Here is a 57,671-nt window from a genome sequence, read left to right as displayed (position 1 = left end):
TTCCAGCGCCAACTGTTAGAACTGCAAAGTCAAGAACGCTGGTTTGCCAAAACCATGGACCCGGTTCTCAATGAGTTTGGTGCCTTTACAGGTGCCGTTCTGACTCTAGCAGATATTACCAATCGCAAGCAGATCGAGGATGAGCGCAAGCAAGCAGAACTAATTCTGCAGGAGCGTAATCAACGTCTAGATTCGCTCTATGAAACAACTCGTGAGCAAGCAGATCAGCTGCGGCAGGCAAATCGCATTAAAGACGAGTTTTTGGCCGTGTTATCCCACGAGCTCAGGTCGCCTTTAAACCCCATTCTAGGCTGGGCAAGAATACTGCAAACGAAACAACAAGACGCCGCAAAAACGCAGTATGCACTCGAAACGATTGAGCGAAACGCTAGATTACAAGCACAGCTGATCGAAGACTTGCTCGATGTTTCTCGCATCCTTCAGGGCAAGCTGAGTTTAAAGACAGAGCCAGTTAGTCTACCCTTCACGATTAGATCTGCCCTTGAGACTGTGCAGCTCGCCGCTGAAGCAAAAGCTATTCAAATTGAGACCATCTTTGAACCCGATGTTGGACAAGTGTTGGGCGATTCGGGTCGTCTACAGCAGGTGATTTGGAATTTGATCTCCAATGCCGTCAAATTCACACCCCCGGGTGGAAACGTGGAGGTGCGGCTAGAGCAAGTCGAGGCCGGTGAAGAACAGGCTGTATCGTCCCCTGGCCCTGCTGCCTATGCTCAAATTACAGTCAGTGATACTGGCAAAGGCATCACCGCTAGCTTTTTGCCCTATGTCTTTGACTACTTTCGGCAAGCCGACAGCACCACGACTCGAAGTTTTGGGGGGTTAGGGTTGGGATTGGCGATCGTCAGTCACTTGGTTGAACTCCATGGCGGAACCGTTGAGGCGGCGAGTTTAGGAGAAGGGCAAGGCTCAACCTTTATGGTGAGGCTACCCACCAGGGCTGTCTCACCATTGCATCCAGATCATCCCTCGGCGCTCGACCGTTCAGAGTTGCATTTTGATGGACTGCGAGTGCTGTTTGTGGATGATGAACAAGATTCACGTGATCTAGTTACTTTTTTGTTAGAACAGCAGGGGGCAACGGTTACTCAGGTAAGCTCCGCTCAAGAAGCGTTAAGGGAGTTACAACAAGCAGAGTTCGATTTGCTGATTAGTGATATTGGCATGCCTGATATGGATGGCTACGCCTTACTTCGCCAGATCAGAGCGCGATCGCCTGATCAGGGCGGAGACATTTTGGCGATCGCCATTACCGCCTACGCTGGGGAAAGTGATCAGCAGCAGGCATTAGCCGCCGGGTTTCAGCAGCATATTACCAAACCGATTGAGCCAGAAATTTTGTCGCAAACAATTTCGACGCTAATGCAGCACAAGTGAGAGCACCACAGACAGGGCAGCTGTGTCGCAAGAAATGAAAAGCCTTACTAACATAGGCTTTTGAGAGAATGGACGTAACTGGACTCGAACCAGTGACCCCCACGATGTCAACGTGGGGGTCTAAGCAGCCAAAATCCTTACTGTAGAGGCTTTTCAGAAAACTTGTATTGAATTGAATACCCAAATCGTACCCGATTGAATTTTCATGATTCTTAAAGTTTTTGGGTTGGCCGCTTATAGGCAGAATCCTACACCAAGCTAGAAGTCCTACACCACTAGGCATTAAGCTCTACATAATGCCATACATGTCATTTTTTAAGCCCTACACAAAGCCAATACCCTGCACGGTTGAGACTTTGACGAGATCACCTTGTTGATGTGGTGACTGGCCTCAATGGCTGCCGTAGGGGCTAATGTACTACTCTGCTTACCATGCCTTGGTTGAACTGCCCTCACTGGCTAATCTGCCAAATCGACTGCACGGCTGCGCGGGTGGGAGAAGTAGCGCGGCTACAGGTTCAGGACATTGTCGCTGGCTGTATTACCTAACGGGCCAGGAAACACCAAGACAAAGCAGACCAGTAGCGTGACTGCGGCTCCTCCGCTGGCTGAGCTGCTATAGGTAGCCGCCACATGTTTCTTGGTCTCTTGAAAAGGGGGTATAAGCACTCAGGCGGTGAAGAAGGCGTTGCGGTTAGCTTGTGACTACTTAGGTTTGAGGGAACAAGTACCCACGGTTCAAGGCAATGGTGAAGCCTCACAGGAGGTGAATCGCTACTGACAAAGGGCACCAAAGGGGCACTCGCTGAGGACACTAAAGCAGATTACTCGCCATATGGGTACTGGGAATTTGGTGAAATATTGGGATATTAGGCAGGATGAAGCATGGTGAGAATTGTGGGGATAAATCCTTCCTTTTTACTGTCCTCGTATTTCTCTAAGCGCCTGCTCATAGTGCAGGGTAAACTCTTCATCCATGACTGTCATTAGAAATTCACAGAGTAGGCGACATATTTCAACAACAATATTAGGGCTAATTTTCTGCACATTTGGTGTGAGAATGCCATGGGCAAATATGTGACGGATGGCTGATGCCAAGTAAGCTATATTGCTGGGATCATCATTAAAGTAATTATCTAGTTCTCGCTGATGGGAGGAATTTACTCTTTCGTGAATGAACCTATAAAACTTATTTTCTACATCTAAATTTTTGATATTGGCTAATATTTGTTCTGAACCATATTGTCGCAAAGCTTCACCGATAGAGTTAGCTTGTGTGGACTTAAGCTTCAATAAAGTCTCGAAGGCAGACCAGGTAAAGACTACTTGACAGAGAGCGCTATAACCTTTCTGCGTTTCTTCTGAGTACCCCTCAAATTCTAAACCTGCAAAACAGTTGGCGGCTCTAAACCGTGCGGCAAATCGATTGATATCGCCAGGGTTTGAGCCTAATCCTAACAGCCCACTGAAACTGCCGTTGCTAATTTTCATTTGATTGGAGTAGTCACTCCATTTTGACGGATAGCCCTTGTCGTCATTACTTATAATCATATTTTTCCAGTCGACAATGCAAACTATTATATAATTCAATAATTAATTGCTCAAGTATAGTTTTCCCTCCACAAGATTTTACCTATCTTAAGAGCCTTATTACACGTGGATCATTCGTGCTCAGAACACATGCTCGTGCGACAGAGGAGAGCTCTGTCGCACCACTCACAAGCTCTTTTATGGCGTCAGCTTTATTAGCAAGTTCTTGGCGAGCGATAGGATTATCCTGATCGCCTTTGTACAGTTTGTCAAGTTCCTCTAAATATTTCTGAATGCAGTTCCAACAGTTGTTCCAAACAATTCCACGCTTTCTTTCTAAAGCAGGAAAATCAAGCCTAAATCGTTTAACTGATTCAACTACTCTTTTCCTCTCCCACTCACTAGCTATGTGTGGATCAGGAATTGCCTCTCCTTCCATATTAAAAAATATAAGACTTGAGTCATGTGCATTGATGGGATCTAATAAAAGGCAGGGCTCATATCTGTAATCGTCCTCTGGCTTTAGTACCCTTTTCGATTCATCTTGTAAAGGAAAGTAAGTTCCCTTCTTACGGTTGCCAACATTACCGCATATACGAAAATTATTCCAGTCAAATGCTAACCACCAATAACCATCATACTCTTTGCCAGTTTCGTCTTTGGTAGTTTTCTTAGGGCGAAAATGTTCAACTTCCCAGTGGGAAAAACAATCTTGTGCCTCAGAAAACCAGCATCTCTGATTTGATAGAGATAATAACCATGCCTTAAGCTCACCCCAAAAAGTTTTATTATCATCAATAATTTGTTTTCTTGCTTTCATGTCTGGAGCAGCTTTAAGCTCTTCAATAAGTTGTTTTGCTTTAGTATCCCATTTTTGAAAGTCTTCATAATATTCAGATCCTTGAACAGGTTTTTCTAGTCGAATATGTCTCATCGCTGGATATTCTCGTTGGAAGTACTCTCACTAGAAAGTTCTGATAGTATTTCATCAGCCAATCTGGCTTGAGCTTCAATTTCTTCTTTAGAAAGTACGTTTTCCTTTTCAGTTATAGTGTTAGCCATAGCGGTAGCGAAATGCTCAAAATACGGATTAGGATGAGTACGCGATACATGTAATGAATTAAGTTCATTTGCAAGATTGATAAGTACTAAATTTTCTTCGGGAGTCTTATCCTGCTTGCCTAAGAGTTGGTAATGGCGATCTAGTTTATCTAGGATTTCTGGAGCCAAGGTTGAACGTAAGCCATACAATTCTGACTTCAAAAGACCCTCCACACCGATCCCAATTGGGTCATATTCAGGTTCTTCTGCAATGGTTGATTCCTCTTGTTGGGATATTATACGGACCTGATTTTTGTACAAACTACCAATCATCAGTGGATTGTGAGTTGCTACTAGCAATTGTCCCTTTTCGGCACGGATATTATCTTGCAAGAGCTTCAAATACTCATAAGTCCATACTGGATTGAGATGAGTATCTGGTTCATCAAGCAAATAAATTGATTCGTCATTTTGGGTAAACAGCATCAGTCCAAGGACTGTGAGAAGTTGCTGTTCACCTTCGCTTAATTGCGTAAACTTAACCCGCGTACCGTCAGTACGTTCAACCGTGACACGTACTTCATCTATTAAGTCACAGAGAAATAAGCTTTCCAGATATCCAAAGAGAGTTTTTTCATCTTCCTCTTCTGTTTTTAGATCGGTAAGTTCTTCTTGATTTTTGATAAAGAGATATAGCCGCTCAGTATTTTCTGTTTTTCCTCTCACATCACGTTCAACTGCTTCGGTATTACGAATAGGTGCAAGGGCTTGGCTCCAGAGACGATCAAGGAATGTCTTAAATGCCCCCCGTGCATACCAAAATCGAGGATCGCCCTCAGCTAATTGTGTTTTATTGGGTCTGCCAGTTCCTCGCCACCAGGGCGTTTTCAAAACAAAAAGTGCAGAATCAAAGCATTTGATGTTTAGGTATTTTTCTAACAGCTCATGCGCAGTTTCTGTATTAGACAGGAAAAATGCTAGCAGAACCAGCTGACTGTACTCCTTACGACAAAAGAACATTCGGCGTAAGGGCATTTCGCTTTGCTTACTATTTAAAATCTCTTGATAGTAGCGACGAGTTGGTTCGTCAAAATGTTTTTCTAATCGACTGCTCAAGCCGGAATAATAAGCAAACACGAAATTTGGCAAATATTCTACTAATTTACGATTAAAAGTAGTTTGCGTAATTGACTTGCCATCTACTTGAATATCTAATCTTCTATTACTCCGTTCCGGATCAGCGTTTATATTAATGACTTTATCACGGCAGACATACTGTAATTCATATGCAAAAGCAGGAGGCTTGCTCAGCTCCAAGTCGCGAAAAATCTCAACAATGGCTTCAATTAGATTTGACTTTCCGGAACCGTTACGCCCAATCAAAATCGTAGTTGATTGGTTTTCATCAAAGTCAATTTCAAAATTCCTTAACCTCTTGCCTCGATAGGCAGGAATACGTAACCAATCTAACCTCATGCTGCCTCCAAGAACCGGGGTGAATCTTCTTCTGTCCCTCTTCGCTCTCTTAGAAGTTCTTTTTCTTCTTCTGCCTTTAGCTGATCATAAAAGTCATCAATTTCAAGTTGAGAAGCTACCCATAATTCTTCTGCTGATAAGGCACCCTGCTTTTTGAGGATTGTAGTAAGGTGTGAAGGTTCAATATCTTTACGTGTCAACATAACTACTTGCTCAGTAGGAGATTTAGTGGATGTAGTGTTCTTTACTTGTCGGCCTGTTTCATTTGCTTTAGTTGTAAAAAGCTGATTGCGAACTCTTTCTAGTAGCGCTGCGGCTGACTCATCATTTGGATCTTGTGGGACGAGTTCACCTCGAAAAGCCTTTTCCAATAAAGCAGAAATCAATCGCTCAACCTGGATGATCGCAGCTTTATAGCGAGCTTCAAGACGATTGGCAAACGAAAATAGGCTTTCTACACGGCGAACTATTTCTTTTTGCTCCTCTGACGGAGGAACAACTACTGGTAATGAAGAAAGAACCGTTTTATTGATTGAAGCGAGATTTGTGCTCTGCTTACCATACGAAAGAAAATAGTCAAATCCACGTGAATTGCCATACCAAGAAAAGAATTTAGGCTCAAATGAACAATTTCTTAATCGTGCCCTAAACACATGGTTTTGAAAAGTACATTTCTCTATTTCGCCATTCCAGACCCAGCCTCTTCCGAGCTTGTCAATATCTCCACCCTCATTAAATAAAATATCTCCTCTCTCTAACAGTAAACTTTCTATACGCTTTTTGGGGACTCGTATTGTCTTCATTTCACTAAGATCAAGATAGCCACGCTGAACATTAGCAACACGAAGATAAGGAAGTTCCTCATCTTCTGGATCTTGCCTTTTAGAATCCTTTGTTATACCACCTGATATCTCTGCGATTTCCTCTAATCGGGCCGTCTCCCAACTAGCCGGAAACTCGTACTCTCTGAAACAATCAATTCCCGAAAAGTTAAATTGATTTAATTCTTCGTCCACTCTTCTACTGGTGTTTGAGGTAATATGACGCCAATTCTCAGTCAACTTTCCTGAAGTGGCAGCAGCAAGAATGGACTGGCGAAATTGTTTCAAAATAAAAGGAATACGTTCACATTTTTTCCGACATGCATCAACTTGCTCAAACAAGTGGTCGAGCTTCTCAGCTATTCGCCTTTGTTCTAGAATAGGGGCAACAAGCAGAGGAGCTTTCCTACCAGCCTGTGTACCTAATCGTGGCATATTCAAGCCATGACTTACAGCATCAACATACTTCAAAAAGCCAGGATGTTTAAGCCAATGAAATAAGAAGTTTCCATCAAGAGCTTGATTTGGCTTTAAAGGAATGATTTCTGTAGAACAATATCCATCCATATCAGCCCTAAGAACCTTATTTAGGTAAGGACGTAGTTTTCCGTAAAGAATATCTCCTTTCTCGAATTGGTTTTTAGTGCTTCTCGATTGGCGCTCAGAGAAAGTTAGCCTTTTTAGTAGCTTAGAAGTATCCTTTTCAATATCTTCAAGTTCAAGAACCCAAGCCCTATCTGGGATTTCTTGAGGATCAGCTTTGATTGTTTTGCCATATTCAACAACCTCACCAAGTGTCACTTGAAGCCAAGAGTTAGGTATTTCAAATTTCTGGTTCATAATTCAACCTCTTCGCCTAACTCATCTAAAATTCCTTGCAGTTCTGCGAGAGCTGCCTCCAGTTCAGTAATTGCTTCCTGTGCCAGAGCAGAGGCTTCAGGTAATTCGTCTAAATCAAAATTGCTCTCATCACGGAGCCAAGCAATATCGAGGTTCTCGTTACGCTCAGTAATCCATTCACGACTAAAACAACGAAATCGTCCGCTTTCACCAGTATCCTCACGTTTTGCAAGGCTTTCAGGTAGCCCAAACGGGTCATCTCCAAATGCCGCTTCAAACTCAGATATATGAGTGCGGGTCAACTGTGTCCGCCGACCAAATGTTGGCATATTTGCCCGCAAGTCATATACCCACACTTCCTTAGTATTTCCTTTCTCTGACTTGCCACGGGTGAAAAACAGCACATTGGTTTTTACCCCTTGGGCGTAAAAAATACCTGGAGGTAGCCGAATAATTGTGTGAAGATTGCATTTATCCATCAGGTCAGCGCGGATCTGCTTGCCCGCGTTGCTCTCAAAAAGCACATTGTCAGGCAATACGACAGCCGCTCTTCCACCCGGTTTTAGGCTCCGATAAATGTGCTGTAAAAAGGCCAATTGCTTGTTTGAGGTTGGATAAGTAAAGTCATCTCGCGAAGGCAGCCCGCCGCCTTTCTTGGTGCCAAAGGGCGGATTGGTCAAAATCAAATCAGCCTTACCCAGTTGCTGCCCATCGGAAGAAAGGGTGTTCCCCAGGAGTACATCTCCCTCAATGCCATGTAACATCAGGTTCATTAGCAGCAAGCGGTGGGTGTCCTGCACCAGTTCCATACCGCAAAACGCCTGCTTTTGCTGAAACTCCTGCTGTTTGATACTCCATTCAAAGGGGTCGTGTTTTTCGCGGATATAGCGATTGGCCGCAATCAAGAATCCCCCTGTGCCAGCAGCGGGGTCTTGAATTACTTCCCCTGGTTTGGGTTTCATCAATGCTACCATCGAGTCAATCAATGCCCTGGGGGTAAAATACTGTCCCGCACCTGACTTCTTCTCCTCCGCGTTTTTCTGAAGTAACCCTTCGTACAGGTCACCAAACTCATCCCGATGCTCAGAAAACCAGTCCAACTCGTCAATGCTTTGTACTAACTTTTTGAGAATGCGCGGTTGCGTTAAAGACGTCTGGGCATTAGCAAAAATAGCCTGAACTTGCTTAGAAGATGCCTTAGAACCAAGATGCACCAGCAGCTCTCGATAGAAGTTCATTAAATCCTGCCCCTCCCGATCGACCAAATTTCTCCAGCGATATCCCTTGGGCAGCTGTTCTTCGCTCTCCGTCTCCTGCATCATTTTCAGAAACAGCAGGTAGGTCAACTCCGTGACATATTGCAGGTAAGTCACACCATCGTCCCGTAGGACGTGGCATAAACTCCATAGTTTTTGGACGATATCACCGGTAGCTGCCATAAAAATTTAAGAGAATTAGGAATCAAACCAGTTTTGCAGTTGCAGGCTCTGAAAATCGACAAAATTTACCGTGTTATTGGTAACCAAAATGAGGTTATTAACCACTGCGATCGCAGCAATTTGCCCATCTACAAACGACGGAGTTTTACCACCGCCCATCAACCTGGCCCGTTCGACAGCGTGCCAGTTAGCAGCCTCTGCGTCGTAGGGCAAAATCATCAGCTTGGTTTCAACCTCCTCCTGTAAGTAGGCTGCAATGGCCTGTTGCCGCTTTGATTTGGGTAGGCGATGGCAGCCAAACAGCATTTCGTGATATACCACAGCAGCGGTTGATAGCTCCTTACTCTGGCTAGCCAGCTGCTGCATAACCCTCGAGCATGGCTGAGGCCGTAGAGGCTCAGAAAGGATATTGGTGTCTAGCAGAAAGCGCACCATAGTTACACAAGCACCTCTCGCCCTGGAGCAGCATCACGCACATCCTGAAAGACTTCATCAGGGTTGAGATCGAGCATTGCGATGCCCCAGCGCTGCCTAAACTCTGCCAGGGAACTGCCAAAGCTTCCCTGGTGAGCTGACAGCCGATCAAAGTCTTCAACAGATAGCAAAATGGCGACCCGTTTCCCCCGGCGGGTAATCTCAATGGGCTTACCCTGCTCAACAGAGTGAACTAGTTGGGTTAAGTGATCTCGTGCATCAGCAATTGAGTATTGAGGCAGCAGATCTGACATGCTATCAGGATGGCTATCTATATCGCCATTTAACCACGAAACCACCGGGTCAACTGGCTGCCTGCCAGACGTTGTCCCTAATTTCCGCCAGAATTGTATCCAACTGCCCTCCAAAGAGGCGATCTAAACGACTAAACCCGCCTCCCTGGGTTTTGAACTCGCCCTGGTCTAACGCTTCATGATCGACAATGACCTCTACCTTGAGCTGCTTACCAATGCGCTCTAACCACTTGCGTTGGGGTGCCGTCCAGGCTTGTTTAGCCAAAATTTTCTTTATAGCCCGGTCAACCCGTTCGGGGTAAGGAATGAGCGCATCGCCCAGGGCTGCCTGACGGATGAACCCAATAATGGAGGCAGCAATATCCTCATTAGTGGCATCTCGCCAGGCCGAACGCAGTTGGGCTTCAGAGTAGCCAGCATTATCGAGTAATAGCCTTAACTCCTTCAGCTGCTGACGGGTTAGGTCTCGGGGGCGCTGCATCACTACTATTAAGGCCGCAATCTGGTTCTGGTTATTACGCAAAAAGGCTTTGAAGCTATCCAAGTAATCCTCTGGCCTGCCATAGGCTGCCCCACTTTCAGATACCCCATAGCCCTGCTCAACCCTCAACAATTCATCGGGATGGTAGGAGATGAGTACGGATTGAGTGCCTTCCTTCTTGCGATCAAGCACTTGAGCAATGGTCCTGTGTTCTTCGAACCACTGTTTGACCTGGATTCCATTACTTTCCTTCAGATGCTGCACCACATCCTGCACTGACATACCAGCCAGTTGCTCTAGCTGCTCACGGTCGTTCTCGCTCAAATGGCGGCGCTTGCGCTGCAGCTTGGCCAACAGCTGCTCTACGATGCCCTCTAGTGCCTCGGGTTCCGTCTCTGTTGCCAGCTCTTCAACCAGTTGGGTAAAGGAGATTTTGGGATTCACCACCACCGGCTGCATGCTTGATACTGGTGCAATAGCCTCATAGAGCCGCACGGCATCAAAAATGCGAAAGACATCTTTACCAATGGCATCGGCTCGGCGCGTGGCCCGCCCTAGCATTTGCTCATAGAGAATTCTCGAATTGACCCGCCGAATAAAGACCAGGTTACATATGGAGGGCACATCGATTCCGGTGGTTAGTAAGTCTACGGTTACCACGATGGTTGGGTTGACCTCATTGCGGAACTTGCGAATCAGCTCCAAAGGCTTATCGGCAGCGCCGGTAATTTTTGCGATCGCGTCGTCTTCTACACTGCCGTATAACTCTTGCAGCACTTGCTTGAACTGATCCACCACAATATCGGCATGGCTGTCAGTAGCACAGAAAATGAGGGTTTTTTCGGGCAGCGATGGGTCGATGTGCTGAGCCAGGGCTTCACAGACGGCTCGGTTAAATTCTTCGGTGACCACTCGCTTGTTAAAGTGCTCTACCTCAAACCGCACTTCATCGGGAGCGTGGACCAGGTCAAGCTGGCCAGTCGCTGGATCAAAGAATTCCATTTGCTCCCCTGGATCCCAAACAATGCCTTCTAAGGCCAATCGGGTGGTGATCTGGTAAGGGGGCTCATGATCAATGAGCCAGCCATCAATAACAGCTTCTCGGTAGGCGTAGGTGTAGACGGGGTTGCCAAAAATTTGTGTGGTATGCAAAGCGGGAGTTGCTGTCAGACCAATTTTGACTGCATCAAATTGGTCTAAAACTCTTCGATACTTCGAAACATAGTCGTTAAAGTCCCGAAACTCTATTTCTGCATCACTCAGCTCACGGTTGAGCAAATAGCCCCGATGGCATTCATCCACCACAATGCAGTCATACTGATCTGCCGTCAGCAGGGGGGCATCTTCAGCGGCGTAAAGCGTTCGTTTCACCATCCCTTGCACTGTAGCGATATGAACTTTCGTATCAGACTCGGACCGTATATCGTTTAGCTCTTTGACCTCAAAGATATCTGCAAAGGTTTGTAAGCTTTCCATGCGGGATTCTTTGAAAGCATTGGCGGTCTGTTCACCCAGGGCTGTGCGGTCTACCAAAAACAGTACTCGGCGAAACCGCTTGGTTTTCAAGAGTCGGTAGACCAGAGCAATACAGGTTTTGGTTTTACCGGTTCCGGTGGCCATGGCTACCAGCAAGTCTCGTTGCCCCGTCTCCAGGGCCATTTCAATCGCCTGAATAGCCTTAATTTGATAGTCCCGCAGTTCGATGCCGTAGTTAAAAGGCTCCTGTTTTAACCGACTGTGGGCCTGATCAATATCCTGCTTAAGCGATTCCATCAGCCCCTGGGGGCTGTACCAGGTTGATAATGGCTGCCGCAGGTTTTCAGGTCGGCGCAGGTCACAAAACCAGATGCCGCTTTTGGTGCGCAACTGCTGTAGAAAAGGCCGCCCGTTGGTCGCAAACACGAACGGAACCTTGAAGTCGCCCCATGGTCCACCAGGGCAAGACTCTTCCCCCTGGATTGTGTAGCCCTGGCTGTAGCGCTTGGCCTGGTTTAGAGCGCCCTCTGCCACGTCTTTGCTGTGGCGTTTGGCTTCGACTACAGCGACAACCTGCAAACCTACAAATAAGGCGTAGTCAGCCCTACCACCGGCTGTAGGCCATTCTGAGATGGCCAGGTTTTTCCCTTTTTGTGGTCGAGCACCCTTTTGAAAGGTCAGTTGGTTGGTGTTTACTTCCCATCCGGCGGCCTGTAACTGGGCGTCAATCAACCGTCGGGTTTCAGGTTCATCTAGATCAATGGATTGCTCGACCTGGCGTGCCTGAGCCAAGGTGGCTTCAATGACTTGAGCTGGCTGCTGCTGGGCTTCAATCTGAACGGCTGTGAGCCGTTGCCGTACCGCCTCTACTTCGGCCTCGGCAACTTCTAATAGCGTTTCGGCGATCTGGCGCAGTTCTGCCTCTTCCGCAGCAGTAACCTGAGCCATCTGGGCCTGGTTGCGATGCTTTTCAGCTTCTGCTCGGAGATGGGCAAGCTCCTGCTGTAGCGCCTCGGTTTCCTGCTCTGGATCGGCAGGTGGCACGAACGGCCCAGCTTTGAAATTGCGATCGCGCCCAAAGCTGCGATGAAACCAAATGCCCAGCAAGCGAGCATATTTCAGGTTACTTAAAGCCGTGCGATGGTCACCCACCATGTCATGGGTGGCAGTGTTGCCTTTTGCCCGTAGCTCGTGAAAGAGCTGGTAGGCTTCTCCAACCACAACGCCCCGGTCTCGCAAACGCCGAAGTAAATCAACCTGAGACTCCTGAGGATTTAGATACAGACCGGCATTCGCTGCTGCCATCTGAGCCAACAGCTCACCAAACTGACGAAGCTTTATCAGGCAGGTGCAAGGATCTTCCTTGAAATAACGCTCCGCCAAAGTCCCGAGTCGAACAAGCTGCGGTTCGTGCTGTCTGAGAAAGACAAAATTAGGGGAAAGGGACGCACCGCTCATGTGTAGAAATTAGGCGTCACTAAGCTATTCCTAAGGATGCCCACTCTATAAGGAGAATTCCATAAAGATTTTGCCCGGTGAGACAAAAATTAGATGACCTACCCAAGCTAGCATCAACACCTTAACCAGTCCTGAGCCGAGTCAACTACCACTCCACATCCCGTTACATATCGGCAGCTCCCGCGCCCTCTGCCTATAACTCTTACGAAGCTCCGATAGAACTGGATAGAAGGGATGGCTCTCATTTTGCTTCAAATTAAGGGGTACAGAGATTTGAGAGATGATCTGTGGCTCTAACATCCACGGCTCCGGTGTCTCTATCCAGGTAACCAGGGCATTAGCCTCCATCCACTTAGAAAGTACCTGCTCTCCATCCACAAAGGTGAGGCGTTTACCACTGCGGCCTTCCCGCCTTAGCTCAATGCTCAACTCATCGGCCAGTAGGCACCCCAGGGTAAGACGCAGGGTAGAGCCAAAGGCATTGTTGTTGTAGTGCTGTCGTACCCGCTCTTTCAACTGCTGGCCGCTGGATGAGGGCTTGCTGGGTGAAATGCCTACGTAAAGCAGGGTAGCCCCTTCCACCCGATGACAGCCCTCAGTCGGAACCTCAGGAGGAACCTTGCGAAAGTACCAGGCATAGACTCCAGCCTTCCCTGGCACCGGACAATTCCTAGCCAACACCTCTGGGCGGGACCAGAGACGAGTGGGGTAGAGGATCGCTTCAAAAGTTGACTCATTCATGGGGCTGGGCATTTTGGGACTCACCCTTTCAGAGTTCCCGCCCCGTAGAGAGTGGGCACGGTCTTTCCTGACGCTAGCAGCCCTTTATAGGAACGGCTCCTACTGCTGGTGCGAACGGCCCTATTTTCACTATGAATTTGTAAGGTGAGTCCAGTTGGCTAGTTGCCATCTGGCACTACAGAGGTGACATCCTTACGATGATGGTCAACCAAAATGAGGCTAGAGTTTTATGAAACCCTTGATAAAAAAGCACTTTGAGCTGCTTGAAGCAATTCAAAGCAATTACAAACTGCGAAACAAGGAGCTTGGTGCTCTAGAGAAGTCGATCGCTGCCTGTAATCAGCAGATTGCGATCGCCCCTGAAGTGGCCCAGCTGTTTCACCAGGAGTTTGAGGAATTGAGCCAGTTCGCCGTGGAGCAGCCACTGCCTGAATCTGCCGCCGCGCTGCCTGCCCACACAGGTTATACCCAGCTCGCTATTATTCGTGAAAAGCAAGGGCGGCTAACAGAGGCCATCTGCCTATGTCGCGAGGCCCAGGAGCAAGGTTGGGCTGGCGATTGGGAAAAACGAATAGCCCGTTATCAGAAGCAGCAGGCTCGGAATGCTAAGGGCTAAACCGTTTATAAAGACTTCTACAACAGTCTGGGGTACCTTTGGCCCTTTGACCTACAGTTGAGCCAACTCTCTATCAATTTTGGCTATGACGACTCCAGACATCCCAGGCGATAACCGCTCGGTACAGATTGGTGGCAGTGTAACCGGTAGCGCCGTGGTGACGGGCAACAGCAATACGGTCTCGGTGCAGTTCCAGCAGGCGTCGCTGCCAGTACCGGAGACGGTGGATATTCAGGCGGAGATTGAGGCGCTAAAAGAAATCTTCGCAAGTCTGAATAACCCAACTATCACGGGCGCAGCTGAAGAGTTGGCGCTGGAGATGGCGAAGCCAGAACCTGATAAGGAGATTATTGCCGATGCCCTGGAAACCGGGCTGAAGCGCATTAAAAAATTGACGGATTTTGGGGAGGCGATCGACCGGCTGCGGCCCCATGTGGAGGCGACGGCGGGGTGGCTGGGGCAGCATGGCCACAAGCTTCTGCCCCTCGTTGGGTTGGCGCTGTAGAGGTAGGGCTTGGGTGTAATGGGTGATCGCGGCATTCAGATTCAAGAGAGTGCGGTAGGGAGTGCGATCGTCTCGGGCGATGGCAACGTTGTTAACGTCATCTACCAAGTCATTCAGCAATCAATACTGGAGACGGTTGGCACCGCCACTCGACTCGGCCCGAATCCTTATCGAGGGTTAGCAGCCTTTACGGAAAAGGACAGCGATCGCTATTTTGGGCGTGAAGCTCAGATCGACCGACTATGGAAAGAATTTCAGACCCTTGTGGGGCGTTCAGGTGGCCCTCGCCTCTTAACGGTTCTGGGGCCATCGGGATGTGGGAAATCTTCCCTGGTGCGAGCGGGGTTGATTCCGGCACTAGCCCAGCGGCCCCTGTTAGGGAAAAAACGGATGCGGGTGGCGGTAATGGTGCCCGGTGAGCATCCCCTGGAAGCCCTAGCCGGGGTGTTGGCCAAGGCAGTAACCGAAGACTCGATGCCTGTTGCCAAAAACCGGGAGTTTACTGAGGAAATGGATATTCCCTCCGCTAGTGGGGAATATGACGGCCTACGTCGTATCACTGCCCTGATGCCAGAAATTCGAGACTCTCCGCTGGTGGTGCTGGTGGATCAGTTTGAGGAGGTTTATACCAATGAGCCCCGAGGCACGACACCTGAGGAGCAGAGTCGGCGAGAGCGATTTATTCAAGAGCGCATGGCTTTCATTGAAAACCTGCTGTGTGCTGCCAAGGACTCCAGCGGCAATCTGTCTGTCATTCTTACTCTACGCAGTGATTTTCTGGGGGAAACGCAGCGCCACCCTGACTTGAATCAGGCTATTTCCCATTGTGGGGTGATTGTACCGGCGATGACAGTAGCGGAGTTGGCTCGGGCGATCGCGGAGCCTGCCAAACGGGCGGGACACCCCTTAGAGGATGCTTTATTGGATCGCATGGTGCAGGATATGGCAGGGCAAGAGGGGGCGTTGCCGTTGCTCCAATTTGCGCTGACCAAACTGTGGGAGGAGTTATCGCAGGAATCGCTACGGGGGCGATCGCCGTTGCAGGTCTATTTAGACATTGGGGGCATTGGGGGAGCGGTAGCGGATAGGGCAGATAAGATTTTTGATGGTTTGAAGGATGCTGGTAACTCGAAGGTAGACAGGCAAGCGATCGCGCAGCGAATTTTTCTAAGCCTGGTGCAGCCGGGAGGGAAGAATAACTGGGTGACTCGTCGCCGGGTCAGGGTCAAGGATTTAGCCACCCGCAAGATCACTCTGGAGCAAGTGAAGGAGGTCATTCACGAGTTCTCGAAGGAAAATGCGCGCTTAATTTCCCTATCTACAGTGGAGGGTGAGATCACGGCGGAGGTGACCCATGAGGCACTGTTTGAAACCTGGCAGCGGTTCAAAGACTGGATTAGCGATCGCTGGGATGATATTCGCTTGCAGCAGCGGTTAGAGTCAGCTGCAACCTACTGGGATGAGCAGGGAAGGCCAGCGGGGTTGTTGTGGCGATCGCCGGATCTGGATCTCCTCCGTACTTTTGTCCGAACCGCTAACCCTGATCTCAACCCATGTTGCCTTAACTTTTTCCGTGCTTCTGAGCAGGCAGAACGGCAACAGGCTCTCTTGCGAGGGGCGGGGGTAGGCGCTTTGGCGCTATTGGCGGCGGGAATGACCTGGTTTGGTCTCCAGTCCCGTCGGGCAGAGCAGTTGGCTTTGGTTCGTCAATTGGCTGCCCAAGCAGAGCAGATGTCCAGTCAACCCCGTCGTGCTACCTCCCAGGAAGCAGGAGCGCTGCTGGCGGTGCATACTTTCCAGATAGCCAACCTTAGCGGTCGAAAACTGGATACCGTGAACCAAGCAGTCCGTCAGGGGCTAGATCGTCCTTGGCCCATCGCCACGCTCTCCCACGAGGATATGGTCAGGGCGGTGAGCTTCACCCTGGATGGGCAGCGGGTTGCTACCGCCAGTAGTGACGGCACGGCGCGGGTGTGGGAGGCCAGCACGGGGAAGGTCATTGCTACCCTCTCCCATGATGATGAGGTCATTGCGGTAAGCTTCAGCCCGGATGGGCAGCGGGTCGCCACCGCCAATAGTGACGGCACGGCGCGGGTGTGGGAGGCCAGCACGGGGAAGGTCATCGCTAATCTGTCCCATGATAAAAAGGTCTGGGCGGTGAGCTTCAGCCCGGATGGGCAGCGAGTCGCCACCGCCAGTAGTGACGGCACGGCGCGGGTGTGGGAGGCCAGCACGGGGAAAATCATCGCCACCCTCTCCCATGATGATGTGGTCTGGGCAGTGAGCTTCAGCCCGGATGGGCAGAGGGTTGCTACCGCCAGTAGTGACGGCACGGCCCGGGTGTGGGAGGCCAGCACGGGGGAGGCCATCGCCACCCTCTCCCATGATGCTGCTGTCTATGCGGTGAGCTTTAGCCCGAATGGGCAGCGGGTCGCCACCGCCAGTGATGACGGCACGGCGCGGGTGTGGGAGGCCAGCACGGGGGAGGCCATCGCCACCCTCCCCCATGATGATAGGGTCAGGGCGGTGAGCTTCAGCCCGGATGGGCAGTGGGTCGCCACCGCCAGTGTTGACCGCAGCGCCCGGGTGTGGGAGGCCAGCACGGGGAAAATCATCGCCACCCTCCCCCATAATGATGAGCTCTGGGCAGTGAGCTTCAGCCCGGATGGGCAGCGGGTCGCCACCGCCAGTAGTGACCGCAGCGCTCGGGTGTGGGAGGCCAGCACGGGGGAGGCCATCGCCACTCTCTCTCATAATGATGAGGTCTGGGCGGTGAATTTTAGCCCGGATGGGCAGCGGGTCGCCACCGCCAGTAGGGACGGCAACGCCCGGGTGTGGGAAACCATCACGGGGGAGGCCATCGCTACCCTCTCCCATGATGAGAGGGTCAATGCGGTGAGCTTCAGCCCAAATGGGCAGCGGGTCGCCACCGCCAGTGATGACGGCACCGCCCGGGTGTGGGAGACCAGCACGGGGGAGGCCATCGCCACCCTCTCTCATGATGCTGGGGTCAATGCGGTGAGCTTCAGCCCGAATGGGCAGCGGGTCGCCACCGCCAGTAGTGACGGCACGGCGCGGGTGTGGGAGGCCAGCACGGGGGAGGCCATCGCCACCCTCTCCCATGATGATGATGATTGGGTCTGGTCGGTGAGCTTCAGCCCGGATGGGCAGCGGGTCGCCACCGCCAGTTTAGGCGGCACGGCGCGGGTGTGGGAGGCCAGCACGGGGGAGGCCATCGCCACCCTCTCCCATGATGATGGGGTCTTGGCGGTGAGCTTCAGCCCGGATGGGCAGCGGGTTGCCACTGCCAGTTGGGACGGCACCGCGCGGGTGTGGGAGGCCAGTACGGGGAAGGTCATCGCCACCCTCTCCCATGATGATGGGGTCTTGGCGGTAAGCTTCAGCCCGGATGGGCAGCGGGTCGTCACTGCCAGTTTGGACGGCACGGCGCGGGTGTGGGAGACCAGCACGGGGGAGGCTATCGCCACCCTCTCCCATGATGATGAGGTCTGGGCAGTAAGCTTCAGCCCGGATGGGCAGCGGGTCGTCACCGCCAGTGTTGACAGCAGCGCCCGGGTATGGGAGGCCAGCAGGGGGGCGGCCATCGCTACCCTCTCTCATAATGCTGCGGTCTTGGCTGTGAGCTTCAGTCCGGATGGGCAGCGAGTCGCCACCGCCAGCGGTGACGGCACGGCGCGGGTGTGGGAGGTCAGCACAGGGGAGGCTATCGCCACCCTCTCCCATGATGCTGCGGTCAGGGCGGTGAGCTTCAGCCCGGATGGGCAGCGGGCCGCCACCGCCAGTAGTGACGGCACCGCCCGGATTCGCTGGGTGTGGTCTCAGGATTTAGTCGCCCAGATTTGTCAGCGCCATGACCGCAACTTTACGGCTACCGAATGGCGCAACTACGTGCAGCGAGACTTGAGTCAGTACAACTTGACCTGTGCCAATTTCCCTGTCCATGCCACCGTGATTGTCGCCGCCCATACCATTGCCCGAGACGGCAATGGCCGCCAAGCTACTGCCCTGCTGCGCCATCTGTTGAGAATTTCCCGTGCTGCGGGCCATGATATTGACCTCGACCCCGCCACCGAGGAAATTGCGCAAAATCCTAGAGCTGTGGCCCGCAAGTATTCCGCCGTGCATTTGGTGCGAGAAGCCACTACCCTGGCCCGCAATGGAAAGGTGGCCAGGGCCACCCGTCTATTCCAACAAGCCCTCGACCGCGATCTTGAGATTGACCTCAACCCCAGCACCGATACCCTCGACCAAAACCCCGCCGCCGTCGCCCACACCCTCGCCAACCCCACAGAGTAGAGCACAACACCCAATTGGGGCCGACGCATCCGGTCTCTCGGCTCCAATTGGGGCACCATGGGGGCGACGGTAGGGCACATTGGCCAGCACGGCCACAAGCTCTTACCCCTGATGGGCTGATGCTATAAAGGTTAAGACCGCTCAGTTGAGCAGGTGGATATGGACGAAATCCAAGTCAGTCACGGCATTCAGATTCAATCGAGTGCCGTGGGCAGTGCGATCGTCTCCGGTGATGGCAATATCATCCATGTCATTTACCAAACGGCACCGCCATCCCCAGTCACTCCGAAAACCGCTCCCCAGTCCCTTGACCCCAATCCCTACCAGGGGTTAGCGACGTTTACGGAACAGGACGGCGATCGCTACTTTGGGCGAGAAGCTCAGATCCAACGGCTGTGGCAACGGTTCCAAGACCTAGCGGCCCAATCCACCCAGGTTAACGCTATCCCCCGGCTGTTGCCCATTCTGGGGCCATCCGGCTGTGGCAAGTCCTCTCTGGCCCGCGCGGGGCTGATTCCAGAACTGGCTCGCCGTCCCCTGCCCGGTAAAACCTCCCTGCGCGTGGTGGTGTTGGTGCCCGGTAGCCACCCCCTGGAAGCCCTGGCAGGGGTGCTAGCCAAGACTGCGACCCAAGACCCTCTACCCGTTACCAAAACCCGCGAGTTTACCGCCGAACTTGGTCTAGTCAACACAACCGGGGAGTATGACGGGCTGCGCCGCATCGCCAATCTGATTCCCAAAATTCACGATATGCCACTGGTGGTGCTGGTAGACCAATTCGAGGAAGTTTATTCTCTCTGCAAGGAAGATCAGGAACGCCAAGCTTTCATCGACAATCTGCTCACCGCCGCCCAAGACTCCAGCGGCCAGGTGTCGGTGGTGATCACCCTACGCAGCGACTTTTTGGGCGAAACCCAGCGCCATCCCGCCCTTAGCCAGGTTATTGGCTCTGACCAGAGCGTGATTGTGCCGCCGATGACAGCGGCGGAACTACGAGAGGCGATCGCCCGCCCCGCTGAACGGTCTGGCCATCCCCTGGATGCGGCCATCATTGACCTGCTGGTGCAGGACACCGAGGGCCGGGAGGGGGCGCTGCCGCTGTTGCAGTTTGCCCTCACCCGCATTTGGGAGGGGCTGGGCCAGGAGGTGGTCCCGGCGGAGATCTACCGCCAGATGGGGGGCGTGGGCGGTGCCCTGGCCGGGAAAGCTCAGGAGATCTACGACCACCTCAGTCCTGCAGAGCAGGAAACCGCCCGTCGTATTTTTCTGGGCCTGGTGCAACTGGGAGAAGGCACCCGCGACACCCGCCGTCGCGCCCCGGTGGCGAGCCTAATCGCCAGTCAGGATAGCCCAGAGGCCGTGAAGCAAGTGCTGGCCCGCTTTTCTTCGCCGGGCGTGCGGTTGTTGACCCTGGCCAGTCATGGCGATGGGGAAGTGGCGGAGGTGACCCACGAGGCCCTATTTGGCTACTGGCAGGCGTTGAACGAATGGCTGGATAGCAGCCGGGATGATATTCGCTTTCAGCGACGGCTGGATGAAGCCGCTACCTACTGGAATCAGCATGGACGGCCAAATGGTCTGCTGTGGAGACCACCTGCCCTGGACTTACTGAAAACGTTTGCCCAAAAAGCGCGATCGGATATGTCCGCTTCATCCGTTGCCTTCTTTGAAGCTGCTGACCAAGCCAATCAACGAGAGAAACGGTTGAAGCAATGGGCAATAAGGAGCCTGGTAGCGGGTTTAGTATTTACCACCACCTTAAGCGGGTTTGCGGGCTATAAGGTGTACGAATCCGAACGCAGGCGAATGCAGCTTTATGCAGCGACTTCAGAAAACCTGGCGGATATCGATGATATTTATAGTCTGGTTTACGGATTAGCCGCTATTGGGTTGGGGCGTTCGCCCTTTATCAAACTCCCTAATCTACAACGCCCTGGGCTTGTTAGCACCGCAGTGCTAGATAAACCTAACCGAGCAATGCAGGCTCATTATGTTGCAGGTCATAGAGAGGTTACTTCAGTAGCGATTAGTGCCGATGGGCAAACCCTGGTCAGCGGCAGTGAGGATGGAACAGTGCGGCTATGGGATCACGAGGGAAACCCCATTGGCGAACCCATTCAGGGCCATACGGCTGCGGTCACTTCAGTAGCCGCCAGTGTCGATGGGCAAACCATTGCCAGCAGCAGTGAGGATAGGACGGTGCGGCTATGGGATCACGAGGGAAACCCTATTGGCAGACCCATGTGGGGGCATGTGGATGTGGTCACTTCGGTGGCGATTAGTGCCGATGGGCAAACCCTGGTCAGCGGCAGTGAGGATGGAACAGTGCGGCTATGGGATCACGAGGGAAACCCCATTGGCGAACCCATTCGGGGCCATACGGATGCGGTCACTTCGGTGGCGATGAGTGCCGATGGGCAAACCCTGGTCAGCGGCAGTTGGGATGGGACGATTCTCTGGTGGGATCGCGGGGGAAACCCCATCGGAAGATCCTTACGAGGCCACACGGAAGGGGTCACTGCGGTGGCGCTGAGTGTCGATGGACAAACGATGATCAGCGGCGGTTGGAATGGGACAGTGCGGCTATGGGATCGCCAGGGAAACCTCATGGGAAAACCCTTACAAGGCCATACAGGTACCGTCACTTCGGTAGCGATCAGTGCTGATGGACAAACGATGATCAGTAGCAGTGAGGATGAGACGCTGCGGCTGTGGAATCACCAAGGAAACCCCATCGGAGAACCCTTGGAAAACATGTTCGGTTTCGAGTCGGTGGCGATGAGTGCCAATGGGCAAACCCTGGTCAGTGGCAGTTGGAATGGGATTGTGCAGTTGTGGAACCGACAAGGAAACCCCCTCGTAAAACCCCTTCAGGGCCATACGGCCAGTGTTGCTTCGGTGGCGATCAGTGCTGATGGGCAAACTCTGATCAGCAGCAGTTGGGACAGAACGGTACGGTTGTGGGACCGCCAGGGAAACTCCATCGGAGAACCCTTTCTGGGCCATACAGATGCGGTCTACTCGGTGGCGGTAAGTGCTGATGGGCAAACTCTGATCAGCGGAAGTAGAGATGGGACAGTCCGGCTGTGGGACCGCCAAGGAAACCCTATTGGAGAACCCTTTCAAGGCCATACAAATGGAGTTAACTCGGTAGCAATAAGTGTCGATGGGCAAACCATTGCGAGTGGCAGTTCAGATGAAACGCTGCGGCTATGGGACCGTCAGGGAAACCCTATTGGAAAACCCTTTCAGGGCCATACGGATTTGGTCTTTTCGGTAGCGATGAGTGCCGATGGGCAAACCCTGGTCAGTGGCAGTTGGGATGGGACGGTGCGGCTGTGGGACCGCCAGGGAAACCCCATCGGAAGACCCTTCCAGGGTCATACAGGTAGGGTCTTTTCGGTGGCGATGAGTGCCGACGGGCAAACCCTTGTCAGCGGCAGTGAGGATGGGACGGTGCGGCTATGGGATCGCCAGGGAAACCCTATCGGAAAACCCTTTCAGGGCCATGTGGCTGAAGTCCATTCAGTGGCGATCAGTACCGACGGGCAAACTCTAGTCAGCGGCAGTAGGGATGGGACAGTGCGGCTATGGGATCGCCAGGGAAATCCCATCGGAGAACCCTTTCAGGGCCATAGGTTTTTCAACACAATCTACTCGGTGGCGATAAGCTCCGATGGGCAAACCCTGGTCAGCGGCAGTTCTGATAAAACGGTTCGGATTTGGCCCACTTCTCTGTCAAATGGTTGGATTGCATATACCTGTAATCGTTTACGAGGTTATTTGCTAGTGGTTGGTCAAACCGATGACACCACTCGCCAAGCACACCGCACTTGTGAACACCATGCCTGGAAGTAGGTGCCGAAACAACGAGGTTATAGGACAAGGTTGGCAATAAAGTTCTTCTATAGCAGCGATGGTAAAGAAAGCGAAGCCTCCGACTGAGGTTCTCAGATAAACAGGCCGATTAGAGAGCCGAAACAGACCCATTGAGCAAATAATCTGCGGTTCCCGGTGGCCTCACTGTCATGTACCAGGCACAGCCGCTCATCCTGGTAGAGGGCCACCACAAATCCGCCAGCAGCTGATCATCGACCCCACTTTTCAACTGCCGATTTAGCTGATCCGTCGCCGCCTGCCTCAGCGGGTAGCGATAGAGCTGGTCAATGGCATTGACCAAATCCTGAGATTCAAACAGGGTGCCCTTCACCGCCTGGGCGTGGCGTTTCAGCCGCTCATAGGTGCGGAACCTGGCCCCCGATGGTCGCCCCAACTGCCCCCCCGAACTCTTTTCCTCTTCCAGAATGTGTTTCGCCCCCTGGGCCACCAGAGCGTGGTGCTGCGGGTCTCTAGCAATAGCCGGGGTATCTGGCTCACACTGGGCCTTCCGCAAAATCGCCAGCTGCGATTGGGTCACGCTGGTGCCCTGGCGGTCAATCAGCGCCAGGGCAATGTTGTCGAAGATTCTAGGCAACTGGGCTGTCTCAAGGGTTCTCAGGTATGGCTGCCCTAGCCATAATTTAACCGTCATTAGCTGGAATACAGTCAAATTCGTGATCTTTGTTAGCCCTTGCCTTCAGCACGGGGACATGCGCACCTGCAACACATCTTTCCTGTGAAGTAAACTACTCGCACGACTTCAGGAACCCAACCGTGCGTACTGTTCCCAGCCAAGAAACCCTAACCGTAGAGTTTAAGAGCGATCAGAAGCGTTTACCTGATCGCGACCTAATTGCCACGGTGGTCTGTTTAGCCAATACCGAGGGGGGTGTACTGTATCTAGGAGTCGAAGATGATGGATCCATCACCGGCTTACATACCAGCCATCAGCAGACCGAAACCTTAGCCGCATTCATTGCCAACCGTACCAATCCACCAGTCAGTATCCGCATTAGCGTCCTTGAAGAAGAAGGACATCTGGTAGCCGCGATTGAAGTACCTAAGTCTAATCGCCTGGTGGCAACCTCTGAGGGCCTCATTCAGCGTCGCCGCATCAACGCCCACGGAATACCTGAATGCGTACCGTTTTACCCCTATGAGTTTGCTAGCCGCCAAGCTGACCTGGGTCTACTAGACTACTCAGCTTTGCCCATCCCGGAAGCTAGCCTGGATGCCTTCGATCCCCTGGAGCAAGAACGTTTGCGGCAAATGGTCGAGCGCTATCGAGGTGATACATCACTGTTAGCCCTAACCGATGAGGAGCTGGAAGGCGCTCTGGGCATGACTCGTACTTATGAGGGTAGAAAGGTACCAACCGTTACTGGCTTACTGGTGCTGGGCCGAGAAAGTGCCCTGCGAGAGCATCTACCTACCCACGAAGTTGCTTTTCAGGTACGGGAAGCGAACCAACAAATTCGCGTCAACGACTTTTATCGTTTTCCCCTGCTGAAAACCTTTGAACGCCTCTCCACCCTGTTTGAGGCTCGTTTAGAAGAAGACGAAATTCAATGGGGGCTTTTTCGAGTCCCCATTCCTAACTACGATCCCCGTACTTTCCGGGAAGCTGCCGTCAATGCTTTAATTCACCGCGACTACACCAAACTGGGCACGGTTTTTATTCGCATGGAGGTAGATGGTCTCTCGATCAGCAACCCTGGCGGCTTTGTAGAAGGCGTCACCATCGACAATCTGTTAGTCGTGGAGCCAAAGCCTCGCAACCCGGCCCTCGCAGATGCTATCAAACGCATTGGCCTTGCCGAGCGAACGGGACGAGGGGTAGATCTGATCTTTCAGGGGCTGCTTCGCTATGGACGCCCCGCCCCCGATTACACCGGCAGCGACACCTCAACCGTTAAGGTTGTGCTGAGCTGCACCGAAGCCGATATTCCTTTCTACAAGATGATTGTGGAAGAGGAGTCACGAACTGCAAGACCGATTCCCTTAGATGCCCTGATCATTTTGTCGCGGTTGCGACAAGAAAGACGGATTGACACAGCTATGGCCGCTCATGCTATTCAAAAGAACGATTCTGTCGCTCGGTCTGTGCTTGAACGGTTAGTAGAAGCAGGCTTAGTGGAACCTCGAGGCGCGACAAGAGGACGAACCTACATGCTCAGTCCAAATATCTATCGCAGCTTAGGAGAAAGTGCTGAGTACGTCCGCCAAGTTGGGTTTGAACCCATTCAACAAGCAGAAATGGTCTTGCGGTTTACTCAGACCAATGGCCAGGTGACCCGCCGAGAAGTGTCTAACCTCTGCCATCTCAGCGACTCCCAAGCTAGCAATCTTCTACGCCATTTGCAGAAAGAGGGCAAACTGCAGCTACATGGTCAAGGTAGAGGTGCATATTACACAATCGCGTAAAAAAACGCGTAAGCTCAGCTTGAAAACGCGTAAAACACATTTTGTTCGTTAAATTCGATTGCTGCTCCCACAATGTTGGTGTAGTGGGCTTGAGCTAGTCACACTTGGCAGATTGAGCAGGCTACTTCCAACCGGCCAATGCGTTGAGTCAGCTAGCTAACCGAACCAGGAACACCACACCATCAGGCTATGCAAACTATCCACAGCCTGGTTGGTTTCAGCTCTGGATAGTTTGGGATACTCTTTTGCTCTCGGTACCCAATGCTACGCCCCCTATTGGGGGCTTCGCGGAAAGGCCACACAGTACGCCAAGATCTTGGCAAAATTTTGAAAACCCTTGCTGGATAAGCAATTGAGGGCTGTGGGTTAATTTTGGTTAGCGTGGCCACCTGTGGTAGCTAATGAGGCTTCCGTCTCAGTCAATTCGCCGAGTCGTGATTGGGCTTTATGTACAGGCAGCGAGGCGCTAAACCCTCTATCCGTAAGGGGTTTCGGGAATTAAGCAATAATTCGTAAACGACCAACCATTACCTGCAACGCCCAAAAGCTTTGATATAGCTTCATTCTGGCATCCCCTTACCCCAAGGCTGGGCGTGGTGTGTGAAACGCGAAGCCACGAAACGGAGTGAAGTGGCGTAGCCCCCAGGGCGGCTCCCCCTGCTGCTCGAAGCAAGACACCGATGGATGGGCCGGATATCGCAAGTCGTGATCAAGTCGTTGTTAAGTCGTGAATGAGCCCACCATCCTCAGCAGTCGCTTCTGTCAAGCTCCTTAGAGTCGTTATTAAGTCGTTATTAAGTCGTTATTAAGTCGTTATCAAGTCGTGAATAAACGTGACCTAATGATCCAAAACCATCAAAACAGTGATGGCTTTTATCGAAATTCAAATGGAGTCGTTATCAAGTCGTGAATGAGTCGTGAATAAAAACGACTTAATGGAGAGTTCTCAGATCCCAGGCCCAGGGCACCAGCGGTTGTCATGATGGTGCGATCATCGCCGAGGCTACTTCTCCAAGTTCTGCTGCCGGAGCCGGTGGAACTTCTCCGCCGCGCTGTCGGCATAGCTCTTGATAGACTCATAGCCCGCCTGGGGGCGAGTATCGTGGGCCAGCTCAGGGTTGCCCGAATACCACTCCGCCGCCACCCGCTTCACTGCCGTATTCATATCGTGGCCCGCCTGAATTTGTCGTTGTAGAGCACTCTCCAACTTGACTCCCACGATCTGCTGCTGAATCTCGGGATTCTGCAAAAACTCCTGGGGCGACACATCGCGGCCCAGCACATCGTAATCCCAGCCGCAGTTGCTCTTCGGCTTACCGTCCCAGGAGCAATTAAGGTTCTGCGGCATCACCTGCCCCAGGCCCAGCGCCCCCGTGTCAGGGTTGACGGCAGTAGGGTCACCACCCGACTCCTTGGCGACAATCGCCTGGTAGAGCGCAATCGTATCCCCCAGCCGCTCATTCGGCTTGCGGCCATTCAGCGCCCAGACCAGATAGCCCTTCTGCGGAGCCTGGGCCACACCGCCTTGTAGCTGCTCCCAATGCAGATGAGCGCCCGTGCTGCCACCCGTGTTACCCGTCTTGGCCACCACCACCCCGGCCCGGTGCTCACCCCCCTTGCAGTGGGACAGATGCGCTGCCCTAAACGTGATCTCAGGGAACGCCGAACTGGTCATATCCGCCACCGTCCCATAGCCCTTCGGATCGCTCCAGCAGCGCACCGACACCCGATCCCCCGCGTAGCCGATGGCATGAATCGACACACCCTCCGGCGTCGGCAAATCGATACCCGAGTGCATCCGCATTTCCTGGTGGATCGGGTGCATCCGCAGGCCAAAGCCCGAGTTGACGGTGTAGCCCGCGATCACGTCGCCTTTGCTGATGAGGGATTTGAAGTCATCGTCGTAAAACCCAACTGCTGCCTCCGCCACAGCGCTGACTTTCCTGAACCGTGCCCCCCAGGATTCATTGGTCTCCTGATCGACCATTACCCAGGTCGAGGTAGCGATCGCCCCCACGCAGCCCAGCTTGAGCACCAGCTCGCCCGCCTGCATTGCCGTGCCAATCACGTAGCGCCAGGTCGGCGGCAGCTCCGACCAGTGGGGCTTGATATGTTTAACGGTTGAGTTCACTGTGGGTCACCTCCCCCTCTGTCACCGTCACATCAAGGGCCAGGCCGTTGTCCAAAGCCCAGCGGTAGACCCCGTTACCCAGGGCACAGGCAGGCTGCCCCAGCCACTCCAAAGCGATCGCCTCCGATTCCCCCACCAGCGCCTTGCGCAGCTCGGCTTTCGTCGCATCGAGGGTAACCGGGTCAGGAGCCACCGCTACGCAGGCTTGCAGGCGGGTATCCTCGCCAGAAAGGCGATTCACCATCTGCCACGCCGCAGGCTGATGGGTGTTGACCCACGACCTCACCCCATAGACTGGGTTGTAGAACTGCCCCCGGCCCGGCTGCTTCAGGTCTAAAAACGCGGCCCCGACGAACAACGCCGCCAGGGCCAGCAGATACCGAGTTCTAAACCGCCAGAACAGCATTGCTACTCCCCGACCTTCACAGCGCGAGTGTAGGGACGGGTTTCAATGGGCTGTCCCACCCGCTCTTCCCCGGTCAACACCTTATGAGCGCTGCCCGCAATGCTCTGGGTGGGCACCACCAACATGGCCCCAAAGTTAGTCCCAGCTACCACCGGATTCCAGATGTCGCCCCCGGCTTTGACCGCCGAACCTTGCAGCACATTCAGCCCTGCTGAGAGCACAAACAACCCGCCCCACACGCTGATGAAGGCCCCACCCATCGTCTGTAACGGGTGGTTCCGCAAACAGCTGAGGCCGCTGCGAATCACCGGGAAAATGCTCCAGGGATCGGTCGTGGGCGTGATGACAAAGATCGGCTTGCGCTTGCCGCTGGTGGCATCGAACCAGCCGCCATCCTGCACGTTAGAGCGCATGGCATTGCGCGGCGCGAGCTGAACGCCGCTGCCCCGCCCTGGCGAGCTGAGCTGAGGTGTGATGTCGATGATTTGCCCGTCGATGATCTCAGGGCCGTTGTTGCCGTTGGCGAGTTGATTGTTCTTAGAGCTAGCCATTAGGAATTTTCCTCAATGATGGATTTGATGCGGTCGAACAAGTCGCAGCCCTCCTGGTACTTGTGCCCTTGGTAGCCCAGCACCTCCTTGATCACCTTCGAGCGCGACATCCCCTGGGCCAGGGCGTTGGTTACGGCGATGATCAGGGGCAGATCTAGCCCCTGGGAGGCCTTTTGAAACTCGGTTCGGTTTGTAACCGATTCGGCTGTATCCATTGCTGTGCAGTGGTTACCGCGAGTTATGCCGCCGGTTATCGAGGCCGAACTTAGTTCGGGCACTTCATAGGCCACCATCGGCAGCCATTCCTTGATTTCTGAGTGGTAGAAGACCGCCTGCTTGGGCGAGAACGATCGCTCAAAAATCACCTCATCCTCAATCGGCGGAATGCTGGTGTCAGACTTGCGCAGACTCTCCAGATGGCTCTGGCTGCTGGGCGTCTGAATCGTGAGCAGGTCAAACGTGGCTCTCATGCCACCGCTGACCCCGATATCGCTTACCAGCGACGACTGAGTAATGGCCCACAGAGCGCGGTCGTCCGTCTCTCCCGACGACAGCTCCATCGTGAGCTGCGACTTGAGGAACCCGTCGTACCAGGCCTTGAAAGCCGTCTTCATCATCGCCAGCTCATCGATGATCAGCACCTTGGGCCGCTGGGGCAGCTGCCGCCAGGCGAAGATGAACCGCTGCATCTGCTCGCAGATGTCGTCGATGTCCTCCTTACTCTCTAGAGAATCAGCCATGAAGCCGAGCACGTTGTCGGCCTGCTCCCAGTAGCCGTGCTCCTTGGGGTGGTACTTGGGCTGAATCACCCACACCACAGCGCCCTGTTTCACCTGGGCCTGGCGGTAGGCATGGGCCACCGTCAGCCCCTTGCCCACCCGAGGATTGGCTGAAATCAGGGTAGGCCGCATACGAGCCGCGAGAATAGCGGCAGGGTTGCCTACCCGAAAGGACTCAGTCGCTCCAGCGAAAGGCACCTGCCCATTCCAGCCCTGCGGCTCGGGTTGAATGGGGGGGCCTGCGATGGCGACTTTGGGCTGCTCCCCACTCAACGCCCAAGCCACCCCACAACCGACGGCCACAGCTCCAAAGGCAATCGCCGCAGGCAGATAGGGATAGGTTTTCTCGTAGCGAATCTGAGCCCCATTGGCAAAGGCCTCCAGGTCAGCCGGAGTAAGGTTGCTGGCAGGCCGTTGCAGCCCACAGAACAGCCCCAGAGCCGCCGCCCCAATAGAGCCATAGAGCAGATGGTTAGTCTCTAACTTCATGGGCCTGCACCTCTTCAGACAAAGAGTGTTGGCGGTCGTGGTACTGCACCAGGTTCTCAATCGCCACCACCGCCAGATTGGTCGGCGGGTCTTGGGGCAGCGCCGCCATTGACCGCGCCACCTCTACGGCCTCGACTCTAAAGAGCGCTGCATTCGCCTGTCGCCAATCGCGATCGCCCTTAGCCGTATCCAACATCACCTGGGCATCGCGCTGGTAACGGTTGAGGGGGCAAATGAGCTGCTGCTGGTAGCAGGGGTCAGTGGGCTTCAAAACCGCCTGTTCCGCCTGCTGGCGGTAGCGATAGGCCTCGTTATTCAAAACCGCACGGTTCACATCGGCCAGCACCAGGCGGCTGTCTTCGTAGTTGCCCGAGAGTCGGTCTTGGGCGGCGGCCAGCACGTTCTGGTAGTTGGGGGCGGGTTGTTCGCTCTGGTATGTGCCCTCGTCGCCTGTTCGGCCTGACTGGGCGAAGGCAAAGGCAATGCCGGAGAGGGCGGCCACCGCAATGCCACCAGCAGCCCAGTAACGGCGGTTTTGCCACCAGGGAACGGGGGTTAGGTAGATGTTTTGGATGGGTGATGCACCGCCAACGACCTCGCGACGGTATTCGAGGGGGACGGCAGGGGGAGTGAATTTGGCTTCCATGGCGTTATAACCAGAATTAGGGCGTCAACAGGATGAAAACGGCGGTTATCAGGGCTAAACCCACTAACCAGCAGCAGCGGTATCGGGCGTATCTGCGACGACGCCTAACTCTTTTCCCACCGTTTGTTGCAGTTGCGCGTGAGTGGCTAGAGCGGTGTTCATCTCGGTAACGGCCATTTCATGGCCCAGTTGGCGACCCGACTCAGCCGCCATCCCCAGCAGGGCATTCCTAAAGCTGGCCTGATTGCCCTTAAAGGCTCCCAGCGCCTGGGTGAGCTGCCGCTGTTGCAGGTGGCGACTGAGCTCGCTGTTGACGCCCCGAGTCGCCAGCTGCGGGGGCGTGTAAACCGATAAACCACTGCCCAACACTTCGACATGCTGCGCAGGGGGCGTGGGTGGTTCGGCAGGGATAAACAGCACAGCGGCGATTTTGTCTTGCTCAGCTGGGCTGAGTAGCGTGGGTAATCCTTTGCCCTGGGGTGTGCCTGAGATACCCAGGGCGGTCATCTTGCGGCCTATTTCGGTGTGAGACACCCCACAGACCTCGGCAAACTTACGAATCGATAGCGGTTCACGTTCCACGTCGTTACACCTCTTGTTACAGGTTGGAACTTCGGTACATCAATGCTTTGAGCGGTTTAGTGGAACTGATTTGTTCCAGTTCGTTCCACTCGCCTGCTACAGTGATAGCATATGAACGATATAAATTAATATCGAATAGATATCTACAGGGATCTAAAAGATATCATTTGTTCAGGACGAGCTAACCCTGCGTAACATGGAGGTGCGTAATGCTATGAACGTAAACATTGTGTCTAAACGAGTTCTGGTCACTTTGCCTGATACAGTCGTTGCTGATCTTGAGGCGTGGGCACAGTACCAGGGCCGTCCTACAGCTAATCTGGCTGCATTCCTTATAGAGACTGGAATCAGGCAGGCAAAAGCAAGCAACGAATTTAAGACCCTAGAACCCGACCAACCTCAGTCGGGTAAGGGGGGTAAATCATGACTCAGAGCAGTGATCGCAGCACGACCAGCCACTTTGCCGTGAATGAAGATTGTTGTCGCAAGATGGCAGCCAAGTATGGCTGGACACTGCTAGAGGCACGGCGACGAATCGCAGCTCGTGACCCGCTGGTGGTGGAGTGTATCTTTGATGGTGATGCCCAATTCCCGAAGAGCGCGCTGGACTTCTCAGGAGGTAGTGACCAATGAGCCGCCTAGTTATTTTCAAAGCCGACGATTCCAGTGCTCCGGGGTGGGAAGCTCGCACCCTGGAACCCAGCGGGTCACTCACTGACTTGTTAGGGCAGCACTTCGACTACTCCAACGGCTCAGCTCCAGAGGTGGGTTATCGCTTGCCCGAGTTTAAGCACGATGATGTAGCGGCCACCTTCGATCATCGTGGCGGGGTAACCCATCAACGGCTCTCGGCCTGGCGCGTAAGCAGAGTTGATGAGTATGTAGGCAACACCGGCCAAGAAGCGATGGATGACGTGGTCATTGCTTACTGTGCTTATGAGCCACTGCCAGAGAATGAAAATCCTTGGGTAGAGACGGCTCCGGCTATCGTCTCTCCCGATTCCTTTGGGGGTGATGTGGCAGCTTATGAGGCATGGAAGTCTCGTCAAGTCGTGACGGTTTAGCCCTGTTAAAGGCCTGTTGGCCTTTGCTCTGGACTCGCTGATTGCCCAAAACGATACTGGCTCAAGCTGTTGATACCCACCGGTTGAATTGCGTCGCACCTTATGGCATGAGGTGCGGTATTCAGTCACAGAGTTTAAACTTCCGGCCTTCAGTAGCTCAACTTGTTAGAGTTGATCGAAAGTAGACCATTTCTTGCAATCAAGAAGTTGATTTTTGTCGAGATAATTTGCAGCGACTCAAGTAATTTGCCAGTCAAGATTCATTAGTTGCTGGCATCATGTTTATGATTTGATGGCGATTTTGGGATCGCGGGAAACGCCCGAAGAGGACGAAAGGCAAGGGCTTTAGAATTCGTGTTGGGTGACTTTGGACATGGTTAGACATTTTTGGACATAGTTTTTGAAACTGGGATTCTATAGCTTTCAAGGACAACTCAATCTTTATCTGAATGTGTATGATGTCTTACATCGCTTGGTGAAAAGCAAATGCAAATTCTCTCCAATGTCGTCAACCTTCGTTTGAGCAACAGCGAACTTGCCGACCTAGATCGGGTTGTGCCCCATTACGGAGATCGCTCCAAAGCAGTACGAGCAGCTCTGAAGCTGCTGTTAGATCAGCAGCCCTCAGCAGGGCTGGATATGCAGACGAACAAGGAAGGGTAGCGATGGGGCAAGCATCTCGCTCAAACCAGGCTATGACCAACTTTAAGGCCGTCGTTGGCCATCCGCTGAAGTGTTTGTTTACGTCCTGAAAAAAGGAGGTTCCCAGTCGTTCTACAACTGCTCAACCCAATCTCTCCGCATATCCTGCAAGGCTTTGCGGCCTTTGGCGAAGAGATGAGGTCTGTAACCAGGAGTGTCCAGCACCGGGAAGCAATGGCAGCGCTCCTTCCCCAAAGAGAAAACCCGACTCACGTCCAGCGCCGGGAAGCAATGGGAACGTGAACCGGGTCTCCTCCAAGGGGTTCGCCCTAAACTAGAGGTATTCCCCATGAACCAAAAATATTACCGGCAGGGGGCTGGTAATGGCAATTCTAGAGGCCTTAGGCCAACCAGAATGCCTACGCCAAGTTTAGCACCGCTGAGAGAGACTATAACTCTATCAGGAGCAGAAAAACGGATCCAGCATAGACGCCAATTATCCTTACTCCCTTCTCTTCAGAAGAGACCCGACAGTAGGCTTTGTACAGCTCGCCCCCTCTGCGAGGTGCAGCTATGCTAAACACTCTCCACCAACAGCACTTTGGGGACGACGGCTGGACACCAGCAGAAATTGATCAGGCTGTTAAAGACTACGGTGTGCGGTCGGTTTCCCAGCGCGAGGCGATCGCCCTGCTGGGCTACTCCAACAATGTCACCAGCGGCATTTGGTTCCCTTTTGGCAACGGCTTTGGGCAACTGCGGTTAGACAGCCCTGGCCCTGGCATGCCCAAATACCTTAGCCCCCGCAAAGGCATAGCCAAGCCCTGCATCTGGATTCCAAAGGGCTGCCAATTATCAGACTTAGCCGCCGTTACCGAGGGGTGGAAGGATGCTTTCTTGGCCACTATTCGAGGTGGTAAGCCGGTAGGGGCGATCGCAGGGGTCACCCACGTTCCCAGCATTCTCCCTCAGGGGCTCGGACTCACCTTGGTGTTCGACTCTGACGGCCTGCGCAATGCCAATGTGGCTCAAGCGCTCATCAAAGGTGGCCTGCACCTCAAAGGCAAAATTTCGCTCATCCCAGAAGATGCGGGCGATAAAGCTGGGTTTACTGAGTTCTTTAACTCGGGCTACGACCAGAGCGGATTTAACAACCTGCTGGCTAATGCTCAGGCCCCACGACAGTTCTTGATCGATTGGCTTGACTACCTCAGCCGGGCACCGCTGCCAAAGCACTGCGAAACCTTGACCCAGCTCTACAAAAAGCTGTGGCGACTCACCTGGCACCTAGACCGTAACTGTCCCGAGTTGAGAAGCCGGGTAGAAGCGTTTTGCCTGGCCCACTCAAAAGAGAACGACGCCAAACTCAAGAAACCTGATGTTCAATTCCTTCGAAGGCTGGCCCTCCAGCCCTTTCGAGACGCGGAAAGACAGCAGTGGCTTGCAGCCCGCAAAGCCGAGGCCAGAGACGCCTTAGCCGGTTCATGGTCAATCACCAACTGCTTTGATGAGGCTTTGACCTTTGGCCGCAAAGGAATTTCGTTGCCCCCAGCGGGCAAACTAGCCGCTCTGATGGAGTCTCACTGGAACGACCAGCTCAAGTATCGGCTGGATTTTTCCAGCTTCTATACCTACAAACAAGGGCGGTGGGAGCGGGTCAGTGATCGCGAAGTCAAGGAGCTGGTACAGCGGGAACTGGATGCCGCTGGTGCTGCCGGTGAGTATGGCCAGGCTGCGGTAGACAGCACCGTCAACCTCTTCAGTCAGCGGGTATCGGTGCGCTCATGGCCAACGTCTTACGGCCTAATTCCTTTCCAAAATGGCGTTTTGCGCATTGCCGACAATACCCTGCTAGACCACAGCCCTACCTACGGCTTCACTTGGCAGCTGCCCTACGACTACGTCCCCGGCGCGACCTGCGATCCAGTTCTCGACTGGCTCAAAGCCACATGTAACGGGGATGAGCTAGTGGTGCAGCTGCTCCGGGCTTGTATCAAAGCCATGGTGCTGGGGCGAACGGATTTTCAGCGCTACCTGGAGTTGATTGGCCCTGGGGGAACGGGCAAGGGCACCCTGATTCGCCTGATCCAGGCGCTGCTGGGGCGCTCCAACACCGTCAGCACCTCCCTATCGCGCATCGCCAGCAGCCGGTTTGAAACAGCTCGGTTTATGGGCAAACGGTTGATTTTCATCCCTGATGCCGACTACAACCCCACCGCCGTCGATGTGCTCAAGCAGATGACCGGCGAAGACTACATCCCCTGGGAACGGAAGGGTGAAAATGCCGACTACACCGACGGCTTTACCCTCGAAGGCTGGGTCATGGTGGCCACCAACAAGGAGACCATCGCCAGCGATCGCACCAATGCTCTATTTAGGCGGCGGATCCCGGTTTATTTCACGCAGGTGGTGCCAGAGGATGAGCGGCGCTCACTACTCGACTTTGCCCCCGATGGCGGCCTGCGAGGGGAGCTGGCCCCATTTCTACCGGGGGTATTCAACTGGGTGATGGCCATGCCCGACGAACTGATGGAGGCCTACATCAAAAATCCACAGGCTAAGGTTGAGGCCATGGCCCAGTTTCAGGCCGATAGCCTGCTCAATACCGACAGCCTGGCCCAGTGGGTGAACGAATGGATTGTCTATGAGCCGGGTGCCTGGACTAAAACCGGGGACAAAAACAACTCTTCCCGAATCTGCCTCTACCCCAACTACATCAAATACTGCGACGCCGTTGGGGTGAAACCCATCAGCATGCAGAATTTCTCGATTGCCCTGGAGAACCTGCTCCAGAAAACCCTCGGGCTAGACGTGAAACGAAGACGGGCAGACTCACGCTCTGGGAGTGGCCTCACCAACATCCGCTTGGTTCAAACAACCCTTGTCCAGCCTGACCCCGACGACTCAACCGCATTGCCCACTGAAGTCATTGACGAACCCATTCCCTATACCGTCGAGACAGCGCTGAAGGGTAGGGCAGGCACGGTTACCGCTGCGGATATTGGCAGTAGTCAACCACCGCCGCCACCTCTGCCACCGATCATGCACCCCGCTCCTGCAGTGCTCAGTACCTTGACTGCTAATGCCGACACGCTGGAGGACTGGTAGATGGGTACCGAAACTCTTCCCCAAACCGGCGACTACGTCTGCATCGACACTGAGTTTGGCCCTAAGGTGCGGGTTGTAGAGCGCCGGGTGAAGCATCCTCAGACGGGCGATCGCTGTCTGCTCTGTGCCGGGGTGCTATACCCACTCACGCAATGCCGCTCCCTGGGCTGGGTACCCACCGGAGGCCAGACAGTAATTCTCAACATGCCCTGGCATACAGCCCATCGGCAACAGGGCACCATCACCCGGATCTACAGCCTTGAAGGCATGCCCCTGGCCGACGTGATCATGCCAGGCATGCAGCGGTGCATTGATGCCCAACTCACCTGGCTCATACCTGTGGAGGCTGACCATGCAAATTAGCCTACTCACCACTGATGAAGCTTGCGATCTGCTGCGCTGTAAGCCAGACTCCCTCAAGACGCTGCGCGATAGCTGGATTCACGGTGTTCACTATGTTAAGCGCGGTCGCGGCCCCACGGCCCCCGTGCTCTACATCAGAGAGATGATCCTTGACTGGTTGGTGAACCAAGAGGCCCCCGAGACCCACCAGGCTGCGATCGAGAACTTCAGGCGCAGTCTTCCCAGTGGCCAAAAACGGCCCCTTAGCCGCAAGCGATGATCACCACCGAGGCCTCGTAGCCTCTTTTTTGCCCCTGTGTAGGGTTTGGGGTGGCCCTATGTAGGGGTTGCGTAGGCCTAGATAAATCCTCAAACCCTTGCAGTACATGAATTATGTAGGGCGTGTAGGGGATTTACCCATACTGCCCAGCACTGAAAAAAAAGAAAATCAAAACAGCTCCGGCGTGGTGGGGTGGGTTTTGATCAGCCCAGCGTAGTTTTCATACAGCGTTTTCAGGTTGTGGCCAGTGATGGCTGCCACCTCAACGGGGCTCATCCCTGCTTCAAGGGCATGACTGATAAAGGTGTGGCGGGTATTGTAAGGAATCCGGTAAGTCACCGCCTGGGCCTCCAGCACCTTTCTCCATGCCCGCTTGCTGAAGTTGCCCTCGGTCATTGGTCCACCCTCTGGACCAGGGAACACCAGCGAGTCTGGGTCAACCTCGGCGGGCATACGTGATCGCAGCAATTTAGACAGAGAAGCCGATAGTTTGACCTCTCTAGCCTTGCCGGTTTTGGTGTCCTTAAACTGGCCGTGGGTGTGGGTTTCCCCGAACCACACCACGGTGCAATTCTCATTTAGGTGTCGCCACCGTAGACCGTTGGCTTCACCTGTGCGGCATCCGGTCGACAACTTGAAGCGCACATAATCGGTGTAGTGGCAGTAGTAATAATTCTCTGCAAAGCCCTTGAGAATGCCCTGCACTTCATCCTTGGTAAAAGCCTTACGCTTTTGCTGGGGCGGATTTCTGAGTCGCATATCTGCCCAGGGGTTATCTGTTAGCAGCCCCTTCTCAATACCCCAGAGCCATGCTGAATCCAAAAGATCCAGTCGCTCTTTAGCTGTTCTGGGTGCCAAGTTCTCCATGAGGTAGGCAATAAATTCCGGGGCATCATCTTCTTCAACAGCGCGATCGCCAAAATACTCTTTTAACCAGTTCACCAGACCCCAGTACTTTTCAAGGGTACGAATTTGTACCTGTTTAACCTTCCACTCGCTATACCGCTTGAAGAGGTCAACCGCCCCGATCGCCTGGAGCTGCTGGCTGCGATCGCTCTTGTACTTGGACAACGTTGGGTCATAGTTGCCCGAAATGATGTCCAGATGGATCTGATTAGCCCGCTGCTGCGCTACCGCTAGGTTCACCGGGTCGTGGCGTAGGCCCAGGCTCATCGTCTTGCGCTGCCCCTGGTACCGCCATCTCAGGCGAATCCAGCCGTCTATGTTCTCAATTGAAACTTCACCTTTAGGTGTTCTAGCCATTTTGGGTACCCATTCTGTACCCATTGAAGCGCTAAAACCCTGATTGTTCCGTTTAAATCCGTTAAGCGCATACCCAGGCTTAGGTGCAATCACACCCAATGAGCAATCGCTAAATGCCTTGAAACGTAGGCTTTTCAGGGGATGGACGTAACTGGACTCGAACCAGTGACCCCCACGATGTCAACGTGGTGCTCTAACCAACTGAGCTATACGTCCGGGCAGACATAGAAATTAGCACATTGGGAGGTGCGATCGCAACCCTTTTGCGGCTAACGCGCCAAACCCGGTTGATGCAACCCCCGAGCAACCTGGGGCGTAGCCTGCCTTTGCGCCTCAGCCAGCCGCAGGTTAGAGAAGGTTGTGCCCTGGTAGTAGTGGGTCAAAATCTGTTGGTAGTTGTGGCCTCGGGTCGCCAACCCGCGTGCGCCCCACTGGCTCATGCCCAGCCCGTGGCCAAAGCCCCGCCCGTTCACGCGAATCGTATCGCCTGCGATGTTGAAGGAAATGAGCGTGCTGCGCAGCCCTAGGGCCTGGCGTAGCTCAACCCCAGTGAGGGTGCGGCTGCCCTGGGTGCCCTGGAGACGCGCGGAGACAACTCGGCCTCGGGGGGTAGCCCGCTCGGTAGAGACACTTTGCAGGTGGCCAATGCCGGTGATGCGCTGGGCGAGCTGCTGGGCCGAGAACGTCTCAGACCACTGAAACACAGGGGCCTCTTGGTCAAAGTCGGCCACGCCGCGCAAGTAGGGGGTGGGGCGTTGCCAAACATCCTCAGAATTCTCGGTGTGGCCCCCAGAAGACGAGTGAAACACCGCCTCGATCACGCGGCCCCCGTGGGTGAGCACCTGGCCCTGGGTGGCGTTGACGGCGGCGTGCACCGAGGGAGCTTCGGCGGCTAGCCCCTTATAGACTTGGTGGGCGGTGGTGCCGCCGACATCGAACAGCTGGTTTTGAGTGCGATCGCGCCGGTAGAGCGCGTAGGACCGCGCCGCCACCGCCTGGGCCTTGAGCGCCTCCTGGGGCCAGCTAGCGGGCATTTCGCTGCCGACGACGCCGTAGAGGTAAGCTTCGATGTCCACCCAGTTGACGGCGGTGAGGCCGCCCTCGGTGGGCACCACCAGCACCCGACCCCGGTACCAATTGTCTTTGATAAAGATATAGCCACCGTTGGTCGGTTCTACCCAAAAGGCTTGACCGCGCCAGTCGGCTAGGCGCACACCACCACCGTCGGGGGTGACCGTCACCGCTCGCCCCTGGGGAATTTGGCCGACCCCCTGGCCCGACATAGTCTTAACCACCGCTGGGGTCGAGCTGCCGACGGTGACCTGGCTCAGGCGATCGCCAATGGCGACCCGCATTTCGACCGCCAGGGCTGGCACCGCCACCAGCCACCAAATGACTGACAGACTAAGACCGTGTTTGAACAACACCAGAAGGCGGCTGACCAGCATCTCAAAGCCGGAAGGTTGGCGAAGTAAAGTCATCGGTTCACGAAAATATATAGAGAACTAAATCGGTCACCGGCAAGCGCTTTTTACGGTATCACCAATGGCCTAGCCCGGCACAACCGGATCCGATACCTACCTATGACTACTACCTATGACTGCCGCAAAAATTCAAAGTTGCCGCCCCAGGGCCAGCGCTAAAAGTGGCCCTAGAGCAGCCCCGCTGACTCGTAGAGCCGTCGCATAAACGCTGCAATTTTGCGGCCATACTCTTGGTCGGCGCTCCAGCGACCGCTGAGTTGCTCAACCAGGGGGGCGACGCCGCGCACTACAAAGCCAAACCGGGGGTCAACCTGGCGCTGCACTAGGGGGTCAACGCTGCCGTAGGCCTTGAGGTGCTGAATCTGCGCCCGCACCCCCACCCGCGCACTGGGGAACGAGGCTCCTTCCATGCCGCCGGTGGGCGAACCAATGCCGCCAAAGTTGTTTTGGGCGGGGTTGAGGCTGCCGCCAAAGTTGAGGGAGTTGGTCTCAACCAGCATTTGGCAAAAGGCAATGTCGTGGTTGACCCCCTCGATCGCCGCTTCTTCGCGATAGAGCTTGGGCAGGTCGCGGTAGGTGTTGACCGCTGCTTCATTGACGTTCTTTAGAAATAAGGTGATCTGCACCTCTGAGGTGCTGCCAATGCCCATGATCCGATCCATAGCACCGGGGCAAAACTGCATGCCCGTGCGCGATCGCAGCCTTAGCGTGCGGCTGGCCGCATCCCACCCCACTGACACGTTGTAGTTTTGCAGGTCAACAGCCTTGATATAGACCACGTTGGCGTAGCGCACTCGGTTGATGTTGGGGGCGGTGGCAGCATCAACCCCCAGCAAATCTGCCAGGTCGATGGGCACAAAGGCATTGCTATTGACGATGATGCCGGTTTCAGGATAAATGCCACCGTTAAGGTTAATGCGAATCTCGGGCAGGGTACCCCCCGGCACCGTGGGCGTGCCGCTGCCCACCGCCCGGCTCCAGGAGGCTAGGCCGTCGGCAATGCCTAGGGCCACGTCGCGCCGCTGCCGCTGGATGATGGCTAGGTCTTGGGGGTTGCTCAAAAAGCCCACCTCCATCAGCAGGGAGGGGCAGCCCAGGTTGCGGCAAAAGGCCAACATGCCCGTGGGCGACTCGGTGTCGGGCTTGACACCCCGGCTGGGCAGCTGAGTCACTCGGCGCAGCAGAGCCAGCACCACCAGCTCGGCGTGGGTACGGCGCACGTCGTTTTTAGCGATATAAAACACTGTCGACCCGCGCACTGATGGATCGCTAAAGGCCCCAGCATGAATCTCTAACGCCACGTCTTCGGGACGGCAGCGGGCGTTGATCCAGGCCAGGGTTTGGGCGGCACTGAGGTCGTCGGGCACAGACAGCACCGAGAGATTGCGCGACCTGAGCTCTGCTACCACTAAGTCGCGAATCTGAATCATTTCCGCCGCCTCGGTGGTGCTGGGCAACGTCGCACCAGGGTCTACCACCCCATTTTCAAAGCCGCCGTGGCCTGCCGAGATGAAAATTTGCGCCATGCTAACCCAGCTCTATCGTTAGATTCCTCGCCAGAATGATAGCGGGGAATGGGGGCGGTGGAGGGTAGGGAGGCTAAGAAAGACTGTGTGGCTGAGTTAGGGCGGCAGGCTGGTTCAGGATAACGGCGATCGCCTGCCGGTTAAAGTAAATCCCAGGCGTGCCGCAAACCTGATTAACCGACCGTTATGCACTCCCACTCATTGTTATCGGGTCCCCGGTCATTGCCAGCGGTCTACAATAGCCACAACACGATATCTCCGGCCAATGGTACAAACCCCTGCCAAAACGTTGACCTTAGCCGAGTTTCTGCAACAACCAGAGACCAAGCCAGCGCGTGAATACATTGATGGCCAAATCATTCAAAAACCGATGCCCCAGGGGCAGCACAGCCGCATTCAACAAAAGCTGATCAATACTATTAACGCCGTCACTGAAGGCGATCGCGTCGCTCTAGCCCTTCCCGAACTGCGCTGTACGTTTGGCGGTAGATCCATCATTCCCGATGTGTCTGTGTTCCGCTGGCAGCGGTTGCCGACAAATGAAGATGGCACTATTGCCAATACGTTTAGCGCTGCCCCTGACTGGACAATTGAAATTCTGAGCCCGGAGCAGTCGTCAACGCGAGTAGTGAGCAATATTTTGCACTGTCTCAACCACGGCGGGCTGGGGGGCTGGTTGATCGATCCCAATGAAAATTTAGTGCAGGTTTATCTGCCTGACCAGCTACCCACCTCTCTGGAAGAGGTAGGCAATGAGTTGACAATGACGGGCCTGGTTCCTGCGCTAGCGCTCACAGTGGGGCAGGTGTTTGGCTGGCTACGAGTGGGGTAGAGGCTCTTAGAAGCTATCAATCGTCATCATCCTACCGTTACATCTTCCCAAACGCCGCTAGCGCCTCCCCCGTCACTCGGCAGGTCTGCCACTCGGGCTTAATCTCGGCTCCCATGCGCTGGTAAAACGCGATCGCAGGGGCATTCCAATCCAGCACGCTCCACTCAAAGCGACCGCAGCCGCGCTCTAACGCTAGCTGACCCACATGCACCAGCAGGGCCTTGCCGATGCCCTGCCCCCGGTAGTCGGGCTGCACAAAAATGTCTTCCAGGTAGATCCCCGGCTTCATCAAAAAGGTCGAGAAATTGTGGAAAAACAGGGCTAGGCCGACGGGGGTGCCATCGACCCAGGCGAGCACGGCTTCGGCGTAGGGGCGATCGCCAAACAGCGCCCGTTCCAGATCCTCTGGTTTTCCGGTGACCTCGTGGGCCAGCTTTTCGTAGTCAGCCAGGGCCTTGATCAGCGCCACTAGGGCGGGTACATCGGCGGGGGTGGCGGGGTGGATTTCGAGGGCGGGGTGGGTGGGCATGGTGTTGGTAGGTGGGTTGGCTGAGTGTAGTATACCTGTACCCTGCCATTTCCATTGACCAGCTCAAGGCGATCGCACCTCTCCGACAACAGGGAGAACCCGCTAATACCGAGAAAGCTTGATTTTTCAGCGGTGCAGAAAAGACCCGACGTCAGATGTTAAGTAAACTGGCTCAAAACCGATATCTGGTTCTGCCGAAGAAAACAGGTGTAAGAACCTAATTTTTTCAGTTATGGCGCTAAATGGAAGATTTTTAGACAGAATAAAGCCTGTTGAGATATGCCGAAAGGTAGACCGAGAAAAGCGAAGATTTCTGCCATAATTCCGAAGCTAACCTTATTTTTCAAAAAGGATTCTACGGGTTATGTCAGAGCCTAACGGCGTGATGATGCAGTATTTTCATTGGTATATTGAGTCCGACGGCAACCTGTGGAACGAGTTTTCTAAAAACGTAAAAGACCTGGCAGAGGTTGGCATTACCGCCGTTTGGTTACCGCCTGCCTACAAGGGCACTGCCGGTGGCCTCGATGTAGGCTACAGCGTTTATGACCTGTACGATCTGGGCGAGTTTGATCAAAAAGACAGTGTTCGCACCAAGTACGGCACCAAAGAAGAGTACATTCAGGCGGTAGAAGCGGCTAAAGCAGCCGGTGTTCGTGTCTATGCCGACGTGGTGTTTAACCACATGATGGGCGGCGATGCCCTTGAAGAAGTCCAAGCTACCCCGATGAGCCACGACAACCGCCATGAGCAAATTGGCGAAAACCGGACGGTCAAGGTTTGGACTCACTTTAAGTTTCCGGGTCGCCAGGGCAAATATTCTGATATGGAGTGGCACTGGTGGCATTTTGATGCCGTCGATTACGATGCAAACGACCCCGACTACGATGCGGTTTACCTATTTGAAGGCAAACAGTTTGACGAAAATGTAGACCTCGAAAAAGGGGCTTTTGACTACTTGATGGGCTGCGACCTCGACATAGAATCGGATGAGGTGCGTGACGCTCTCAAAAAGTGGGGGGCCTGGTATGTCGATACCGTCAACGTCGATGGCTTTCGCTTTGACGCTGTAAAGCACGTGCGGGCGGGCTTTTTTCCGCAGTGGTTGCAGCATTGTCGGCGTCATGCCGGGCGCAGGCTGTTTGCCGTGGGCGAGTATTGGTCTTACGAAATTGAGGCGCTGCACCACTTTATTGACGTGACCGACGGCGATGTGCACCTGTTCGATGCGCCTCTTCACTACAACTTTAGTGAAGCCAGCAAGGCCGGGGGTGACTACGACCTCACCACCATCTTCGACAACACCCTGGTGCAGCAGCAGCCTGCCCTGGCCGTTACCCTGGTCGATAACCACGACTCGCAACCGCTACAATCGCTCGAATCTGTGGTCGAGCCGTGGTTTAAGCCCCTGGCCTACGCACTGATTTTGCTGCGGCAGGATGGCTACCCCTGCATTTTCTATGCTGACTACTACGGTGCCCACTACAAAGACACCGGCAACGACGGCGGCGAATACGAAATCTGGCTCGATAGCCATAAGTGGCTGATTGACAAGTTTTTGTACGCCCGCAGCACCTACGCCTTTGGTGACCAGTACGACTACTTTGACCACCCCAGCACCATCGGCTGGACTCGTCTCGGTACCGAAGCCAACCCTGGCGGCATGGCCGTGGTGCTCACCAACGGTGACGACGGCCACAAGTGGATGGAGGTAGGCCAGCCCAACTGCACCTACTACGACATCACCGAGCACATTCAGGAGCCAGTCACCACCAATGACGAAGGCTGGGCCGAGTTTAGCTGCCAGGCGGGTTCGGTGTCGGTGTGGGTACCGAAGGTGTAGATGGTGCTTTAGGGTGCAAGTTGCATCCTAAAGCACCATCTTGGCTTTGAGAATTGGGCCTTCTTCCCGTTCTTCGAGCTGGGCGATGCCCAAAAAATCTCCACTCGCCTCGTTTAGAACGCGGTAGGGATTGTCGGGCCATATCACCATGGGGGGCGGAAACTTCTGCCCCTGCTGCCAGCGACGGGCCAAGTCGGCAGAGAGGGCGATCGCCGGCAAATACTCCAGCGCGATCGCCGGATCCACCAGTTCTAGTGCCTGTTTTTCGACTAACTCCGTCACTGCTTCTGGCGTTAGGCTGTGCTCTAGGCTAAAGCCACCGCTGCGGGTGCGGGTGAGGTGGGCCAGGGTGGCTCCGGTGCCGAGGCGATCGCCCAAATCCCGCGCGATCGAGCGAATATAGGTGCCGGGGCCACAGTCTATATCCAGCGTTAGCTCCGGCTGCTCTCCCGGCTGCCAGTTCTGCACCGTGAGGGTGCGAATAACTACAGTTCGGGTGGGTGGGGTAACAGCTCGGCCCTTGCGGGCCAGATCGTAGAGTCGCTGCCCCTGAACCTGAATAGCGCTAAAGGCCGGGGGCACCTGGGCGATTGTTCCTTTAAACTCGGGGAGGCAGGCCGCAATGTCTGTCACGGTCAGGTGATTGGCGGCCTGCTGGGTCAAAATTTCACCTTCCAAATCGTCGGTGGTGGTGGTGAGGCCAAAGCGAACAATGGCCCGATAGGCCTTTCCCTCGGGCAGGTAGGGCAGCAGCCTTGTTGCCCGCCCCACGGCGATCGGCAGGACACCTGCGGCTAAAGGATCTAACGTGCCGCCGTGGCCCACCTTGCGAATGCCCAACAGCCGCCGCACCGCCCCCACGCAGTCGTGGGAACTCATGCCCTGGGGTTTGTAGAAGTTGAGAAATCCCTGCACAGTAGTTGGTGTGTGGTTTGAGTTTTAGAGTTGTGATTTTGGGTTTCAGGTTTTAGGTTTTAGGTTTCAGGGTCTTGTCGTCTACCCACCTACCCATCTACTCGTCAACGCCCCACACTTCGGCTAGACGGCGATCGCGCCCACAGGCCGTCCGGTAATACTTGTACCGCAGCGGGTGCTTGAGGTAATAGTCTTGGTGGTAGTCTTCGGCGGGGTAGAAGGTCTGGGCGGGCTCGATCGCGGTGACGATCGGGGTTTTTTGAAACTGCGCCTGACGGCTCAGCGCGGCCTTAGACTGTTCTGCCAGCGTCTGCTGCTGGTCGTCGTGGGCGAAGATTTTAGCCTGGTACTGGCTGCCCTTGTCGCAGAACTGGCCTCGGCTATCCACCGGATCCACATTCTGCCAAAAGACCTCTAGCAGGGTCTCATAGCTCACCTGATTGGGGTCGTAGACCACCTCTACTGCTTCCACGTGGCCGGTGCCCCCACTAGAGACTTCGTTGTAGGTGGGGTTGACCTTGGTGCCGCCGGTATAGCCCGAGGTGGTCGAAACCACGCCGTCTAGATGGTCAAAGGGGCCTTCCATGCACCAAAAACAGCCTCCAGCGAAGGTGGCGGTCGCCAGGTTGGCATCGGTCGTAGTCGCCGCAGGCTCAGGCATAGAGTCGGCGGTGGCGTAAAAAGGTAGGGCATCCCACATCAACCCCAGGGCCGCAACCAGCAGCAAGCCAAAAAACAACCGACGCAGAGTTAGCATAGCGATCCGTTACGTTACTTAAACTATCTCTAGCTTACGGCACCCCATCCTAGGGTTAGCCTGCTATAGCTCTAAAAAATCTAAACCCGCAACTTCAAGCATTTCTGCACTTTGAGCACTTTTTGAACCACCTTTCTCAACCCGCTTTGTATGATTAGGTAAGATTGCCGTCGGCTTGGTCAGTTTTGCGACGGGCTTTCGGTGGGTCTGTGTTCACTCTGCGCCAGAGGTGCAATCCCCTGTGATTTTGTCGTCTCCTCCTTCTATTAATCGCGGTAAGTCTCTGTATGAGCAGGTTTACCAGGCGCTGCGATCGGCCATTTTGACCGGTGCGCTTCCCCCCGGCGATCGCCTGGTTGAAACCCAGCTAGCCGAATGGTTGCAGGTCAGCCGCACCCCCCTGCGCGAGGCCCTGCGCCAGCTTCAGCAAGACGGCCTGGTGACCGCCGATGTCAGTGGTGGCCTGCGGGTGACCACCATTACCGCTGCCGATGCCGAGGAGCTTTACGACTGTCGCTTGGCTCTAGAGGCGCTGGCGGTAGCGGGGGCCTGTGACTTTGCCACCCCCGAACAACTGCAAGGGATTGAAGATTGCGTGACCAAGGCCGAGGGGGCGACGGCCAACAGCCACGGCAGCCTCTCCCACGAGCATTTGCTGGATGTGGATTACCAGTTCCATCACCTGATTGCCGAAAGTTCGGGCAATCGGCGGCTGGTGTCGCTGCTCGACACCCTGTTTGATGCCATGGCCCTGCTGCGCATTCAAACCCTCCAGCAAAACCCTAATGTGCTCGATATTCGCCTAGAACACCGGCAAATTTACGAAGCCATTCTCAGCCGCGACGCTGACCTGGCGGTGGCGGCCATTACTCGCCACCTGAGCGCTAGCAAAATTCGCGTGATTCAAGAAATTGAGGGTACCCAGGCTCACCCGGCAACAGTCGGCAACGCCTAGCCCGCGCTGCTGAGGGCCTGGCGATCGCCCCCTCAGCCCCGGCGGGGATCGCCGTCTGGTAGGATTTTTGAGGCCAGAACTGTAACCAGGACGGATTCACAATGTCTCAAACTCCTACCACCGGGGCCGATGCCGTAGATGCCGCGATCGCAGCGGGCATTGACCTCGACGGCACCCCCATTCCCCCCGCCAAGCTCGATCTCTACCACCAGGTGATGGCTAAGGAAGCCGGACGCCAGCGCAGCGGTGTGTCGAACTCGATGCGATCGCGCATTGTGCGGATTGGGGCCAAGCACTTCCCCCTAGAGGACCTCAATCAAATGTTGGCCGCAGCCGATTTCGCCCCCCTCAAAGACAAAGAAATTGCCTACTTTTACGGCGGCAAATAATCTTCCAGGGCGGTTTGTGTCGCGCTGCCTCGCAAACCTAAAAGGGTGTTTTAATCCTGAATCCGTCTGGGCTACCCCCGGTTGGGCTGGGCAAACACCGTTTGCCCCTACACAGTCCGCCTGTTGGGACTCGGGGTTATGCGGTTCGGATTGGGTTGGCTGTATTGCAGCCGTTGATTTGGTGAGGACAGATTGACAGGCTGAATTCTCTGGTGGGGCATTGCACTGCAATGCCCCACGAATCTATTTGGGTGGACGTTGTCCGATGAGGATTTTCGTGAAAACGGCTATGACAGCCGGGGCGTGAACAACCCAGGCTAAGGCTGTGAGGCCGTCAAGATTTGGTCGTCGAGGGCAAAGTTGACCTCGGCTTGGTCGGCCCCAGCGGCCAAATAATCGTTGTGGAACGAGTCTTTGAGCCCGGCCACCAGATCGTAGGTAGGTGCCCAGCCCAGTTCGGCCTGGGCTTTGTCGATCGCAGTAAAGAAATGCTGCACCCGCATGGGAAACGCTTTAGCTTTGCCAAAGTCAAAGGCTTTGGGGTCGTAGTGGACGATCTGGAGGTGGTTAGGATCTTTGCCGGCGGCGGTGGCGCAGGCGCGGGCCAGGCCGTCAAAGGTGACGGCCTTTTCGCCGGAGATGTTGTAGATTTGGCCGATCGCCGTTTCGTTGCCCAGTACCGCCGCCATCGCTGTCGCCAGGTCTTGCACATGGCCTAGCTGGGTGAGGTGCATGCCGTTGCCGGGAATGGGCACGGGGCGATCGCGCACAATGCGATCAAAGAACCACTGTTCTAGGGGGTTGTAGTTCTGCGGGCCGTAGATATAGACCGGCCGCACGGAGGTAAACGGCACTCCCTGGGCTTGCAGGTAAGCTTCGGTTTCAAACTTGCCCTTGTGGCGGCTTTTAGGATCCACCGCATCGCCTTCAATGTGGGGCATCTGGTCAGATTTGAGATACACCCCGGCGGAGCTGACATAGACAAAGTGCTGGAGGGTGTCGCCAAAGATCTCAAGCAAGGGCTGGGTATCGCTCAGTTCGCGACCGTTGTTGTCAAAGATGGCGTCGAAGCGTTCGCCCGATAGCTGGGTTTTGAGGCTGCTGGGATCGGTGCGATCGCCCACAATGGTTGGCACCCCCGCTACCGGGGCAGGATGGTTGCCTCGGTTAAACAGCACCACCTCGTGGCCCTGCTCAATCAGCAGTTTCGTTAAATACACCCCAATAAACCGGGTGCCACCCATGACTAATACGCGCATAACCTCTCCTTTCTGCTAATCAGCGGCCTCAAGCCGTGCGGCAAGACCTACTGGGCTTAATGTATGTATATTAAGCTGCGCCGATCCCTCAAATTCTCTTGAAGAATCAAGGGATTTGGGTGCAAACGCGTTAAGCAAACCGGTAGATAACGGCCCAGGTCTTACGCTCTGGGGGGAAGCCGCCTAAAATGTTATGAGTTGAGCACCGGCCTCAGCACCCTACGCGAGATAGTCTCTACATGCGTGAGCTGGACAACGCCTACCGAATTCTAGAGCTAGAGCCTGGTGCCTCCCTTGAGGATGTGAACCAGGCCTATAAGGATCTGGTGTTTGTCTGGCATCCCGATCGCATTCCCCAAGACAATGAGCGGCTGTATCAAAAAGCCCAGGACAAAATCAAGGCGCTGAACCACGCCCGCGATGTACTGCGATCGCACAGTCGCAATGGTCGCAGCAGTGCCCCCAGCTCTGCCAGCAGTCGCTACGGCACGGCTAGCAGCTACCGGGCTTCTACGGCCAACGGCTACGGCAGCAGTGACTACCGCTCGGCCAACGGCTACGGCTACAACAGCCAGGGCTACGGCAGCGCCCGTTCTCAAGACCCCGACAGCGACGACGAGCCGCGATCGGCCTCCCACAATCGCTACTATCGCTACCAGCGCAGCACCTACGGCGGCAGCTACTACAGTGCCAGCCAGAGCGACGGCCCCACTAGCGATGCGACCTCTAGCAGCAGCACATCTTCCGGTGCCAGCCCTGGCCAGGCACAATCCTACCGCCAGCGGCGCGATGCAGCGGCGGGCGTGGGTGGCGACAAGGCGGCCAGCGGCAGCTCGGGTACCCAGGGGCAGGCTAGTTCTACCAGCGGCAAACCCCCTAGCAGCAGCGCCAGTAGCCAGGCCAGCGGCAAGCCCCCTAGCAGCGCCAGCAGCCAGGCCAACCCCAAGCCCGCCAATGACGCCTACAACAGCTACAACGCCCACACTCGCAATGGGGCGGCCAGCACCCACCGATCGCGCCAAAGCCCTGACCTCAGCGGCACTGACATGAGCGGAGCCAACCTGCGCGAAAAAGATTTTGCCGGTCGCAACCTCAGCGAAGCCAACCTCAGCGGGGCTGACCTCAGCGATGCCTTTCTGCACAAGGTCAACCTCAACCGGGCTAATCTCAGCAAGGCCAAGCTATTTCGCGCCAACCTACTCCAGGCTGACCTTAGCCACGCCAACCTGCGCGAGGCCGATCTGATTGGGGCCGACTTTAGCGGGGCCGACCTCAGCGGGGCCGACCTCAGCGGCGCAAAGGTGGCGGTGGGGGGCCGCACCATGGTCAAACTGACCGGCACCATTCTCACCGGGGCGATCATGCCCGATGGCTCAATCCACGATTAGACGCCGAGCTTGGTATGAGATGGTGCATCGCTGCGCGGATGCACCCTACGATTTTCATCCTTCGAGGTGTCGCCTTGCTGCCATGGACGATGGGTATCACTACTCTGGTGAGTCGATCAAACCAGGGTGATCTTGGGGGCGGGGGCCGGGGGCGGGCCAGAAGAAGCGGCGATCGCCCTCGGCAATCGGTCGGTCATTAATGCTGGCTTCGCGGCGGCGCATCAAGCCATGCTCGTCAAACTCCCAGTTTTCGTTGCCGTAGGCGCGGTACCACTGGCCGGCGTCGTCGTGCCACTCGTACTGAAAGCGCACAGCGATGCGGTTGTCGCCAAAGGCCCAGACTTCTTTGATCAAGCGGTAATCGAGTTCTTTATCCCACTTGCGGCGGAGAAAGGCGCGGATGGCGTCGCGGCCCTGAAGTATTTCGGCCCGGTTGCGCCAGTGGCTGTCTTCGGTGTAGGCCAGGGCCACGCGATCGGGGTCGCGGCTGTTCCAGGCGTCTTCGGCCATGCGGGCTTTGGCGATCGCAGTCTCTAGGGTGAAGGGCGGAACGATGGGGGTGGGCATAGGGGTGGATGGGTAGGTGGGTGGATGGGTAGGTGGGTGGATGGGTAGGGGCTGACCTATGTGTCTGCCCAAGCCCTGTATATAGGGGATGGCATAGAAAAGGCTGTCAGCGTTGGCCAACAGCCTAGAGATTGTGAGTCAGGACGTGAAAACTGGGTCTACCACTTCTTGTAGGGCAAGAATTTGCCGTTCATAATCACTTTGACGCGATCGCCTTTGGGATCCTCTTCTTTCTCCACATCCAGGGTAAAGTCGATGGCGCTCATAATGCCGTCGCCAAACTTTTCGTGGATCACAGCCTTCATCGGCATGCCATAGACCTGCATGATTTCGTAGAAGCGGTAGATCAAGGGGTCGGTGGGCACGACGGGGTCGAGGCCACCTTTGACGGGGAAGTCGGTCATGGCCTCAATTAGCGCAGTGTCGGCCCCGAGAATTTCAATCAGCTTGGCGGCTTCCTCTGGCGAGGCGCTCGCTTGGCGGTAGAACACCGAGGCGATCCACACTTCGTCGTAACCGGTTTTGGCTTCGAGATCGGCAAAGCTGAGGCCAGCGGCTTTTTTAGCGGCCAAGAGTTTTTCGGTGATAGGTGAAACAGTCATGGTTAGATCCTCTTGAGTACGTCTAAGACAAAGTTGTGATTTGGGTAGGGTGGGGCACTGCCCACCTACCTCCTCAGCGGTTGACGAGTCTCCCTTCGCGCTGCGATGAATCGGGCTGGTGCCCAAGACCATCGGAGGCGGGGTTACCCTGTTGTTAAGCAGGGTGGAGTGGGGGGCATTGCCCACCCTACGGGTTGTCTGGGGTTTACCCATCCACTCCCTACCCAACCACTCATCCCCCCACCCGTGCCGCCTCCACGGCCCGTGTCTCACGAAACAGATGGCTTTCCATTTCGGCCTTGAGGTCGTGGTAAGCGGGGTGTTGCTCGATGGTCTCGCGATTGCGCGGTCGAGGAAAAGGCACCTCCAGAATTTCGTCGATGCGGGCGGCGGGGCCACGGGTCATCATCACGATGCGATCGCTCAGCAGCAGCGCTTCTTCGATGCTGTGGGTAATCATCACCACGGTCTTGCGCTGCTGTTCCCAGATGCGCTCGACTTCTTCTTGCAAGAAGCCTCGGGTGAGGGCGTCGAGGGCACCGAAGGGCTCATCCATCAGCAAGATCTGGGGGTCGATGGCCAGGGCGCGGGCGATGCCGACCCGCTGGCGCATGCCGCCGGAGAGCTCGTGGGGGTGCTTGCGCTCGGCCCCAGTTAATCCCACCAGCTGAATGTGCTCTTTGATGATGCGATCGCGCTTCTTCACCGAGATTTTTGGATCTACGGTTTCCACCGCAAACCGCAGGTTTTCCTCCACCGTCATCCAGGGCATTAGGGCATAGTTTTGAAACACCATGCCCCGGTCTGGCCCTGGCCCGGTGATCGGGTGGCCATTCAGCAAGATCTCACCGTCGGAGATCGAGCTGAGGCCCGCAATCATATTCAACAGGGTCGATTTGCCGCAGCCCGAGGGGCCAATAATCGACACAAAGGTGTTGGGCTCGATCTCAAGATTGATGTCTTGAATAGCGATGAAATCGCGGCGGGCTTTGCCGGTGACCTTGCTAAACAGATCTTTTTTGCCGGGGAAAACCTTCGCTACGTTGCGGATCGAGACCTGGGCCGTTGAGGACTGGGTGCCAGGGGAGGCGATCGCGTTCACAGGGGAAATACTCATGAATTTCGACCAAATGCGACAAATTTCTCCAGGGCGGCAAACAGGCTATCCAGCAGCAGCCCCACCAAACCAATAATGAAAATGGCCACTAAAATATTCGGAATCGACAGGTTGTTCCACTCATTCCAAATGAAGTAGCCCAGGCCTGTACCCAGCAGCATTTCTGCCGCCACAATCACCAGCCAGGCAATGCCCATGCTGATCCGTAGCCCTGAGACAATGTTCGGCAGCGCCGCCGGAATGATCACCTTGACGATGGTGCGCAGACGCGAAGCTCCCAGGGTTTTGGTCACATCCAGATAGTCTTGATCGACGTTGGCCACCCCAAAGGTGGTGTTGATTAGCGTCGGCCAAATGCTGGAGATGAAAATAATAAAAATGCCCGTTTTTTCAGAATCGCGCAGCAAATAGAGACCCAACGGCAGCCAGGCCAGGGGCGAAATCGGCTTGAGCAGCTGCACAAAGGGGTTAAACGCCTTGAAAGCCACGGGCGAAATGCCGATCAAAATGCCCAGAGGCACCGCCACCACCGACGCCAAAATGTAGCCAATGGCCACCCGCCGCAGGCTGACCAGCAAATTCCAGCCAATGCCCAGGTCGTTGGGGCCGTTGCGGTAGAAGGGGTTGGTTACCCACCACCAAAATTCTGTCATGGTCTCGCTGGCGGTGGGCACCCCCCGCGTAAACCAACCTGACTTAGCCCCGACCTCCCAGAACAGTAGAAACAGACCGAGAGTGAGCATAAAGAGCGCAAAGGCGCGCACATTTTCGTTTTGCCAGATGGGCTCTGATCGCTCTACTGGAACCAATCTGGGCGTGCTATGACTTGCCGCCATGATTTAGATACCTCCTTAAAACTGGGCCGATAGTGAACCGTTTTAGCCTGGGGTAGGTCTGCGCCCAAGGCTAATCCTGACAACAGAAATACCGAAGAATGTTGTTTCCCCACGAGGGCGCAGGCCCTGCGCCCCCACAGGTTTACTTACCAAACTGGTCGATTTGGCCCTTGAGATAGTCGGTGGGCGCGGCGGGGTCAAAGTTGTCAAAGGCCAGGGTTTCGGTGCGATCGGTCTCGAAGGGTGGCTGCTGACCCAGCTCCAGCGCTAGCTCCCGCGCCAGGTCGGTCAAGAACACGTCAGTACCCAGCTCGTCGATCTGGGCATCGGTGATGGTGTCAGCGGTGCGCTCGGGGCCAAGCAGCTCCCACCGCACCAGCTGAGACGAGATCCACTTGGCGAAGCTCTGCCAGGGGTAGGGGTCAAAGCCAATGCGATCGGGTATCGAGAGGGTGTTGCCCTGGCCGTCTTCAAAGTTGCCGGTGAGCACCGCTTCGACCACTTCGACGGGCTGGTTCAAAAAGGCTCGATCAGAAATGGCGGCGGCAATCTCGGGGCGATTGGCTGGGTCTTGGGCGTAGGCCGCTGCTTCGATGATCGCCTTGTTGAGGGCGCGGAAGGAGTTGGGGTTGGCCGTGATCCAGTCGTCGCTGGCGGCAAAGGCGCAGCAGGGGTGGCCATCCCACAGGTCTTTGGTGAGCATGTGAATGAACCCAGCCCCTTCGTAAACCGCCCGCTGGTTGAACGGGTCGGGCATCAGCATGGCGTCAATGTCGCCTGAGATCAGCTGGGCAATGCTGTCTGGCGGGGGGACAGGGCGAATCTGCACATCGACATCGGGGTCGAGGCCGCCCGAAGCCAGGTAGTAGCGCAGCAGTAGGTTGTGCATCGAGAAGGGGAAGGGCACCCCAATCACAAAGCCCTTAAAGTCTTCGGGGCCGTTGACATTGCCCAGGTGGCGCTCGGCCACGGTGATCGCCTGGCCGTTGATGTTTTCAATGCTGGCCAGCCGCACACCGAAGGGGGCAGCACCCATGCCCAGGGTCATGGAGATGGGCATGGGGGCGAGCATGTGGTAGGCGTCGAGCTCGCCTGCGATCGCAGAGTCTCTGACTGCGCCCCAGCTGGGCATCTTCACCACCGTGGCGTTAAAGCCGTACTTTTCGTAGAAGCCCAGCGGCTCCGACATGATGATCGGGGTCGCACAGGTGATCGGAATAAAGCCCACCCGGATGTCGGTCTTCTCAAGGTTGCTGGTGTCAACCGGGGCCGCAGCGCTCTCCTCTGCCGCTGGCTCACCACCACTGGCACAGCTGGCCAGGGTAACCAGGGCAGCGCCTACCGCCATATTCTTTAAAAACTCGCGGCGGGTAGCACCGCTGTTGCGCACTGAGTCGGCAAAGAACAGCCCTGCTTGGGGGCCAAAGGCCGCCGCAAAGGCATTTTCTAGGCCGCCCGCCTGCTTGCACAGGGCAAGAATTAGTTTTTCGCGCTGGGGGTCGTTGCGGCCCACCCGCTTGAGAAATAGTGCCTTGCGCAACTCATAGGTGTTAACCGTGTCGGCGGCGCGCAGCTGGTTCTCTTTATAGAGGCCCATTTTGACCAGGTCGTCGATCATGTCTACCGGGTCTTGGGGCATGCTCTCCATAAACCGCGAGTGGTCGCTGGTGAAGTGCACGATGCCGCACGTCCGACAGGGCTGACCTGGCAACATCAGAGAAGGTGATGTGCAACTCAAACTGCCCCAGTCGTTAAGTGATTTTGCTACTGCTGAAATAACCATAGATGGATAGTTGAACGCGACATAAACCTTTCCCTAACCAACCTTAAAATCCAGATCGGTGACGGATTAATGGATTTGAAATCCATCCCCAGGAGACTTCTGAAAAAGAGTTTCCCTAATGGTGGGCAGTGCCCACCCTACAGCAGCTACAGTCGCTAGATTGAAGCTGGTATCTTTTTCCCTGGAAATCTCATTATGGCGATCGCCAACCTGGATTAATGCAAGTTACTACGTAAATTACCAGGCTTGAATTGAAATAGCATGGGATCAAATTTGGGACATGGTAGGACTTTCTTTTGAACTTAAATTCTGAGTCCAAAATTAAGGGCTAATTTGTTAGCTCTGTTACAGATTGCTGCCTCCAAATCTGAGGAGAAACACCGTGGAACTGACGAAATTGTCGCGTAAAGTAGCCTGCGTCACTATAGCCAGCGGCCTCGGCAATGTGGCGTACCGATTGGTTGGTGGTGGCCAGCAGCTGTTTGGCCTCAGCCATGCGGCGCTCAATAATCCACTGTTTGATCGTGCGCCCCGTGTGCGACTGCACCAGATTAGTCAGGTACGCAGGAGAATACCCCGCCTCCTGGGCGACATCGTTGAGGCTAATGGGCTGGCGGTAGTTGGCCTCAATGAAGCGGAAAATACTGTCTAGCTTAGGGTCGGCAGGAAAGATGCTCTCTGCTGAGGCCCGCGGTCTAGACGGTGAGGTTGGTGCCTGAGGCGCTCTGCCATAAAGCTCAGATAGCTGTTCTTGGCGCTGCAAACGGCTATTAATAGCTGCTAAAAACTGCTCTACGGTGCAGGGCTTGGTTAAGTAGTCGTCGGCCCCCAGTTCCATTCCCCGCCGCAGGTCGGTCATGGTTACTTTGGCCGTTAAAAAGATTAGGGGAATGAGCGCTGTAGAGCGTGCCTTGCGCAGGGCTGATAGCACCGAGTAGCCGTCCATATCGGGCATCATGATGTCGCACACCACCAGATCGGGGGTGTGCTGTTGGGCCATCGCAACGCCGGTAGTGCCGTCGCTGGCTCCTACGGCGCGAAACCCTTCAAACTCTAAACATTTGAGAAAAATGTTGCGAGTTTGAGCTTCGTCTTCAATGATTAAAACGGTTTTCACAACACAGTAGCCAATATACCAGGGAGGCTAGAACTAGCCTCGCCAAAACCCAAGTGCTAAATCAGGAGATACACGACGTAGAGCTGAAAGATTGCCCAGAAAAATACTGGACTCAATGTCTAGAAAACAGCCCAAGTGACTATGATTTAGCTCACGCCAACTTCAAAACGTAGCGCTGTGCGGTTACTATTTGAAGGCGATCGCATGTCTACAATCCTTTAGTAAACCTTAACCAGACGCGTCGTTGTATACAGCGCTACACTCTGTCGCCGTTGAGGGCGTTAACGCTGGTTCTGGCTCGCCCCGAGAGCATTAACCCCAAGCGCCCTAAACTCAAAAACCCACCGAATTCGCGTTAGCTATCGAGATGTCTCAAACCTACTGGTTGCCGCCCCGCAATGCCTCGCCTGTCGCCCCTGCTGCCCCCCTAGGGCATGAGCTAAAGCACCTGCGCCGTCAGCATCAGCTCATTCTCAACGCCGTGGGGGAGGGAATCTATGGTCTCGATCTCGATGGCAATGTCACCTTTGTCAACCCTGCGGCTGCCGCTATGATTGGCTGGTCTACAGAAGAGCTGATTGGTCAGTCGATGCACAGGGTAATGCACCACTCGTTGGCCGATGGTAGCCCCTACCAGCGCGAAGACTGCCCGATCTACGCAGCGTTTCAGGACGGCAGCGTGCGGCATGTGACCAATGAAGTATTTTGGCGCAAGGACGGCACCAGCTTTCCGGTGGAGTACATTAGCACCCCCATGTGCGACGAGGCGGGGCGGCTGATTGGCACGGTGGTCACCTTTCGCGATATCACCCAGCGGCGCTGGGCCGAGGAGATTTTGCAGCGGGCCAATGAGGAGCTAGAGCAAAAGGTGCAGGAGCGCACCGCCGAGCTGCAAAATGCTAACCAGCAACTGCGGCAGCTCAGCGACATGCGATCGCGCTTTGTCTCCATGGTCTGCCACGAGTTTCGCAACCCGCTCAATAATATTGCCCTGACGGTGTCATCGCTCAACCGCTACGACACCCAGCTACGCCCCGAGGAAAAAACCGACTACCTGCTCACCATCAACGCCAACGTCGAGCGCATGACCCAGATGATCGACGACATTCTGGTAATTGGCAAAATTGAGGCCAAGGTGCTGAAGGTCAGCCCGCGCCCCCTCGACCTGGTGAGCTTTTGCCAAGCCTTGCTGGCCGAGGGCGACTACCGGCGTCCCCAGACGCCCATTCAGTTTGTCTGCCGCAGCCGCCAGGTGCCGGCCTGTCTCGATGAGCGACTGCTGCGATCGATTTTGAGCAATCTATTGTCCAATGCGATTCGCTACACTCCCGATATCAACCCGATTTGGCTGAGGCTGACTAAGCAGCGGGGCCGCGTCATTCTCAAGGTGCAGGACGAGGGTATTGGCATTGTGACCGGCGATCGCAAGCAGCTGTTTGAGCCCTTTCACCGAGGCCAAAACGTCAGCAATATTCCCGGAACAGGGCTAGGGCTGAGCATTGTCAAGCAGTTTGTAGAACTCCAGCAAGGCACCATCAAGGTCACCAGCCGAGTGGGGTCGGGCACCACGTTTACCGTTAGCCTGCCCGCGTAATGGGTTTACTGAAGGGGTGGTACACCGGCCTGAGCTGAGCGATCGCGTCGGGATGCACCGCTGAGCCCTGTGCCCAGCGGTCAACCCTGAACCGCACCTGAATCGCAGCTGAATCGCAACCGATTCTGCTCTAGCAACGTCCTGAGGACAGCGCTAGATAGGCTAGCCTGTGCCACAATTAGCGCCGTGTGATGAGGGGATGACATTGTGACGCAGCAGCCAGGCAAAGGCCTTTTCCTGTTGGCAATTGCGGGCCTAGCCGGGGGGTGGGGCTGCCTCCATCTACCGGTCTATGCCCAGGCCACCACAACCACCGCCGCCCCTGAGCCTCAAACCAGTGCCGCCCTCGCCGACGATTTAGAGCTTTACCGCGATCTGGGCAATACCCCAGCAGAAAACACCATTCCCACCGTCCCTGTGGTTGAAGAGGCACCAGCCCGCCGCCCCGGTCGGCGACCCACTCAACCTACCCCGGCCCTGCCTCTGCCGCCATCCCAGCGGCCCAGGGTAGTGCCCAGTTCGTCAAATACCGATTCAGGTACCTCGTCCACTGCCGCCACTAGCGACCCCGCCGAAGCGGTTGCCCCAGCGGTGATTGAGCTATCGCCTACGGGCAGACCCCCCAGCCCGGTAGTGTTTTTGGCGATGCAGCAAGAACTCAAGAACCTGATTGGCCGGTTTGAGAGCGCGCTGATTATGGATCGAGCCTTGGCAACGTCTACGGT

The 57,671-nt window shown here is 55.0% G+C and carries 47 protein-coding genes, 1 tRNA gene and 1 pseudogene (2 of these 49 only partly in view); 19 read left to right on the top strand and 30 right to left on the bottom strand.

The features are described 5' to 3' along the window. Positions 1-1,398: the 3' portion of a response regulator gene (locus RRF56_RS14045; protein ID WP_317038266.1), read on the top strand. Its footprint begins 615 nt before the window's first position; only the last 1,398 of its 2,013 coding nucleotides appear in the window; the start codon falls outside the window, past its left edge; its stop codon occupies positions 1,396-1,398. Positions 1,399-2,316: 918 nt separating this feature from the next. Here RRF56_RS14045 and RRF56_RS14040 read toward each other — a convergent pair. The 9 genes from RRF56_RS14040 to RRF56_RS14000 form a co-directional block, all read right to left on the bottom strand. Continuing rightward, entirely contained in the window at positions 2,317-2,949 is a 633-nt protein-coding gene (locus RRF56_RS14040; RefSeq protein WP_317038265.1) for a hypothetical protein, read from the bottom strand. A gap of 82 nt (positions 2,950-3,031) precedes the next feature. Beyond that, positions 3,032-3,862, bottom strand: coding sequence for a hypothetical protein (locus tag RRF56_RS14035; protein ID WP_317038264.1), 831 nt, complete (start codon positions 3,860-3,862; stop codon positions 3,032-3,034). Then, positions 3,859-5,445 (bottom strand): AAA family ATPase, encoded by a 1,587-nt coding sequence (locus RRF56_RS14030; RefSeq protein ID WP_317038263.1) that lies wholly within the window; start codon positions 5,443-5,445, stop codon positions 3,859-3,861. The genes RRF56_RS14035 and RRF56_RS14030 overlap by 4 nt, the downstream gene beginning before the upstream one ends. Further along, positions 5,442-7,106 (bottom strand): restriction endonuclease subunit S, encoded by a 1,665-nt coding sequence (locus tag RRF56_RS14025; RefSeq protein ID WP_317038262.1) that lies wholly within the window; start codon positions 7,104-7,106, stop codon positions 5,442-5,444. Before RRF56_RS14025 ends, RRF56_RS14030 begins: the two co-directional genes overlap by 4 nt. Then, a complete protein-coding gene (locus RRF56_RS14020) occupies positions 7,103-8,545 on the bottom strand; it encodes an N-6 DNA methylase (RefSeq protein ID WP_317038261.1) in 1,443 nt (480 codons plus the stop codon). Before RRF56_RS14020 ends, RRF56_RS14025 begins: the two co-directional genes overlap by 4 nt. A gap of 15 nt (positions 8,546-8,560) precedes the next feature. Next, positions 8,561-8,980 carry a type II toxin-antitoxin system VapC family toxin gene (locus tag RRF56_RS14015; protein ID WP_317038260.1) on the bottom strand — a complete coding sequence of 140 codons (420 nt, stop codon included), beginning with the start codon at positions 8,978-8,980 and terminating at the stop codon, positions 8,561-8,563. A gap of 2 nt (positions 8,981-8,982) precedes the next feature. Then, positions 8,983-9,273, bottom strand: coding sequence for a type II toxin-antitoxin system Phd/YefM family antitoxin (locus RRF56_RS14010; RefSeq protein WP_317038259.1), 291 nt, complete (start codon positions 9,271-9,273; stop codon positions 8,983-8,985). 49 nt (positions 9,274-9,322) lie between these two features. Further along, entirely contained in the window at positions 9,323-12,688 is a 3,366-nt protein-coding gene (gene hsdR / locus RRF56_RS14005; protein ID WP_317038258.1) for a type I restriction-modification system endonuclease, read from the bottom strand. Positions 12,689-12,829: 141 nt separating this feature from the next. Then, entirely contained in the window at positions 12,830-13,429 is a 600-nt protein-coding gene (locus RRF56_RS14000) for a GIY-YIG nuclease family protein (RefSeq protein WP_317038257.1), read from the bottom strand. 229 nt (positions 13,430-13,658) lie between these two features. Here RRF56_RS14000 and RRF56_RS13995 point away from each other — a divergent pair, with 229 nt between their 5' ends. The 4 genes from RRF56_RS13995 (at position 13,659) to RRF56_RS13980 (ending at position 22,725) form a co-directional block, all read left to right on the top strand. After that, complete coding sequence (locus RRF56_RS13995; RefSeq protein WP_317038256.1) at positions 13,659-14,045, top strand: hypothetical protein; 387 nt, start codon at positions 13,659-13,661, stop codon at positions 14,043-14,045. Positions 14,046-14,130: 85 nt separating this feature from the next. Then, positions 14,131-14,550, top strand: a complete 420-nt coding sequence (locus tag RRF56_RS13990; RefSeq protein ID WP_317038255.1) for a hypothetical protein — start codon at positions 14,131-14,133, stop codon at positions 14,548-14,550. 18 nt (positions 14,551-14,568) lie between these two features. Beyond that, complete coding sequence (locus tag RRF56_RS13985; RefSeq protein WP_317038360.1) at positions 14,569-18,867, top strand: AAA family ATPase; 4,299 nt, start codon at positions 14,569-14,571, stop codon at positions 18,865-18,867. A gap of 159 nt (positions 18,868-19,026) precedes the next feature. After that, positions 19,027-22,725: a hypothetical protein gene (locus tag RRF56_RS13980; protein WP_317038254.1), complete on the top strand. Its 3,699-nt coding sequence runs from the start codon at positions 19,027-19,029 to the stop codon at positions 22,723-22,725. Between the two features lie 111 nt (positions 22,726-22,836). On the opposite strand, the pseudogene RRF56_RS13975 reads toward RRF56_RS13980, so the two are convergent. Beyond that, positions 22,837-23,323: pseudogene (locus RRF56_RS13975) on the bottom strand (NgoFVII family restriction endonuclease); the annotation flags it as partial. A gap of 197 nt (positions 23,324-23,520) precedes the next feature. Here RRF56_RS13975 and RRF56_RS13970 point away from each other — a divergent pair. Next, positions 23,521-25,170: an RNA-binding domain-containing protein gene (locus RRF56_RS13970; protein WP_317038252.1), complete on the top strand. Its 1,650-nt coding sequence runs from the start codon at positions 23,521-23,523 to the stop codon at positions 25,168-25,170. A gap of 1,003 nt (positions 25,171-26,173) precedes the next feature. On the opposite strand, the gene RRF56_RS13965 is transcribed toward RRF56_RS13970, so the two are convergent. The 6 genes from RRF56_RS13965 to RRF56_RS13940 all read right to left on the bottom strand — a co-directional run bounded on the left by RRF56_RS13965 (position 26,174) and on the right by RRF56_RS13940 (position 30,754). Continuing rightward, the gene (locus tag RRF56_RS13965) at positions 26,174-27,301 is read right to left on the bottom strand and encodes a peptidoglycan DD-metalloendopeptidase family protein (protein ID WP_317038251.1); all 1,128 of its coding nucleotides are present in this window, start codon (positions 27,299-27,301) and stop codon (positions 26,174-26,176) included. Continuing rightward, entirely contained in the window at positions 27,285-27,707 is a 423-nt protein-coding gene (locus RRF56_RS13960) for a hypothetical protein (RefSeq protein ID WP_317038250.1), read from the bottom strand. The genes RRF56_RS13965 and RRF56_RS13960 overlap by 17 nt, the downstream gene beginning before the upstream one ends. A 2-nt stretch (positions 27,708-27,709) precedes the next feature. Then, on the bottom strand, positions 27,710-28,258 hold the full coding sequence (locus tag RRF56_RS13955) for a hypothetical protein (protein WP_317038249.1): 549 nt from the start codon (positions 28,256-28,258) through the stop codon (positions 27,710-27,712). After that, positions 28,258-29,526 carry a hypothetical protein gene (locus RRF56_RS13950; protein ID WP_317038248.1) on the bottom strand — a complete coding sequence of 423 codons (1,269 nt, stop codon included), beginning with the start codon at positions 29,524-29,526 and terminating at the stop codon, positions 28,258-28,260. The genes RRF56_RS13955 and RRF56_RS13950 overlap by 1 nt, the downstream gene beginning before the upstream one ends. Continuing rightward, a complete protein-coding gene (locus tag RRF56_RS13945; RefSeq protein ID WP_317038247.1) occupies positions 29,510-30,172 on the bottom strand; it encodes a hypothetical protein in 663 nt (220 codons plus the stop codon). Before RRF56_RS13945 ends, RRF56_RS13950 begins: the two co-directional genes overlap by 17 nt. Before the next feature lie 63 nt (positions 30,173-30,235). Then, the gene (locus RRF56_RS13940; protein WP_317038246.1) at positions 30,236-30,754 is read right to left on the bottom strand and encodes a hypothetical protein; all 519 of its coding nucleotides are present in this window, start codon (positions 30,752-30,754) and stop codon (positions 30,236-30,238) included. 196 nt (positions 30,755-30,950) lie between these two features. Between RRF56_RS13940 and RRF56_RS26430 the strand changes: the two genes are divergently transcribed. The 6 genes from RRF56_RS26430 (at position 30,951) to RRF56_RS13915 (ending at position 36,190) form a co-directional block, all read left to right on the top strand. Continuing rightward, positions 30,951-31,181, top strand: coding sequence for a ribbon-helix-helix domain-containing protein (locus RRF56_RS26430; RefSeq protein ID WP_410510566.1), 231 nt, complete (start codon positions 30,951-30,953; stop codon positions 31,179-31,181). A 202-nt stretch (positions 31,182-31,383) separates the two neighbouring features. Beyond that, positions 31,384-31,818, top strand: coding sequence for a hypothetical protein (locus RRF56_RS13935; protein WP_317038245.1), 435 nt, complete (start codon positions 31,384-31,386; stop codon positions 31,816-31,818). Positions 31,819-32,304: 486 nt separating this feature from the next. After that, positions 32,305-32,481: a ribbon-helix-helix domain-containing protein gene (locus RRF56_RS13930; protein ID WP_317038244.1), complete on the top strand. Its 177-nt coding sequence runs from the start codon at positions 32,305-32,307 to the stop codon at positions 32,479-32,481. A gap of 552 nt (positions 32,482-33,033) precedes the next feature. Further along, complete coding sequence (locus RRF56_RS13925; RefSeq protein WP_317038243.1) at positions 33,034-35,568, top strand: phage/plasmid primase, P4 family; 2,535 nt, start codon at positions 33,034-33,036, stop codon at positions 35,566-35,568. After that, positions 35,569-35,931 carry a hypothetical protein gene (locus tag RRF56_RS13920; RefSeq protein ID WP_317038242.1) on the top strand — a complete coding sequence of 121 codons (363 nt, stop codon included), beginning with the start codon at positions 35,569-35,571 and terminating at the stop codon, positions 35,929-35,931. Next, the gene (locus RRF56_RS13915; protein WP_317038241.1) at positions 35,921-36,190 is read left to right on the top strand and encodes a hypothetical protein; all 270 of its coding nucleotides are present in this window, start codon (positions 35,921-35,923) and stop codon (positions 36,188-36,190) included. Before RRF56_RS13920 ends, RRF56_RS13915 begins: the two co-directional genes overlap by 11 nt. A gap of 168 nt (positions 36,191-36,358) precedes the next feature. On the opposite strand, the gene RRF56_RS13910 is transcribed toward RRF56_RS13915, so the two are convergent. The 4 genes from RRF56_RS13910 to RRF56_RS13895 form a co-directional block, all read right to left on the bottom strand. Next, positions 36,359-37,453, bottom strand: coding sequence for a tyrosine-type recombinase/integrase (locus tag RRF56_RS13910; protein WP_317038240.1), 1,095 nt, complete (start codon positions 37,451-37,453; stop codon positions 36,359-36,361). Positions 37,454-37,595: 142 nt separating this feature from the next. Next, positions 37,596-37,669: transfer RNA gene (locus RRF56_RS13905), tRNA-Val, on the bottom strand. A gap of 53 nt (positions 37,670-37,722) precedes the next feature. Then, a complete protein-coding gene (locus RRF56_RS13900; protein ID WP_317038239.1) occupies positions 37,723-38,934 on the bottom strand; it encodes a SpoIID/LytB domain-containing protein in 1,212 nt (403 codons plus the stop codon). 170 nt (positions 38,935-39,104) lie between these two features. Then, the gene (locus RRF56_RS13895) at positions 39,105-40,463 is read right to left on the bottom strand and encodes an N-acetylmuramoyl-L-alanine amidase (protein WP_317038238.1); all 1,359 of its coding nucleotides are present in this window, start codon (positions 40,461-40,463) and stop codon (positions 39,105-39,107) included. A gap of 265 nt (positions 40,464-40,728) precedes the next feature. Between RRF56_RS13895 and RRF56_RS13890 the strand changes: the two genes are divergently transcribed. Further along, positions 40,729-41,295 (top strand): Uma2 family endonuclease, encoded by a 567-nt coding sequence (locus tag RRF56_RS13890; RefSeq protein ID WP_317038237.1) that lies wholly within the window; start codon positions 40,729-40,731, stop codon positions 41,293-41,295. Positions 41,296-41,332: 37 nt separating this feature from the next. On the opposite strand, the gene RRF56_RS13885 is transcribed toward RRF56_RS13890, so the two are convergent. After that, on the bottom strand, positions 41,333-41,824 hold the full coding sequence (locus tag RRF56_RS13885) for a GNAT family N-acetyltransferase (protein ID WP_317038236.1): 492 nt from the start codon (positions 41,822-41,824) through the stop codon (positions 41,333-41,335). A 364-nt stretch (positions 41,825-42,188) separates the two neighbouring features. Between RRF56_RS13885 and RRF56_RS13880 the strand changes: the two genes are divergently transcribed. Continuing rightward, positions 42,189-43,667, top strand: a complete 1,479-nt coding sequence (locus tag RRF56_RS13880; protein WP_317038235.1) for an alpha-amylase — start codon at positions 42,189-42,191, stop codon at positions 43,665-43,667. 27 nt (positions 43,668-43,694) lie between these two features. Here the strand turns inward: RRF56_RS13880 and truB are convergent, their stop codons facing one another. Both truB and msrA read right to left on the bottom strand, forming a co-directional pair. Then, complete coding sequence (truB, locus tag RRF56_RS13875; RefSeq protein ID WP_317038234.1) at positions 43,695-44,582, bottom strand: tRNA pseudouridine(55) synthase TruB; 888 nt, start codon at positions 44,580-44,582, stop codon at positions 43,695-43,697. A 97-nt stretch (positions 44,583-44,679) separates the two neighbouring features. Then, positions 44,680-45,339 carry a peptide-methionine (S)-S-oxide reductase MsrA gene (gene msrA, locus RRF56_RS13870; protein ID WP_317038233.1) on the bottom strand — a complete coding sequence of 220 codons (660 nt, stop codon included), beginning with the start codon at positions 45,337-45,339 and terminating at the stop codon, positions 44,680-44,682. 241 nt (positions 45,340-45,580) lie between these two features. Between msrA and RRF56_RS13865 the strand changes: the two genes are divergently transcribed. Together RRF56_RS13865 and RRF56_RS13860 are read left to right on the top strand one after the other, a co-directional pair. After that, on the top strand, positions 45,581-46,294 hold the full coding sequence (locus tag RRF56_RS13865; RefSeq protein WP_317038359.1) for a GntR family transcriptional regulator: 714 nt from the start codon (positions 45,581-45,583) through the stop codon (positions 46,292-46,294). Between the two features lie 101 nt (positions 46,295-46,395). Then, complete coding sequence (locus RRF56_RS13860; RefSeq protein WP_317038232.1) at positions 46,396-46,683, top strand: DUF4090 family protein; 288 nt, start codon at positions 46,396-46,398, stop codon at positions 46,681-46,683. A gap of 317 nt (positions 46,684-47,000) precedes the next feature. Here the strand turns inward: RRF56_RS13860 and RRF56_RS13855 are convergent, their stop codons facing one another. Then, positions 47,001-47,942 carry an NAD-dependent epimerase/dehydratase family protein gene (locus RRF56_RS13855; RefSeq protein ID WP_317038231.1) on the bottom strand — a complete coding sequence of 314 codons (942 nt, stop codon included), beginning with the start codon at positions 47,940-47,942 and terminating at the stop codon, positions 47,001-47,003. Between the two features lie 239 nt (positions 47,943-48,181). On the opposite strand from RRF56_RS13855, the gene RRF56_RS13850 reads away from it, so the two are divergent. Beyond that, positions 48,182-49,330, top strand: a complete 1,149-nt coding sequence (locus RRF56_RS13850; RefSeq protein ID WP_317038230.1) for a pentapeptide repeat-containing protein — start codon at positions 48,182-48,184, stop codon at positions 49,328-49,330. A gap of 99 nt (positions 49,331-49,429) precedes the next feature. On the opposite strand, the gene RRF56_RS13845 is transcribed toward RRF56_RS13850, so the two are convergent. The 6 genes from RRF56_RS13845 to RRF56_RS13820 form a co-directional block, all read right to left on the bottom strand. Beyond that, on the bottom strand, positions 49,430-49,897 hold the full coding sequence (locus RRF56_RS13845) for a nuclear transport factor 2 family protein (protein ID WP_317038229.1): 468 nt from the start codon (positions 49,895-49,897) through the stop codon (positions 49,430-49,432). Positions 49,898-50,055: 158 nt separating this feature from the next. Further along, positions 50,056-50,499, bottom strand: coding sequence for a cyanase (cynS, locus tag RRF56_RS13840; RefSeq protein ID WP_317038228.1), 444 nt, complete (start codon positions 50,497-50,499; stop codon positions 50,056-50,058). Positions 50,500-50,731: 232 nt separating this feature from the next. Continuing rightward, complete coding sequence (locus RRF56_RS13835; RefSeq protein WP_317038227.1) at positions 50,732-51,616, bottom strand: ABC transporter ATP-binding protein; 885 nt, start codon at positions 51,614-51,616, stop codon at positions 50,732-50,734. Continuing rightward, entirely contained in the window at positions 51,613-52,452 is an 840-nt protein-coding gene (gene ntrB / locus RRF56_RS13830) for a nitrate ABC transporter permease (protein WP_317038226.1), read from the bottom strand. The genes RRF56_RS13835 and ntrB overlap by 4 nt, the downstream gene beginning before the upstream one ends. A 142-nt stretch (positions 52,453-52,594) precedes the next feature. Next, complete coding sequence (locus RRF56_RS13825) at positions 52,595-54,166, bottom strand: ABC transporter substrate-binding protein (protein WP_317038225.1); 1,572 nt, start codon at positions 54,164-54,166, stop codon at positions 52,595-52,597. A gap of 397 nt (positions 54,167-54,563) precedes the next feature. Then, complete coding sequence (locus RRF56_RS13820; protein WP_317038224.1) at positions 54,564-55,352, bottom strand: response regulator; 789 nt, start codon at positions 55,350-55,352, stop codon at positions 54,564-54,566. 367 nt (positions 55,353-55,719) lie between these two features. On the opposite strand from RRF56_RS13820, the gene RRF56_RS13815 reads away from it, so the two are divergent. Together RRF56_RS13815 and RRF56_RS13810 are read left to right on the top strand one after the other, a co-directional pair. Continuing rightward, complete coding sequence (locus RRF56_RS13815) at positions 55,720-56,946, top strand: PAS domain-containing sensor histidine kinase (protein ID WP_317038223.1); 1,227 nt, start codon at positions 55,720-55,722, stop codon at positions 56,944-56,946. Positions 56,947-57,153: 207 nt separating this feature from the next. After that, positions 57,154-57,671, top strand: the start of a protein-coding gene (locus RRF56_RS13810) for a glycoside hydrolase family 10 protein (RefSeq protein WP_317038222.1). The gene runs 1,672 nt beyond the window's last position; 518 of the gene's 2,190 nt are visible here — the first part of the coding sequence; it begins with the start codon at positions 57,154-57,156; its stop codon lies off the right edge, out of view.

Source organism: Nodosilinea sp. E11 (assembly GCF_032813545.1).
GTDB lineage: Bacteria > Cyanobacteriota > Cyanobacteriia > Phormidesmidales > Phormidesmidaceae > Nodosilinea.
Note: the sequence above shows the minus strand (reverse complement) of the source record. Positions and strands in the feature narration are given on the sequence as shown.

Excerpts from the sequence above, each read along its gene's own strand:
- RRF56_RS14040 (WP_317038265.1), bottom strand. The coding sequence starts at position 2,949 with ATGATTATAAGTAATGACGACAAGGGCTATCCGTCAAAATGGAGTGAC.
- RRF56_RS14035 (WP_317038264.1), bottom strand. The coding sequence starts at position 3,862 with ATGAGACATATTCGACTAGAAAAACCTGTTCAAGGATCTGAATATTAT.
- RRF56_RS14030 (WP_317038263.1), bottom strand. The coding sequence starts at position 5,445 with ATGAGGTTAGATTGGTTACGTATTCCTGCCTATCGAGGCAAGAGGTTA.
- RRF56_RS14025 (WP_317038262.1), bottom strand. The coding sequence starts at position 7,106 with ATGAACCAGAAATTTGAAATACCTAACTCTTGGCTTCAAGTGACACTT.
- RRF56_RS14020 (WP_317038261.1), bottom strand. The coding sequence starts at position 8,545 with ATGGCAGCTACCGGTGATATCGTCCAAAAACTATGGAGTTTATGCCAC.
- RRF56_RS14015 (WP_317038260.1), bottom strand. The coding sequence starts at position 8,980 with ATGGTGCGCTTTCTGCTAGACACCAATATCCTTTCTGAGCCTCTACGG.
- RRF56_RS14010 (WP_317038259.1), bottom strand. The coding sequence starts at position 9,273 with ATGTCAGATCTGCTGCCTCAATACTCAATTGCTGATGCACGAGATCAC.
- hsdR (WP_317038258.1), bottom strand. The coding sequence starts at position 12,688 with ATGAGCGGTGCGTCCCTTTCCCCTAATTTTGTCTTTCTCAGACAGCAC.
- RRF56_RS14000 (WP_317038257.1), bottom strand. The coding sequence starts at position 13,429 with ATGAATGAGTCAACTTTTGAAGCGATCCTCTACCCCACTCGTCTCTGG.
- RRF56_RS13995 (WP_317038256.1), top strand. The coding sequence starts at position 13,659 with ATGAAACCCTTGATAAAAAAGCACTTTGAGCTGCTTGAAGCAATTCAA.
- RRF56_RS13990 (WP_317038255.1), top strand. The coding sequence starts at position 14,131 with ATGACGACTCCAGACATCCCAGGCGATAACCGCTCGGTACAGATTGGT.
- RRF56_RS13985 (WP_317038360.1), top strand. The coding sequence starts at position 14,569 with ATGGGTGATCGCGGCATTCAGATTCAAGAGAGTGCGGTAGGGAGTGCG.
- RRF56_RS13980 (WP_317038254.1), top strand. The coding sequence starts at position 19,027 with ATGGACGAAATCCAAGTCAGTCACGGCATTCAGATTCAATCGAGTGCC.
- RRF56_RS13960 (WP_317038250.1), bottom strand. The coding sequence starts at position 27,707 with ATGCTGTTCTGGCGGTTTAGAACTCGGTATCTGCTGGCCCTGGCGGCG.
- RRF56_RS13955 (WP_317038249.1), bottom strand. The coding sequence starts at position 28,258 with ATGGCTAGCTCTAAGAACAATCAACTCGCCAACGGCAACAACGGCCCT.
- RRF56_RS13950 (WP_317038248.1), bottom strand. The coding sequence starts at position 29,526 with ATGAAGTTAGAGACTAACCATCTGCTCTATGGCTCTATTGGGGCGGCG.
- RRF56_RS13945 (WP_317038247.1), bottom strand. The coding sequence starts at position 30,172 with ATGGAAGCCAAATTCACTCCCCCTGCCGTCCCCCTCGAATACCGTCGC.
- RRF56_RS26430 (WP_410510566.1), top strand. The coding sequence starts at position 30,951 with ATGGAGGTGCGTAATGCTATGAACGTAAACATTGTGTCTAAACGAGTT.
- RRF56_RS13935 (WP_317038245.1), top strand. The coding sequence starts at position 31,384 with ATGAGCCGCCTAGTTATTTTCAAAGCCGACGATTCCAGTGCTCCGGGG.
- RRF56_RS13930 (WP_317038244.1), top strand. The coding sequence starts at position 32,305 with ATGCAAATTCTCTCCAATGTCGTCAACCTTCGTTTGAGCAACAGCGAA.
- RRF56_RS13925 (WP_317038243.1), top strand. The coding sequence starts at position 33,034 with ATGCTAAACACTCTCCACCAACAGCACTTTGGGGACGACGGCTGGACA.
- RRF56_RS13920 (WP_317038242.1), top strand. The coding sequence starts at position 35,569 with ATGGGTACCGAAACTCTTCCCCAAACCGGCGACTACGTCTGCATCGAC.
- RRF56_RS13915 (WP_317038241.1), top strand. The coding sequence starts at position 35,921 with ATGCAAATTAGCCTACTCACCACTGATGAAGCTTGCGATCTGCTGCGC.
- RRF56_RS13910 (WP_317038240.1), bottom strand. The coding sequence starts at position 37,453 with ATGGCTAGAACACCTAAAGGTGAAGTTTCAATTGAGAACATAGACGGC.
- RRF56_RS13900 (WP_317038239.1), bottom strand. The coding sequence starts at position 38,934 with ATGACTTTACTTCGCCAACCTTCCGGCTTTGAGATGCTGGTCAGCCGC.
- RRF56_RS13895 (WP_317038238.1), bottom strand. The coding sequence starts at position 40,463 with ATGGCGCAAATTTTCATCTCGGCAGGCCACGGCGGCTTTGAAAATGGG.
- RRF56_RS13890 (WP_317038237.1), top strand. The coding sequence starts at position 40,729 with ATGGTACAAACCCCTGCCAAAACGTTGACCTTAGCCGAGTTTCTGCAA.
- RRF56_RS13885 (WP_317038236.1), bottom strand. The coding sequence starts at position 41,824 with ATGCCCACCCACCCCGCCCTCGAAATCCACCCCGCCACCCCCGCCGAT.
- RRF56_RS13880 (WP_317038235.1), top strand. The coding sequence starts at position 42,189 with ATGTCAGAGCCTAACGGCGTGATGATGCAGTATTTTCATTGGTATATT.
- msrA (WP_317038233.1), bottom strand. The coding sequence starts at position 45,339 with ATGCTAACTCTGCGTCGGTTGTTTTTTGGCTTGCTGCTGGTTGCGGCC.
- RRF56_RS13860 (WP_317038232.1), top strand. The coding sequence starts at position 46,396 with ATGTCTCAAACTCCTACCACCGGGGCCGATGCCGTAGATGCCGCGATC.
- RRF56_RS13855 (WP_317038231.1), bottom strand. The coding sequence starts at position 47,942 with ATGCGCGTATTAGTCATGGGTGGCACCCGGTTTATTGGGGTGTATTTA.
- RRF56_RS13850 (WP_317038230.1), top strand. The coding sequence starts at position 48,182 with ATGCGTGAGCTGGACAACGCCTACCGAATTCTAGAGCTAGAGCCTGGT.
- RRF56_RS13845 (WP_317038229.1), bottom strand. The coding sequence starts at position 49,897 with ATGCCCACCCCCATCGTTCCGCCCTTCACCCTAGAGACTGCGATCGCC.
- cynS (WP_317038228.1), bottom strand. The coding sequence starts at position 50,499 with ATGACTGTTTCACCTATCACCGAAAAACTCTTGGCCGCTAAAAAAGCC.
- RRF56_RS13835 (WP_317038227.1), bottom strand. The coding sequence starts at position 51,616 with ATGAGTATTTCCCCTGTGAACGCGATCGCCTCCCCTGGCACCCAGTCC.
- ntrB (WP_317038226.1), bottom strand. The coding sequence starts at position 52,452 with ATGGCGGCAAGTCATAGCACGCCCAGATTGGTTCCAGTAGAGCGATCA.
- RRF56_RS13825 (WP_317038225.1), bottom strand. The coding sequence starts at position 54,166 with ATGTTGCCAGGTCAGCCCTGTCGGACGTGCGGCATCGTGCACTTCACC.
- RRF56_RS13815 (WP_317038223.1), top strand. The coding sequence starts at position 55,720 with ATGTCTCAAACCTACTGGTTGCCGCCCCGCAATGCCTCGCCTGTCGCC.